Raw genomic sequence first — 56438 nt, forward strand, 5'->3', positions numbered from 1 at the left:
TCTCGACCAAATACGGTCATTACCACTTGAACTGGGCTGCTCCGTGGAAAGGCATCAACTAGCAAGAATTTTTATACCTCTGGCTCTCGCCTTTTTATTCCGAGTTAAACTTCCCATTAAGTCACCCCTGATTTCTAGATGAATACAATGCTCGGCTGTTGACCGTTGACTAACGTTTGAACTGCCAAGATCTTCCTAAGCGGAGGGTGAGCAAATGTGTGGTCAACAAATAGTAGTGGCGTGTCGACTTTGCGTGCTGGTTCAAATGTTGATTCAGAAACCATGCCAAATGTTTTCGCTGCCAAGCCCATGGGTTGTCTATGTGCCAGCGTTTGGATATTGCTACTTGAATGACTTTCGCTTGGCGAAGGTGACGCTGGCGGGTGGAGTGCGACCCCGTGACGATCCCCGCCAGGAAAAGCTCCATATCGAATGCCGTGCTCATATTCGACCACCGATGTAAGCCGACAATACACCGATACGGCCGTGCCCCAGCTCATAGCTGATTTGCAGTCTGGCATCCTGATCTAGGCGTCGGTCGAGCTGATAGCAATGGCCACCGTTGATGGGGGCGGGATGATGGGTGATTTGCTCATAGCGTTCGCATGCATAGGCCGCCCGTAACTCGTGGAAACCTTTGAGGCTGTACTGATGGAGGATGTCCCGTGCAGGACGAACGATTCTCCGTTGGAAATCGAGGTAGCTTTCGTCCGGTGCAAGTAGGTTGCGGCTACCGTCGGGCGAGACCTGATCGGCAAATTTCAGCGCGTCACGAATATGAGCATCTACCGTAATCCAGCGAGGTGCTGAAGCTCCGGAACGGCCACCTTTGGTGCCGTCCTGGATGTTGATTCTGCCAAGTTGTTCTGCTTCACGTTGCAATCGGGGCAGGTCGGCCAAAATGGTCTCACGCATGCGCATGCCGGTGGTTCGCGCCAACTGTACGATGGCTGCGGCGCGCGGCTGCTGATGTTCGCAAAGCACGTCGACGATCCGTTTCACCTGTTCGCGGTCTTGGCCTTGCGGCACTGAGCAACGAACACTGGTGCGCTGCGTCCCTAGCGCCTTGCTCGGACTCGGCACTTTCACATGCTGATCACCGCGAAGCGCTGCCAGGGTCCGGTTCACGCTGGACAACCGGTTTTGCGCTGTGGCGATGGCGAGCTCGCCCTGTTCAACTTGCTGACGCAGATGCCCGGCGTAATCCAGCAAGGTCTGCCGATCAATTTTTCGCGCATCATTAAACCCCGGTCCATCCTCCGACCGACACCAACGAACAAACGCCTGCCAGCGATCACTGTGCGCCTTGACCGTGCCGTAATGACCGCCGCCAAACAGATCGCGCAACGCCTGTGGCCCGGCATAACTCAGTTGCCGTCCATATCCAAAATTCCGCCCATCCCGTCTACCTACCAATGCCATGATCAAACTCCTGTCGAAGCCAAATCTTTGAAACTTTCCCCACGTCATCCCGCCACGAATGTTGAGTGTTATCAGGGATCAAGGCCCCTGCGACCTGTGAGGGTTGTCCACTAACGCGGGACTGGCGGCTCTTTACGACCGGAAGCTTGGGCATCTCATGACCTGGCCTCCTGAGCACCTCTGAAGAAGTGGGCGGGTGGAGGCTGCACTGGCTGACGAGACCAATGCCGCGAGATCCTGAGTCGGGTGAAGGCAGCGAAGTGATGACCGGGGCATGCCTGACTGTCAGTCAGGTGCAACCCATTCCTTGGGCTGCGGCACCATCATCTGCATTGCTGTTGCTGGTGACCTCGGTGTTTGTCACGCCGATTGTCACGAGAGGAAATGCCGCAAAGCCTTGTACGAGGTGGGCTGCAGCAGCGGTAGGAGCGCTCGTCTCTTTCCGGAAGAAGAGACGGGCGCAGGTTGGCGCAAGGAAATGGCCAAGCGGATAGGTTGCTGCAGGGCAGCTATGAAAGGGGGTGAGTTGCCGCAGTGGGCACACTGGTAAAAGTAGGCATCCATCACATCGCTGTGACCGTGCGAGCCGCCGGACGCTAATCGCACTTTGGGAGAACCACCACGGTGTGGCGTAGCCCTAAAGGTTCTGGGAATTTGTTGGGGCCGACCACGATTTTTGGCTGGAATGATGAAACAGGGAATTAACCGCAGTCTGTTTCTAGTTTCTCTACGCTAGGCGCCATTGCTGTTGATCTTTCCAATCATTTGGAAATCCCATGAGCCTCAAATAATCCAGTTCCTGCTGATCCATGATTTCGGCCAGGCGAAGCTTCCACTGGCTGTCTGGGCTGATCAAGTCGGTTAGGTAGGCCAGCATCGTCAATACGACGTAGAGCCGCTGTTTGGGCTGAGGCTGGTCGGCGGGGGCAGTGGGAATGGCCCATTCTTTAGGTAAGGATGGTCGAATCGAGAGTTCTCGGTTCCATAGCCGTGAGTGGTGGGCACAGCAGTTGCGAATGAAGGTCAGCGTGTGGAGCCAGGAGGCTAATACTTCGAAGGGCAAGCTGAATCTGGTGGCGATAGCTTTCTTGTCGGCGCTTTTGCCTATGGCATTGAAGAGGGTAGATACCGTCCCAAGGCTGAGCTCTTCCAGGACCGCCCAAGCGGGTGGCAGCTCAGGGGAGGCATAGGTTGCACCGTAATATCGGAAGTAGTTGTCACGCATGCGGTTTTCTATCCGCTGTTGTTGGAGCCCATCGGCTTGCCGACCCTTTTTGATGCGGTCGATATCACGTCTGAGTTTGCTGCGTTCCTTAATCAATTGCTCCCGCAACGGACGCAACAGATCGGGGTGTGAGTATGACGAGGAGAAGACTGACGCGTCAGCTATCCAGTCAGGCCCGTACTTAGGGCACATATGATTGCTGATAGTCGCTCGTATGGCGACTTCGACACGTTCGATGGCATCCATGGTGATGCGCCGCAACGAACCATCGAAGCGGTAGATATCGACGATTGCCTTCAGTGTGCTGCCAGGCTTGAAAGTATGTTCAGGGTCTGGCTCCTGAAAGGGGCGCATGTAGGGACTCAGACGAAACAGCGTGACCACTTCGAGAAAACGCATGGCCCGATCATCGTTGGCGATGTGCAAACCTCGTTGCTTTAGCAGTTCCAATTGCTGTTCTACGCTGAGGGCCGGCTTGTCGAAGGGCCTCATGTAGTTTTCTCCAGGCAAAAAAAACCCGCACGATTTGAGCTTGCTGACTGGGTCAACCTAGGCTTGGCGGGTGTGTTGGGGTGCATTATAGGTCGGTGCAAGCGACCGTCAACGTTGTACTGACGTGAAATTGTAACGAGTAGGAGCGCAGGCAAGGTTTGGTCTGTGGATGCTGATAAGGCGATATTGGTCTTATCCAGCTCCTAGGAAGGTTCAACCTACAGAAACAACAAAGCCCTCGCATTTCTGCGAGGGCTTTGTTTTGTATGGTGCCGGCACCAGGAGTCGAACCCGGGACCTACTGATTACAAGTCAGTTGCTCTACCAACTGAGCTATACCGGCGTGTGGGCGACGATTATAGCGATTGGGTGCGTTCTGTAAACCCCTGAATTCTGACTATTTTTGCAGGGCCTCGGCTCAGGCGCGGCGCACGAGGTTGCGCACTTTCTGCAAGGTTCGCCAGGTACGGCTGTTTTGCAGGGCATGGAGTTGGGCTTCGGCCCGTTCGGCGCGTTGCAGGGCGGCGGTGAGTTGTTGGTCGGGTTCGTTCAGGGGGTGGCTGAATTTGTGGCCTTTGCAGAACTGGAACCCGTCGAGGTTGCACGGGGGGATGTCGAAAGCGGGTTTGAGCGCCAGGTGTTCTTCGGCGAGGTAAAAGGTGTTGAGGCCGTCGAACAGGATGGAGTGATAGCCGGCTTCGGTGACGAGGGTTTCCCAGGTCTGGTCGCGGGCCCATGGGGTTTCGATGAGGATGATCCAGGGGCGCCAGCGGCTGAAGTCCATGCCGCGCAGCACGGTTTCTTCGTGGCCTTCGACGTCGATTTTCAGAAAGTGGATGGGGCGGTTCTGGGCGTATTGCTCGCAGATCGAAGTCAGGGTGCGGGACTGGACGGTCTGCTTGCTTACCTTCATGCCCGCGTCGCGGTGCTGTTGGGCGACGCTGGCTTCGACGGTGGACAGGCCCGTGTCGGCGATGGTGTAGAAGGTCAGGCTGTCGGCGTTTTCGCCGGCTACGCATTGCAGGTTGATGTCGTTTGGCCGTTCTTGGCAGAGAGCGTCGTAGTAGGCCTGCACCGGTTCGATGTTGATCCCGCGCCAGCCGTGATCGTAGAACGCCCGGGTCACGGAATCATCTGTTGGATGATTGGCGCCTACGTCCAGATAAAAGCCGTTTTCCACCGATTGGAGGGCGCGCCACAGGCGTATGTCTTCGAAGTTCTGTGCGTAGGAAATGAACGTCACGGCCAGTCCTTGTGTGTGTCGGCATTGTGTCAATCACGATACGAAAGGCTGTTGTACTGCACAGGCGCGATGGGCGCAATTGCTGGCGTGTGGGAGCACTGAGTTCGGCGGTTATGTCGTTTTGCTTGAACGCTTATGCACAACGGGCGGGGTGGGGCGACTGCCATCTTGCGATTTTGTGACAGCTTTCTCGTTTGCTCGCAAATGCCTGTTTTAATGGTTTTTTATCCATATGAACAAAAAATGACCAGCCTCGCTTCCAGCAGAAAATCGCGGATTAATTGGATCCAAGACAATTTCATCAACAGAGTTATCCACAGGCTGTTTCATGTCAGTGACGTTCGGCCAGCAGCATCAGATTTCGCGGCGTGAGGGGCGTTTCGCAGAAGGTGCCGAGGCGGACGCGGTAGTTTTCCTGGCTGAGGAAAAGCGCCCGATCCAGCACCAGCCACAGCTCAAGAGGCCGCCGGAAAAGGCCGCGGACCAATTCCAGGTTGCGCACTTGGGCCAGGCGTTGATGGCCGGCCGCTTCCAGTGCCGACCAGTCAGGCGAGCCGACTGTGGATAAGTCTTTCAGGGCTGCCAGATCGGTGCAGTACTCGATGAAGGATTTTTCCAGCCAGGCGCTGGGGAGCGAGGGGGTAGGCAGATACTCGTCGCGGCCCCGGATCTGTCGTTGCAGCAGGTCAAAGCTCAGGCGCCGAGCCATGGACTGGTCCCGTTGCCGCCGGATGCGGGCGCCGGCGGTGACGGTTTCGGTCAGTGGCAGGCTGAGATCATCGAGCGTTAGCTGTAGGACCGAACCCTTGGCCGCGTCGGACAGTGGTTGATAACGTTCAGCATTGATGCGGTTGTAGCAGCACGGGGCGATTGCCAGTTGCCTGCAGCCAGCGGTGCTCGCCAATTGCATCAGGCGCACATGCAGGTCGCCGCAGGCGTGCAGGGCTACCGGCGTGTGTTCAGGGCGGATCGCCAGGCCTGCCTCTGCCGCCAGCACGTCTTGCTGCAAGTGCGTGGCGGGCAGACGGTGGCGTTGGCTCAGTTGCTGGCCGCTGGCGATCAGGGCTGGGTCGTATTCCAGGCAAGTCAGTTGTTGTTCAGCCTGCAGCAAGCGTCGGCCAAGATGACCTTTGCCGGCGCACCAATCGAGCCAGTGGGTCGGTTTGGTAGCGAAGTGCAGGCGGCTGGCGAAGGCTTCGATTTGCTGCCATTTGCGCCCTGGCACGTCGACGCTGAGGCGATGGGCGGCGGTTTCGAGCTCTTTGCCCGGCAGTTCTGCGACGACGCTCAAGGCATGGGAAGTGGCCGCCAGTTCTGGAAATGGCGCGGGTGCATGTTGAATCAGCCAGGGTTGGTGATGGTCGTTTTCCGCGTCTTCCAGCGAACGCTGGCGTAGCCATTGGGCCAGCTCAGGGTAGGACCGTTCCCACGGCAGCTGCAGATGGGTGAACGGACGCGGTTTCCACAATGCCTGGTGCGTTGTGAGAAAAGCATCCAGCGCGGTGAAACGGGCGAGTAGCGCCTCGCCCGTCAACACGCCGCTGTCAGCGCCCTTGGCAGGCATCGACGCGCAACCAGCGCTCCAGCTGTTTGAAGCCCTGCACCAGCACGAACGCCATCAGCAGGTAGAACATGCCGGCCGCGAAGAAGATTTCCACCGGCAGGTAGGTCCGAGCAATGATGGTCCGGGCCATACCGGTCAGCTCCAGCAGAGTTACGGTGCTCGCCAGGGCGCTGGCCTTGAGCATCAGGATCACTTCGTTGCTGTAGGCCGGCAGGCCGATGCGCGCGGCGCGAGGCAGGATGATGTAGAACAACGCCTTGGGTCGGGACATGCCCAGGGCTCGCGCGGCCTCGATTTCACCACGAGGGATGGCCTGGATCGCGCCGCGCAGGATCTCGGCGATGTAGGCGGCGGTGTGCAGGGTCATGGTGGCCGTGGCGCACCAAAACGGATCCCGCAGATAGGGCCACAGCGAACTGCTGCGCACGGCGTCGAACTGCGCCAGACCGTAGTAGACCAGAAACAGCTGAACCAATAACGGCGTGCCACGGAAAAAGAAAATGTAGGCGTAGGGTAACGCCCGCACGTACCACAGGCGTGAGGAGCGGGCGATGCCCAGCGGAATCGCCAGCAGCAGACCGGCGATCACGGCGATGGCGACCAGCTCCAGGGTCAGTGTCGCGCCTTGGGCCAGTTTCGGCAGCCACTTGATGATGACTTCCCAGTTCATTGGGTGCTCCTGGCAAAGCCGCGAGCGGCACGTCGTTCCAGAAAATGCATGCCGATCATGGCCAGCACGGTAAGGCCCAGGTACATGAACGCGGCCACCATATAGAAGGTGAACGGTTGCTTGGACACGGTCACGCCGATTTGCGCGTGCCGCATGATCTCTTCCAGGCCAATCACCGACACCAGCGCGGTGTCTTTCATCAGGATCATGAACAGGTTGCCCAGCCCGGGCAGGGCGATGCGCCACATCTGCGGCATGATCAGCCGAGTGAAGATCCGCCACTTGGACAACCCCAGCGCCACGCCAGCTTCGCGATGGCCCTTGGGAATGGCCAGGATCGCGCCGCGGAATACTTCCGTGGCGTAGGCGCCAAAGCACAGGCCCAGGGCGATGACCCCGGCGGCGAAGGCGTTGAGGGAAAGGTCCGGGTTACCGAAGTATTCGCCCAGGGCACGCATGAGATTGACGGTGCCGAAGTAGATCAGCAGCACCCAGAGCAATTCGGGGATGCCGCGAACCAGTGTCGAATAAGTGCCGCCCAGCCATTGCAGCGGCTTGTACGGGGAAGTCTTGGCCAAGGCGCCGAGCAAGCCGAGCACCAGCCCCAGGCAGAGGGCCGAGAGCGCCAGTTTGACGGTCATCAGCGCGCCAGCGGCGAGCGCCGGGCCGAATCCGTAGAGATCGATCATCATGGGTGTGTGTTCATATCGCGGCAGGCTTTGCTAAGGGCCGGCGCCGCAATGAAGCGGCGCCGGCCAGGCACGTCAGTATCAATAGATGCTGAACGGGAAGTACTTGTCGTTGATCTTTTTATAGGTGCCGTCGGCAACGATTTCCTTGAGCGCGGCGTTCAGCTTGTTGCGCAGTTCGTCGTCACCCTTGCGCACGGCGATACCGATCTTGTCGCTTTCCACCACTGGGTCGCCTTTGAATTCGAAGGCGGCGCCGTCTTTGCTCTTGAGCCATTCGTATTGCACGTATTTGTCCGCCAGGATGGCGTCAACGCGGCCCGAGAGCAGGTCCAGGTAAGCGTTTTCCTGGGTATCGTAGAGCGTGACCTTTACGTTGTAGTCATCTTCCATGTTGCGGTCTTCCAGCCAGGTGCCGGCCAGCGTGGCGCGTTGTGCGCCAATGGTCTTGCCGCTCAGGTAGGCCTTGTCGGTCTTGAAGTCTTCGGTGGCCTTCGGTGCGATGAATTGCAGCTTGTTGGAGTAGTACGGTTCGGTGAAGTCCACGGCCTGCTTGCGTTCCTCGGTAATCGACAGCGAGGAGATCAGGAAGTCGAACTTCTTGGCGTTCAGGGCCGGAATGATGCCGTCCCAGTCGGAGGTCACCACGCTGCATTCGACTTTCATCTTGGCGCACAGGGCGTCGCCAATGTCCTTGTCGAAGCCGACCACGTTGCCACTGGCATCTTTGTTATTGAACGGCGGGTAGGCCGCTTCGATGCCCATCTTCAGTGTTTCCGCGGCCATGGCGCTGGCCGAGAAGACCAGACTGGCGGCAGCGGCCAGGAGAAATTTCTTGTAGGTCTGCATATGTACTGCTCCGTTAGCGGTTGCTGGACATGAATTGTTTGCAGCGCGCCGAAAGCGGGTTTTCGAAGACCTGCTGTGGCGATCCTTGCTCCTCGACCAAGCCTTGATGAAGGAACACCACTTCGCTGGAAACCTGACGGGCGAAGCCCATTTCGTGAGTCACCAGCAGCATGGTGCGGCCTTCTTCGGCCAGGGCGCGGATCACACTAAGTACTTCCTGGACCATTTCCGGGTCAAGGGCAGAGGTGGGTTCGTCGAACAGAATCACTTTAGGCTGCATCGCCAGCGTGCGGGCGATGGCGGCGCGCTGCTGCTGACCACCGGAAAGCTCGGCAGGGTAGGCATGACGCTTGTCGGCGATGCCGACCTTGGCCAGCAGGGCTTCAGCCACTTCCACGGCCTCGGCCTTGCTCTGGCCGAGCACCCGGCGCGGGGCTTCGATGATGTTGTCGAGCACGCTCATGTGCGGCCAGAGGTTAAAGTTTTGAAACACAAAACCGATTTCGCTGCGCATGCGGTTGATCTGTTTGCCATCGGCGGCCACCAGTTCACCGTTTTTCGCGGCCTTGAGCTTGAGTTCTTCGCCGGCCACCAGGATCTGGCCCTGGTTGGGATTTTCCAGCAGGTTGATGCAGCGCAGGAATGTGGACTTGCCGGAACCGGAGGAACCCAGGATCGAGATCACATCGCCGTCGCGGGCGGTCAGCGAGACGCCTTTGAGCACCTCCAGCTTTCCGTAGCGTTTGTGCAGGTTGCGGATTTCAAGCGCGGGCGTGGCCTGGGCCATGTGCGGTCCTCATGGTGTGTGCTCCCTTGCTGTTGGCGGCCTTCCTGGCGAGGCGGCCAAGCTAGCATAGCGTCCGAATGGCAGCCAACAGCGCTACGGGTGGTAAACCGCGAATGTGCGGCAGGTTGTCGCATCGGCGCAGCAGACTGTCGCGCCATCAACAACCGAACGGCCGTTCGAACTCTGTTTACCGGTAAAAATCCCGGGGAGTCGCGTAAAAAAAGGCGCGATGGTGCCAGCTTTGGCTGGGGGTTGGAAGGGTTAATCGGATGAGTGTTGCCGTTGTGCGTTTTTATCGTCCATAGGAAGTTTTAGCTGGCTGTCCTCTTCTCCGTGAGGCTGATCGCGTTCTATTCGCCGGCGGGCTCTTCCATCAACTGACGATAACGATCCAGCGCCTCGCTGAAGTCCTTGATGAACTCCGGGGTGCTGAGCCAGCGCTGGGCCGTCTCGCGATCCATGTCGTCGGCCCACATGCGGTAGTCGACCAGCATGTCCGCGGCCAGGTTGGTGGCGGCCATGCTTTCGTTCTCGGCGTTTTTCAGGTCCAGCAGGCCGGGGCGTTCGCTGATCATCACGCTCAGGGACGCGAGCAGCGTGTCGAGCATTTCGCTGCGGCTGAGGGCCTCGGCTTCGCGTAGCTTGGCGAACAGTTCGAGCACGTAGACCGGTGGCTGGGCGGTGGCGTGGGCCGGGTCGCCATACATGGGGATGGATTTACGTCCGCTCATGCGGATTTGCTTGGCTTTGTCTTTGGCACGCTTGGCGCGTTTTTGCTGTTTGTTCAGTGAGGCCATTGGGCTTCGGTTTCCAGTTTGTTAGGGGGCGATGCCCGGCTCAGTTGATTTTCGGCACGGTAAAGCTGAATTCGCTGCCCTTGCCTGGCTGGCTTTCGGCGTGCAGTTTACCGCCATGGGCCTGGACAATCCCCTTGGAAATATACAAACCCAGTCCGGTGCCGTTCGGGTTGCCTTCCTTGACTGTCCAGTAGCGGTCAAACACGTGAGGCAACTGCTCCGGTTTGATTCCTTCGCCGGTATCACGAACGCTGAACACGATCTCGTCACCCACCGACATCGCGCTGATGCCCACGCTGCCTTGCTGGGGGGTGAACTTGATGGCGTTTCCGATCAGGTTCGACAGCACCTGGAACAACCGCTCGGGGTCGGCATTGATCTTGAGATTGGGTTCGGCGTGGAACGAAATATCGATGGCCTTGGCGGTTGCCAGCGGCGTCAGCAGCGAGCAGGCGTCTTCGAATATCTGGCTGACGTCCAGCGGCTGGGGATGGATGGTGTAGCGCCCGGCGTCGATGCGCGAAGTGTCCAGCAGGTCTTCGAGCAGAACGTTCATGCGGCTGGCGGCCTGTTGCATGGTGTCGATGGCTGAAGCAATTCGCTTGGAGCTATGGGAGCCGTCGGAGCTGAAGGACTTTTGCATCATGCCGCAGAGCATGGATATGACCGTCATCGGGTTGCGCAGGTCATGGGACACCACCGCCACCAGTTCATCACGCGCCTGCACCGCCTGACGCTCCTTGTGGACTTGCCGGGCCAGATCGTTTTCCAGGGCCGAGCGACGCAGGTCGTTGGCGGCAAACAGATCGCCGTGGGTCCACTTGGTACTGATGCCGGCCATTTCGACTTTCCATATTTCGAAAGACGTTCGCGGTCGCAGGCGCAAACCTGTCTCGCTGCTTTCCAGGTCCAGGGGTTTTTGCGGGTCGCCGCTCCACTGGATGGTTTGCTTCACCTCGGGGCGGAACCACAGCACGCCATTTTCCACAGGCTTGGGCAGGTGGATCGCCAGCACACCGCTCGCCACGTCCTGATAGGCCTGGGCTGGAGCGAAAACGCTGCTCAGGTTGTGGTGGGAGAAAACGGGCTGGTCGGTCTCCAGCATCCATTTATGCAGCTCGCGGATCTGCTCCGCTTTCGGGCACTGGCCATGGCGGTGCAGCTTGTTGTCCTCGAGGATCGCGACGCCGGTGGCGCCGGTCAGGTCCATCAGCCTTTGGGGTTCGCGGGACAAGCCGTCAAAGACATTGTCGCTGGACTCGGCCATGGCCGTGGCGAGAACCTTGAGGTCCTCAAGCTTGGCATCCCGTTGACGGGTCAGATCCAGTGCTTCCATGGCGCTGATCTGCAGCGACAGCACTTGGCCGATGGTCTGGCAGGCCATGCGCATTTCATGGGGCACGAGCAGGGGTTGACGGTTGCCGCAACTGATCAGGCCCCACAGTCGGTCGCCTTCCATCAGGGAAATGCTCATGGACGACAGCACACCCATGTTTTTCATGTATTGGCGGTGGATCGGCGAGACGCTACGCAGGGTGGAAAAGCTCAGGTCCAGGGGTGTCTGAGTGTCGGGACGCAACTGCGGGACCAGCGGTACCGGCGTGTAGTCAGCGTTGGGGATGATTCGCAGCCAGTTGGTGCGATACAGCTCCCGGGCCTGTTCAGGGATATCCGATGCCGGAAAAAACAGGCCTTTGTAGAGCTCCATCGACGGCGCGCTGGCCTCGGCGATCACCTGGCCGTGGCCTTCTTCTTCGAAGCGATAGATCAGCACCCGGTCGTAACCGGTCATGGCCTGAATTTCCCGAACGCTGATTTCGTACAGAGCCTGAAGGCTTTTCGCGCTTTGCAGGCGTTGCAGCATGCGCCCCAGGTTGGCTTCGCCGCTGACACCTTCGGGACGGTAGTCGCTCAGGTGCTGTTCCAGTTCGACGATCAGGGCGCCTTGATGGCGGTGGACCAGGGCGTCAAAACGCAGCTGGTTCACGACAATCTCCACGGGCGCGTTGTCCCCGTCCGCATCGGCGCGACAGGCCTTGAGGACGGCTTGGGCCTGCTGCTGCCCGAACAGTGCGTCCAGCGTCTGGCCGGGGAGACCGTGAGGATCGTGCCCCATCAATTGCAATACGTTGGCGCTGACCTGTCGGATGACGAAGTCGGGTTCGGACAGCATCAGTAGCACGCCATGAGGCTGGATGGCCCCGGGGAAGCGAATCGGTTCGTCTGCACAATTGGCCAGCAGTTCTTCGAAGGCTTCCTGGTTTTCCGGGGTCATAACAATACCTTTTGGCTGTCCAGCCAGTGTTCAAAATGAGTAAACGTCGCTTTGGCGGCACGTGTGACTTCGAGCGTTTGGGCGTCGCCAAGGTTCCTGTCGCCCAGATATTGAAGGAAGTCCTTCCAGCGCCGACCGGTGAGTTCGCCATACACATTGAGAAACGCAGCGCCGCTGGAGGCATCAAGACCGAGCTGTTCGGCGACTCTGCGCCGCAGGATCTGCCCCCCGAGGGTTGCACCTTCCAGCACATAGGAAACCCCCAGGGCGGCGGCACGGGAATCGATCTGCGGCAGGTCCCGGCAGGTGGGCAGTGCCTCGATAGCGCCGTCACCCAGGCCCAGTGCCGTGAGATCCGCCCGCAGTACGGGAAGCTTGATCCGCAGGGATTGGTCCAACCCCGTCGGTGTCAGCGTCAGGACATGAAGTCGCTGTTCCAGCGGTTTATAAAAACCGTAGTAGGCGGCCATCAGGCGCCGGTACAGGTCGAGGTCCAACTGTTCGGAGAAAAACGGCAAGCGTTTTTCCAGGGCGACGTGCAGCTCAGCGGTTTCGGTCCGCAATGCCTGAATCAGAGAAGGGGGAGGCGCGGCCGGTGACATGCGGGATAGAGCTCGTTGACTGGAGCGTTGCTGGAAAAAAAGCGCATCAATCTTACACAGATTTTTTACCTTCGAGCGGTCATCAGCTGTCGGCTTTCAATTTGCCCGTCGTCAGGTACCAATGACGGGCGTTTGGGTCTTCTACCCGCAGAAGTGTGCGGTAATGGGGCCAGCTCAATTCGGAACGCACTGCGTTCCAAATGCTCCTCCCTGTTCGAATTCGATGATGTGCCGCCCGATCTGCCAGCAGGTCTGAACCTGAAGTGTATCGACGGCACGCAGCACCTTCTGGCGAGCCTGGCGGATCAGTTCACCTAGCTCATTAATCAGAGGAGCAAGCTTTGGGTCGTCTAGGGGGAGAAGTGAGGTCATCGAAATGTCAGCCGTGAGAATGGGCGGACCAAAAGGATGCTCTGGACGACGTTTCGATGATGCAGGGCGAGTCTGATTAGGTGGGAGGAAAGCTGTCCGATTCTTGCAGGACGGGTTTGACGCCGCCTGATCTTGGCTGACCCTGGCTTGTAGGAGCTATCCCGGGATGGCGTCATCCACTGCCGACGTCCTCATAATGAGGACGATCATCAGATCGGATCTTGGGCTAGCGCCTTGGACGCGGCGACATAATCGGCCTGGAACTGCTCACTCTCCACCCAATCCAGTGCGGTCTGCTCATCGACGCCTTTGGTCAGGCGACGGTATTCGATCAATGCAGTAATGATGAAGTCGGTCGCTTCGTCCTCACCTTCCTGTTCCAGCACCAGCATCAACAGTGGATAGGCCAGGAACGCTTCGCACATTGCCTTCTGGCTGACCTTTTCAGCTGAGCTCATGATTTGGAATAGCTCCGTCAGGTCCACGGATTCCAGATCGATGCGCTCATCGTTCGGGTCCAGGAAATCGTTCGGCGCAGCAGCACGCTGAATGCGGTTCTTCTTGGCTTTCGCCTTGGCGCGCTGGTTTCGTTTCTGCTGTTTGTTTGCCGATGACATGGGGGGGCAGACTCCTGGCATGAAAATAAGGCGATCTATCCTACAGCTTCAGGGCAACCACTTCGAATCTCAATCCACCACAAACAATGTGGCACCCAGTGAGGTTGAAGAGCTCGACGCGCCGTCACAGCTCCCGTAAATCCCAGGCAATAAAAAACCCCGATCAATTTCTTGATCGGGGTTTTCGGTATTTGGTGCCCAGAGACGGAATCGAACCGCCGACACGGGGATTTTCAATCCCCTGCTCTACCGACTGAGCTATCTGGGCAACGGGGCGCATTAAACGGGTTTTTCAGGGGGTCGTCAAGCACGTTATCAAAAAATATTTAATTATTACCGTCGCTTACGATCCGCCCCGGTTCTGGGTGGCCTATTCGGACGGCGGCACGTAGCCTTCGGCCTTGGCGTATTCTTCGCCGGAAAAGAACTTTTCCATTTCGCCTTGAAGGTATTTGCGGTCTTCGGCGTTCATCATGTTCAGGCGTTTTTCGTTGATCAGCAGGGTCTGGTGTTTTTGCCAGTCCGCCCAGGCCTTGGCCGAGACATTGTCGTAGATGTCCTGGCCTTTGACGCCCGGGAACGGCGCGCGCTCCAGGCCTTCCAGTTGTTCTTTGTACTTGCGGCACATCACGGTGCGGATCATTGCAACTCTCCTGCGTTCAATACGGCGGCCGCGCGTTCGAGCAAGGTCTTGACCGGGGCGGCGAGGCCCAGGCGCGGCGGGGTGGCGAGGTTATACCAGAGCCAGTCGGCCTCGGCCACGTGATGGCCGGTTTCCCGGACCCGGACCAGCCAGGGTTCGATCGCCAACTGGAAGTGGCTGAAAGTGTGCACCAGGCTTGGCATCTGCTGATGATTGCCCAGCTCCAGCGAGTGTTGCAGGGCCAGGTGTTGCAGGTCGTCGAGGTCGTCGAGTTCCGGCAGGCTCCATAAACCGCCCCACAGGCCCGTGGAGGGGCGACGATAAAGCAGAATCGCGCCTTCGCGGTTGGCCAGCATCGGCATCAAGGTGCGTTTTTTGGGCACATCCTTGCGTGGCTTGGGGATCGGGTAGCGGGTCTCCAGGCCGAGCATGTGGGCTTGGCAGCCTTTTTTAAGCGGGCACAGCAGGCAGCTGGGTTTGCTGCGGGTACAGAGCGTGGCGCCCAGGTCCATCATCGCCTGGGTGTAGGCGTTGACCCGGTCTTGAGGCGTGAAGCGCTCGGCAGTCGCCCACAGTTGCTTCGCGACCTTCGGTTCGCCCGGGTAACCTTCCTGGGCGGTGAAGCGCGCCAGCACCCGCTTGACGTTGCCATCGAGGATCGGTGCCCGCAGGCCCATGCTGATGCTGGCGATGGCGCCGGCTGTGGACAGGCCGATCCCCGGTAATTCGGTGAGTTTTTCCACGTCGCGGGGGAATTCACCGCCATATTGGTCGACTACGATCTTCGCGGTTTTCTGCAGATTACGGGCGCGGGTGTAGTAGCCCAGGCCGGTCCACAGGTGCAGCACTTCGTCTTCCGGCGCGGCGGCCAGGGCTTGCACGGTGGGCAGCGAGGCCATGAACCGGTCGAAATAATTGAGCACGGTGCTGACCTGGGTCTGCTGCAGCATGATTTCCGAGACCCACACCCGATACGCAGTGATGTTTTGCTGCCAAGGCAAGTCGTGGCGCCCGTGGCGGTCGAACCAGTCCAGTACGGCGCTGGAAAACTGCTCGGCTGTCATCGCTTGAACAACCCCTTGAGCGCGTCCTTCAGCTCGGGGCTGACCTTGTCGCCGAGCTTCTCGTCGATCTTCTCATTGAGCTTGTCGCCGAGGCGGTCGCCGGCCAGTTTCGCGGCGACTTTGCCCAGACCCTCGTTGTCCAGCCGGCATGCCTTCGCGCCCAGCTCCAGCGGACCGCGGCAGCGTAACGGCCATTCGACATCGACGTAACGTTCGTTGACCTGGCAAGCTGGGTCGGGCATGTCGCTCTTGTCGCCTTCGATGATGATGCCGACGCGGTAGTCCATGCCCAGCACACGCAGGTCGATATCGCCGTTGCCGTTGACGGTCATGCCAGGGATACGGACCTTCAGGTCCGGGTTGCTGGCCACGCCGCTGCGGAAGGTGAGATTGCCGTTGAGTTGCTCGAACGGGGTGTCCTTGCCCCGGGGCTCGCCACTGAGGGTTTTACGATTGAGGGTGGCGATGCCTCGGCACAATTGCTGCTCGAGGTTGGCATTGAGCAGGACACCGTCGTTGATGACGAACCCGGCAGTACCGTTGAGGCTGTCGATCAGGGCCTTTTGGCTGTTGCCGCTGGCGGTCACGGCGCTGTTGAGTGTCACCAGGCCTTTGACGGGCGGATTCTTGCCCTGGCTTTCGATGATTTTCTCGGCCGGTACCCGGTTGATGCGGGTTTGCAGGCTCAACTGCGGCGTGGGCTGGCGCACGTCCAGCGTGCCTTTGACTTCGAAGTTGCCGTTGTACAAATCGCCCCGCAGGTTTTCCAGGGTCAGCAGGCCGCCCTGGCCGGTGGCCTTGAGCGCGGCATTCTGGATCGGCAGTTTATCGAGGGTCAGTTGGCCGAAGGTCAGGTCGGCATCCAGGTCCAGTTTGCCCAGGCGTTCGACCGGAAACAGCCGGTCGTTGCTCCAGGCGCCCTGGGTGGGCGCGCTCGGCAACGGTGTGCTGCCGGCGCCCGCCATGGCACTGGCTTCGGTGTTGCTGACCTCCGCCTCTCGGGCCGCCTTGGAACTGTCGGCCTCGGCGGATTTTGGCGGCAGGTAGCGGTCAACGTTGAAGGTATCGGCCTTGAGCTGCGCACGCAGTGACTGCTTGGCAAAGTCTTCCACGGCGATACGACCGCTGAAGGTGCTGTCGTCGATTTTCAGATTGATGCTATTGAATTCGGCGCTGGTCGGCGTGGCCGCAATACGGGTGACCAGTTCGACTTTGCTCAAGCTGCCTTCGGCCATGGCCGGCAGTTTCTGACCGACGCCGTCGACGAATTTCGCCAGGTCGAATTGGGCGATCGACATGCCGCCGCTCAGTTGCGGGGTCTTGTCCAGATCATTGACCTTCAGTTCGCCCAACGCCCGCAGTTGATTGATGGAAAGCTTGATGCCGGTCCATTCGGCGACGTTCGCCGCTTTATCCAGGAGTAGCTGCCCGTGTGCCGCGAACGTCACGGTCTTGCCTTGCAAAGGGTCGCCCGTGGCTTCGCCGGACAGCTTCAGGTCTTCGAACTTGTAGCGCTGCAAGGCGCGCTCGAAGCGCAGCTCGCCCGTGACCTCGGTGCGCACCCGCACGGCTGGCTGGTTGCTGGCCAGGAATGCGGTGAGCGTGACCGGAATGTTGGTGGAATCATGGATCGGGCCAGTGCTCAGTTGGATGCTTTCGGCGGTGAACTGCCGGCCGGCCTGCTCGTCGGTGTATTCGACCCGGGCGTTGTTCACGGTCAGGCTGTCGATGTCCAGGCGGGTTGGCTGGGCCGGTTTCTGCGCCGGGGCGCTGTCCCCAGGGGCAGGCTGTTCGGCCGGTGCCGGGGCGTTTGCCGTGGTTTTAGAGGCGGGTGCCTTGCCGATGTCTTCCCAATTGCCGTGGCCGTTCTTGTCACGGTTGAGTCGCAGGTTCAGGCCTTCGACGCGCACGTCGCTCATCTGCACTTCGCGGCGCAGCAGTGGAATCACGCGCACGGAAAGGCCGAGCATCTGCAGGTCGGCGAACGGTTGTGTCGGGTTTGCCAGGGTGGCGACACTGGCTTCGTGCAATTCCAGACCCAGCCACGGGAAAAGGCTCCAGCCGATGTCGCCATTGAGGGTCAGCTCAATGTGGGCCTTGTCGCGGGCTATCTGGCGGATCTCTTCTTTATAGTCGTTGGGATCGAAGAGGTGGGTCAGGGCAAAGCCCAAGGCCACAATGACCAGCAACAGCCCGAGAAGTACCAGACCCAGGATTTTGCCGAACGCTTTCATGGGCGAGTCCTTGTAGGTTGAGTTCAAAATTTAGCCTGGGAGTATAACGCCCTGACCTGATGGCGCGTTGGGTGATCGTTCTTTCTGACAGGCCTGTGGGCCATGGAACCGTGGCGAGGGTCGCGCTGAGCTCCCGGATCTAGGCCTGCTCCAGTGCCAGTTTCAATTTGGCCGCCAGCGCCTGGGCTTCCAGATGACCGGATGGGGCCAAGAGCTTCAGTTCGGCACCGTGTTGCGTAGCCATTTTCCGTGCTTCGCTGACCAATCGTTCCGCCACCCCACGACGACGGGTGACGTTTCGCACGCACATTTGGGACAAGTGCCAGACGTCCTGGTGCCGTTGCAGCCGTGCGGCGCCGAGCAACCGGTCATTGAAGCGGGCTGCGATCAACGCGCCGTCCTCCAGGCATTTGTGTATCAATTGTGTGCCGTCAGTGAACGGCTCGAACAGCCAGGCCGGGGCATCCTGGTAGATTTTGTGCAGGTCCTGCCGGTCCCGACAGGTGGCGTCATTCAACTGCTCGACAACGATGGGCATATAAATTCCTGAAAAATAAACGATTCACGCCCTACAGAAAACGTGCAATGGCGCGATAAGACAGAAGATGTAAAAAAGGTGATAGCACTTTGGCTTTTCTGTCATAAGCAAATGGTAACCTTTACCCGTTCGCCCGTCCTTCTGCGACTCAATGTCGCACCAAAATGAAGCTTCACCAGAAAATACAGTCGCGCTTTGCGTGCAATAAGGCTGAGGGTGATGCATGGCTGGCGAGCCATACCAATAACTGGGGGATACATAATGAGCACGAGCATCACGGCGGACGGCTTTGCCGCCCAGCCTGCGTTCCTCTCCAAGGAACGCATTATCGCCAAGCCCGGATTCAACCGGTGGCTGGTTCCACCGGCCGCACTGGCCATCCACCTTTGCATCGGCATGGCCTACGGCTTTTCGGTGTTCTGGTTGCCGTTGTCCAAGGCACTGGGCGTCACCAAGCCTGTAGCCTGTGCACCGGACATGAGCTTCATCGCACAAGTCTTTTCATCCCAATGTGACTGGCCGATCTCGATGCTCGGCTGGATCTACACCCTGTTCTTCATCTTCCTGGGTTGCTCGGCAGCCATCTGGGGCGGCTGGCTGGAACACGCCGGGCCACGTAAGGCTGGCGTTGTATCGGCCTTGTGCTGGTGCGGCGGTCTGCTGATTTCCGCGCTGGGTATTTACACTCACCAGATATGGCTGATGTGGGTCGGCTCCGGGGTAATCGGTGGTATCGGCTTGGGGCTGGGCTACATTTCCCCGGTTTCGACGCTGATCAAGTGGTTCCCGGACAAGCGTGGCATGGCCACCGGCATGGCGATCATGGGCTTCGGCGGCGGCGCGATGGTAGGTGCACCGCTGGCTGCAGCGCTGATGAGCCATTTCTCTTCGCCGACTGAAGTGGGCGTATGGCAAAGCTTCCTGGTCATGGCCGCGATCTACTTCGTATTCATGGTCGGTGGCGCCCTGTCGTACCGCGTCCCGCCGACCGGCTGGAAGCCTGAAGGTTGGACCCCGGCACCGAAGAAAGCCGCGAACGCGATGATCACCCATCGTCACGTTCACGTGAACGTGGCCTGGAAAACCCCGCAGTTCCGTCTGGTATGGCTGGTGCTGTGCCTGAACGTATCCGCCGGTATCGGCATCATCGGCATGGCATCGCCACTGTTGCAGGAAGTGTTCGGCGGCAAGTTGCTCGGCAATGACTTGCCTTTCGGTCAGTTGGATGCTGCGCAACTGGGTCAGATCGCGGCCATTGCGGCCGGTTTCACTGGTCTGCTGAGCCTGTTCAACATCGGTGGGCGGTTCTTCTGGGCATCCTGCTCGGATTACCTGGGTCGCAAGAACACCTACTTCGTGTTCTTCGCCCTGGGCTTTGCCCTGTACGCGCTGATCCCGAACCTGGGTCATCTGGGCAGCGTCGCGCTGTTCGTGGCGGCGTTCTGCATCATCCTGTCGATGTACGGCGGCGGTTTTGCCACCGTGCCGGCCTACCTGGCGGACCTGTTCGGTACGCAAATGGTCGGCGCGATCCACGGTCGGTTGTTGACCGCTTGGGCCGCAGCAGGCGTGCTGGGTCCGGTACTGGTGAACTACCTGCGTGAATATCAGCTGAGCATCGGCGTTGAACGCGCTGCGGCCTATGACATCACCTTGTACATCCTCGCCGGCCTGCTGGTACTGGGCTTCCTGTGCAACCTGATGGTCCGTCCGGTCGCCGACAAGTACTTCATGACCGACGCCGAACTGGCCGCCGAACAGGCGCTGGGCCATGACAAGGGCGCTGACAGCACCACTTCGCTGGAGTGGAAAGCCGCGCCGGGCACCAAGCCTTTGGCGATCGCCGCCTGGTTGGTGGTGGGCATTCCGTTGGCGTGGGGTGTCTGGGTAACCCTGCAGAAGACGGCGGTGTTGTTCCAGTAATGCGCTAGCCCGAACCCGCTGGGGTGAGGGCGAATCTTGTGGGAGCGAGCCTGCTCGCGATGAGGGAGGGTCAGCCGGCATCATTGTCGGCTGATCCACCGCTATCGCGAGCAGGCTCGCTCCCACATTTGTTTTGGGTGATGGCCACAATTGCTTGTACGGACATGTCTATCGCCGACAACCCGTCAGGGATATCACCTCCCGTGTTTCTGTTTGCCGCTCGCGCCCCTATAATGGCTGCCTTTTTCGCCCAATGATTTTGCGGAGCTGGTGATGGCCGAACGTAAGGCGTCTGTCGAGCGCGACACTCTGGAAACCCAGATCAAAGCCTCGATCAACCTGGATGGCACCGGAAAGGCCCGGTTTGATATCGGCGTGCCTTTTCTTGAGCACATGCTGGACCAGATCGCCCGTCATGGGCTGATCGACCTGGATATCGTCAGCAAGGGCGACCTGCACATCGACGACCACCACACGGTGGAAGACGTCGGTATCACCCTGGGGCAGGCCTTCACCAAAGCCATCGGCGACAAGAAAGGCATCCGTCGCTACGGCCACGCCTACGTGCCGCTCGATGAGGCGCTGTCGCGTGTGGTCATCGACTTCTCCGGTCGTCCGGGCCTGCAAATGCATGTGCCGTACACCCGTGCCACCGTTGGCGGCTTCGACGTGGACCTGTTCCAGGAATTTTTCCAGGGCTTCGTCAACCACGCCAATGTGACCCTGCACATCGACAACCTGCGCGGGCACAACACCCACCACCAGATCGAAACCGTGTTCAAGGCTTTCGGCCGCGCGCTGCGCATGGCCGTGGAGCTCGATGACCGCATGGCCGGGCAAATGCCCTCCACCAAGGGCGTCCTGTAATGCAGACGGTCGCGGTTATCGATTACGGCATGGGCAACCTGCACTCGGTGGCCAAGGCCCTCGAGCACGTGGGCGCCGGCAAGGTACTGATCACCAGCGATGCCGACGTGATTCGCGAAGCCGACCGGGTGGTCTTTCCCGGTGTTGGTGCGATTCGTGACTGCATGGCCGAGATCCGTCGCCTGGGCTTCGATTCGCTTGTGCATGAAGTCAGTCAGGATCGTCCGTTCCTTGGCATTTGCGTGGGCATGCAGGCCTTGCTCGAGAGCAGCGAGGAGAACGACGGCGTCGATTGCATCGCGATGTTTCCAGGCCAGGTGAAGTTTTTCGGCAAGGATCTGCACGAAGACGGCGAGCACCTGAAAGTCCCGCACATGGGCTGGAACGAGGTGAAGCAGACGGTGGATCACCCGCTGTGGCACAACATTCCGGATCTGGCGCGCTTCTACTTCGTGCACAGCTACTACATCGCGGCCGGTAACGCCCGGCAGGTGGTGGGCGGCGGTCACTATGGCGTCGACTTCGCCGCGGCCCTGGCCGACGGTTCGCGCTTCGCCGTGCAGTTCCATCCGGAGAAGAGCCATACCCATGGCCTGCAGTTGCTGCAGAACTTCGCCGCGTGGGACGGGCGCTGGTAATGGCCCGCAAGAAACCGCCGATCCTCACCCTCACGCCCGAGCAGGAAAGTGAGGCGAACCTCAAGATCCAACGGTTCATGGAGGATCGTTTCGAACTGGACCTGGGTTCGTTCGAGGCGGCGGAAATTCTTGAGCTGTTTACCCGCGAAATTGCTCCGCACTATTACAACAGGGCGATTTTCGATGTGCAGACGCACCTTAAAGAAAGGTTCGAAAGCATCGAAAGCGACTTGTGGGCGCTCGAGAAAAACTGATTTCCGAGCCAAGCTGAACATTCGAATTTGAAGGTTTGCCAGATGCTGATTATCCCCGCTATCGATCTCAAGGACGGCGCTTGCGTACGTCTGCGTCAGGGCCGGATGGAAGACTCCACGGTGTTCTCCGATGACCCGGTGAGCATGGCCGCCAAGTGGGTGGAGGGCGGCTGCCGTCGCCTGCATCTGGTTGACCTGAACGGTGCCTTCGAAGGGCAGCCGGTGAACGGCGAAGTGGTCACGGCCATTGCCAAGCGCTACCCGAACCTGCCGATCCAGATCGGCGGCGGTATCCGCTCGCTGGAAACCATCGAACACTACGTCAAGGCTGGCGTGAGCTATGTGATCATCGGCACCAAGGCGGTGAAAGACCCGGCGTTTGTCGCTGAGGCTTGCCGCGCCTTCCCGGGCAAGGTCATCGTTGGCCTGGATGCCAAGGACGGTTTCGTCGCCACTGACGGTTGGGCTGAAGTCAGTACCGTGCAGGTGATTGACCTGGCCAAGCGTTTCGAGGCCGATGGGGTGTCTGCCATCGTCTACACCGACATCGCCAAAGACGGCATGATGCAGGGCTGCAACGTTCCGTTCACCGCCGCCCTGGCCGCCGCCACGAAGATTCCGGTGATCGCCTCCGGCGGCATCCATAACCTGGGCGACATCAAGGCGCTGCTCGACGCCAAGGCGCCTGGCATCATCGGCGCGATCACCGGTCGCGCGATCTACGAAGGCACGCTGGATGTCGCTGAGGCCCAGGCCTTCTGCGATTCCTACAAAGGCTGAGGACTGACCATGGCGCTGGCCAAACGCATCATCCCTTGCCTGGACGTGGACAACGGCCGGGTGGTCAAGGGCGTCAAGTTCGAGAACATCCGCGACGCCGGCGACCCGGTGGAAATCGCCCGTCGCTATGACGAGCAGGGCGCGGACGAGATTACCTTCCTCGACATCACGGCCAGCGTAGACGGCCGCGATACCACGCTGCATACCGTCGAGCGCATGGCCAGCCAGGTGTTCATCCCGCTGACCGTGGGCGGTGGCGTGCGCACCGTGCAGGACATCCGCAACCTGCTCAACGCCGGTGCGGACAAGGTGTCGATCAACACCGCCGCGGTGTTCAACCCGGAATTCGTCGGCGAAGCGGCCCAGCGTTTTGGTTCGCAGTGCATTGTCGTGGCCATCGATGCCAAGAAAGTGTCCGGCCCGGGCGAAACCCCGCGCTGGGAGATCTTCACCCACGGTGGGCGCAAACCCACCGGCCTGGACGCCGTGGAATGGGCGAAGAAGATGGAAGGCCTGGGGGCCGGTGAGATCTTGCTGACCAGCATGGACCAGGACGGCATGAAAAACGGTTTCGACCTGGGCGTCACCCGCGCCATCAGCGATGCCTTGGGCATTCCGGTCATCGCCTCCGGCGGCGTCGGCAACCTGCAGCACCTGGCCGATGGCATCCTTGAAGGCCATGCCAGTGCGGTACTGGCGGCGAGCATTTTCCACTTCGGCGAATACACGGTGCCGGAAGCCAAGGCTTACATGGCGCAGCGCGGAATCGTCATTCGATAAGCGGGCACAGGCGAGACCCGATGCTCCCCTCAGGAGGCGACGGGGGTTGCGTTTTGCGCCCCTGTCGCAGGGCTCAGTACGTCAACCCTCGGCTCGGATGCCTGTCCTGATTTGTCGTAGGCGATTGTGCAGAATTTCAGCGGCAGTTCTGCATCCGGAAACCAGAAATCCATGTAGGTGTGGGTCAGATACTGCTCATCCCTTGAGCAATCTGTGGTGTCCAGCGGGCCAAATTTGACGGCGTAGGTCCGGTACTCGCTACCGCGTGCCAGCTCCACGCCGACTCCGCTGCTGATCGACAAATCGGGCTGCGCCGTTGGCGTGTCATCAAGGACTTCCACCACAAGGGACAGTCCATTCTTGATGAGTCCGACCTGCGCGCCTTGAGTCGCGGAATCAACGCCAAGAATGCAAAGGAAATAGAAACCGGGCTGGGCGCCGATCTCGCTGTTGATAAACGCGTCGTTAGAACTTATTGCGTCGCTGTAATAATGGCCACTTTCGCAGTCCTTCGCAGTGCGCACGGTCTTGTGGCGATAAAAAGCGGTGCTGATGGAGAAATGGTAATCCCATGTCGGAATTTCCATCGTTCCGTCATCCCGTTTTTTGAGCCTCTTGTACCTTGCGGGCTCGTTGGCATCAGCACTCACGGTGAACGCTGGATAAAGCGGACAAGAGGAAGTTGCCTCATTGGCAATGTGGCCTTGTACAAAGCATCCGTTGAGAAAGATCGTCGGGTTCCCATAAACGTTTTTGGGAATGGCCTTATAGACATCCCCAACCCGCGTACAGGGTGCATGTTCGTCGCATGGAGCGAAACCGGCCGCCAGGTTACCGGTGCCTATTACGCCTATTATCTCGTTGGAGTGACGATCAAGAATCGGCCCCCCTGAACTGCCGCCGGCTATATCCTGACAGCGTGTCATCACGTTGTTTCGCCATACCCATGGGCCTTCCACTATTTCCCGAGCAGGCTGCAAAGTGCAGGCAGCCATGCGCAATGTGGCGTTGTCGAAACCCAGCGGGGCACTCACGATCAGCACATCGGTCCCGTCGGCAGGCTTTTGCCGGGCCAGTTCCAGGGGCTGTATACCTTCCTCAATGAGTTTCTGAAGGCTGACGTCCAATTCTATGATCGCCAGATCAACGCCTTGCATACTGCGCCATGCCACCTTTTTCAGCGCGTAGGTTTTGAATAATTCGGTGTCGGCGAAGTAATCGAACTGCATGACCCCGCTGACCGGTTTATCCGTCACGATGTTGCCGTTGCCTTTTTCGATACAGTGTCCTGAAGTGAGTACATAGGCGGGTGTTGGTTGGGGTACCGATGCATCCTGAGTGTCGAGGAGCGTCGCGGTACAAGAGCCGTCGATAAACAGGCGTCCGACGCCCCGCCAGTGGTTGTGTGATCCATCCGCGTTTTCAAGGACCTTAGAGGCCGTAAAATTTTGCATGCCTTCGCCAAAGTCCTGGCTGTGGGCGATACCCTGCAAACTCAGCGAGCAGAGCAGGCCGGTCAGCAGAAAGGAGATCGATTTCATCGAGTGACACCTTTGGTTAGTTGAATGAAAACCGGCAGTGGCCGGTGTTCTCTAATTAATCAGGTAGGGGCCGACGGTTGGCGGTAAATAGTTACCTCAACGGTGAGAGTGCTGTTTTATATTTTGAGTCGTTGAGCCGCCTGGGCAGCAAAGGGCTGTGGACATGCTCGCAGGCCCGAGGCACTCTTGGGCACGCCATGGATTCGGGTAGCAGACATGTTCAGACGCATTCTTTTGGTTCTTGCCAGTGCCTCTTTGTTGTTCGTCAACGGGGCACAAGCTCAAGATCGCCGTGACGTCGGCCTGGTGTTGCTGACGGAAAACTTCCCGCCCTACAACATGGCCAAGAATGGCAAAAACTTCGCTCAGGACGAGAACATCAATGGCATCGCGGTGGATATTGTCCGCGAGATATTCAAACGTGCCGATATCAGCTACAGCCTGACACTGCGTTTCCCGTGGGAGCGAATTTATAAACTGGCCCTGGATAATCCCGGGTACGGCGTGTTTGTCACAGCGCGATTGCCCGAGCGTGAAAAACTCTTCAAATGGGTCGGCCCGATTGGCCCGGACGACTGGATCATGCTCGCCAAGGCTGACAGCAAGATTTCCCTGGACTCGTTGGAGCAGGCGCGTCAATACAGGATCGGGGCTTACAAGGGTGACGCGATTGCCGAGACCTTGGCCAAGCAAGGGCTGAACCCGATTGTCGTGTTGCGCGATCAGGACAACGCCAGGAAGCTGGTCAATGGTCAAATCGATCTGTGGGCCACCGGGGATCCGGCCGGGCGCTATCTGGCGCGTGAGGAAGGGGTGAACGATCTCAAGACCGTGCTACGGTTCAACAGTGCCGAGTTGTACCTGGCGTTGAACAAAAACGTGCCCGACGACGTGGTCGCCCGCCTTCAAGCGGCCCTGGATGAACTGCGCAAGGAAGGTGCGGTGGACGCGATCATGGCGCGGTATCTCTGATCGCCGATTCGGTTCCGAATGCGCAAATCTGTGGGAGCGAGCTTGCTCGCGAAAGCGGTGGGTCAGCTTGAAGAGATGTTGAATGTACAGCCGTCATCGCGAGCAAGCTCGCTCCCACAGGTATTGTGGGTGTCTGCAAATAATGTGTTCACCATGGATCACTGTGGGAGCGAGCCTGCTCGCGATAGCGGCGCCGCGGTTTGAGATCGAGCCCAACCGCTACCGATAAACCCCATCTTTGCCATGCCCAGCCATCGCCCGATTGCTGCGCAAGCTGATCATCGACTTGATGTCGATCCATTCGATGCCCTGGGCCTTGAGCCTGGGCAGTTCACGTTCGAGCACGGCCAGGGTCTGCGGATAGGGATGGCCGATCATCACCGCAGAGCCCTGCTGGCGAGCCAGCTCTATGGCGACCTGAAGCTGATGGGCGATGGCCGCTTCGGTGCGCTCATCGTCCAGGAACACATCGCGTGACACGCTGGCGAGGCCGATTTTTTGCGCCTCGGCGGCGGCGACTGTCTGGGCGCTGGTGCGGCTGTCGACAAAGAACTTGTGTCGCTGCTGCAAGTTCGCCATCAACCACGCCATGGCCCGCGGCTGGGAAGTCATGCGGCTGCCCATGTGGTTATTGATCCCGCTGGTGAAGGGCACGGCGGCGAATGCGGCGTCGAGGCGTTTTCCCAACTCTTCAAGGGGCAGTTCCGGATGCCAGGCGAACGGCCCGGTGGCCGGGTCCATGGGCATGTGCAGCATGACGACCTTGCCGGCGCGATGGGCTTCGCGGGCGAGTTCGGCAGCGTGTGGCGTATCGGGCATGATCGCCGCAGTGACCGGGCCGGGCAGGGCCAGCACGCGGCGATCCCGAGGCAGGTTTTGCCCCAGGTCATCGATGATCAGGCTCAGGTAGGCCTTGTGCGGTGCCGGTGCCGGTGTGGCGGGCGCGGCAAAGGCCGCGCCAGCCAGGCAGCACACCAGGCCCAGGATGAAGCGCAGGCCCATCTCAGCGGCCGGAGGTGATGTTCAGTCCTTTGAGCAGGCTCAGGGCCTGAGCCAACTGATAATCATCATCCTGCGGCATGGGCTTGGCCTTGGCGCCGGAACCGGTCGGTTTGTCGGCGCCGCCGTTGCCATTGCCCAAGTGACCCTGCAAGTCAGCTTCCTTGAAGTACTCGCTGTCCTGCTCGCTGGTGATCTTGGCCTTGCGCACCTCGATGTCCGGGACGATGCCCTGGGCCTGGATGGATCGGCCGTTAGGGGTGTAGTACAGCGCAGTAGTGATCTTCAGGGCGCGGTCATTGTTGAGCGGCAAGACGGTCTGCACCGAGCCTTTGCCAAAACTGGTGGTGCCCATGACGACACCGCGTTTCTGGTCCTGCAGGGCGCCGGCGACGATTTCCGATGCCGAAGCGCTGCCACCGTTGATCAGTACCACCAGCGGCACGGCTTCGCTCAGGTCGTTGCCGGTGGCCGAAAAGCGCAGCTCGGAATTGGCGATGCGGCCCTTGGTGTAGACGATCAGGCCCTTGGTGATGAAATGGTCCACCACCTCCACGGCCGATTGCAGCACGCCGCCGGGGTTGTTACGCAGGTCCAGGACCATGCCGTTGAGCTTCTTGCCGTTGTCCTTGCGCAGCTTGGCCAGGGCCTTGGCGACTTCTTCGCCGGTCTTGACCTGGAACTGGGTGATGCGGATGTAGCCGTAGCCCGACTCCAGCAACTGGCTCTTCACGCTTTTGACCTGGATGATCGCGCGGGTCAGGGTCACGTCGAACGGCGTGCCGCCATCGCGCACCAGGGTCAGGGTAATCTTCTGGCCGATTTTGCCGCGCATCTTGTCCACGGCTTCGGTCATGCTCTGGCCGCGAGTCGGCTGGCCGTTGATCTTGACGATGAAGTCACCGGCCTGGATGCCGGCCTTGGAAGCAGGCGTGTCGTCGATGGGCGAAACCACTTTGACGAAGCCGTCTTCGCTGCCGACCTCGATGCCCAGGCCGCCGAACTCGCCGCTGGTGCTTTCCTGCAGCTCGGCGAAATCTTCCGGCCCCAGGTAGGCCGAGTGGGGATCAAGGTTGCTGAGCATGCCCTTGATGGCGTTCTCCAGCAGCAGCTTGTCGTCCACCGGTTCCACGTAGGCGGCCTTGATCCGGTCCATGACTTCGGCAAAGGTGCGCAGTTCGTCCAGCGGCAGCGGGGCCTTGGTGGTCGCGGCCGTAGCGGCGGTCGACGAGGGGGCCGGTTCAGCGGCGAACGCCAGGGGCGCACCGATCACCAGGGCGATCGTCAGGGCCAGCGAGGTGAGGCGGGACAAATGCAGCATGTCGAACGAACTCCTGAGTTGGATGGGCGCGCTTATCCTTGCGCACGACACCATTGGGTCGGGTCACTGGGGCGACCCTGCTGACGAATAGCGAAATACAGCGCTGGCGTATCCTGCCCGCCACTGTTACCAACCGTAGAGATGGACTCGCCGGCCTTGACTACATCGCCGGCCGCCTTGAGCAGCGTCTGGTTATGGCCGTACAGGCTCAAATAGCCGTTACCATGATCCAGGATCACCAGCAGGCCGGCGCCGCGAAGCCAGTCGGCGAACACCACACGACCGCCATGCACGGCATGCACCTGGCTGCCGGCAGTGGCGCTGATCATCACGCCGTCCCATTTGGTGCGGGTATCATCGCCGCGGGTTTGGCCGAAGCGTGCAAGCAATCGACCATTGACCGGCCATGGAAGTTTGCCCCGTGCCGAAGCAAAGGCGCCGCCGAAGGTTTCACCCCCTGCCGAAACCAGGGGGCCAGGGCTTGATCGGGCAGGTTTGCGCGGTGCATCGCTGGCGTCGGCCTGGGCTTCACGCAAACGCTTTTTTTCGGCTTCCTGCTGGGCGATCAGCGCCTTCTGGCGCGCTTCTTCCGCCTCTCGAGCCTGGCGTGCCAGGGTTTCTTCGATGGTCTTCAGGACTTTTGCCAGTTGAGCCTGGTCCTGCTCGCGAGCCTTGAGCTTGCTGTCGCGGGCCTTAACGTCCTCATTGAGCTTGGCCAGGGCGACCTGACGCTCCTTGCGAACCTTCTCGAGTTCTTCGCGTTGGGTGTCGAGGCTGCTTTTCTGCACCAGCAACTGGGCCTGCTGCAATTCAATCTCTTTTTCGACATTGGCCAGCTGGCGCAGGGTTTCGTTAAAGCTCTTGAGTTGCTCCAGGCGTGCCTGGCTCAGGTAATCGTAATACGTGAGCGTGCGGGCGAATTTCTCGGGGTTTTGCTGGTTGAGCAGCAGCTTGAGATATTCCTGCCGGCCGTTCTGGTAGGCCGCGCGGGCCTGGATGGCGATCAGCTTTTGCTGTTCAGTGCGCGCGCTCTGGAGTTTTTTTTTCTCTCCATCGAGCCGCTGCAGCTCGGATTCACTTTTCTTCAGCTCTTGTTGCAGGGCGTCGACCTGCTTCTCCAGCTTGCCCATCTCGGTCTCGGTGCCGCGCAGGTCTTTCTGCACGCCGGACTTCTCTTCCTGCAACTTGCCCAGCAGCTTTTTCAGCTCGGCAATGTCCTGACGCGTGGCGTCCAACTGCTGTTGGGTTTGTGCACGCTCGTCAGCGAAGGCCGGTTGGAGCAGGCAGGTCAGAGCGAGGGCTATCAGAACGCGAAGCATAGAGGCGGGCGACACCAGGGAAAGGGACGGCCTAGTATGCCCGCCCCACGCTGCAAAAAAAACGCCCATTTGGGGCTGTGTGATAACTGGCCCAAAAAACACCTTGAACCCTGTGGGAGCGAGCCTGCTCGCGATGAGGCCATAACATCCAACATAGATGTTGACTGTAATACCGCTATCGCGAGCAGGCTCGCTCCCACATTGGTAAGTGTTGGGTCAGACCAGGATCGACGTCCCGGTCATCTCCGCCGGCTTCTCCATCCCCAGCAACATCAGCATCGTCGGCGCCACGTCAGCCAGTACGCCGCCATCGCGGACCTTGAAGCCACGCTTGCCGACATAGATGAATGGCACTGGCTCGGTGGTGTGGGCGGTGTGGGCCTGGCCGGTGGACTCGTCGGACATCTGCTCGACATTCCCATGGTCGGCGGTGATCAGCGCTTCACCGCCGACTTTTTCCAGCGCCTCGACGATGCGCCCGACGCAGGTGTCCAGGCATTCCACCGCTTTGACCGCGGCGTCGAACACCCCGCTGTGGCCGACCATGTCGCCGTTGGCGTAGTTGACCACGATCACGTCGTAGCGCTGGTGCTCGATGGCATCGACGATGCGGTCGGTGACCTCCGGTGCGCTCATCTCCGGTTGCAGGTCATAAGTGGCGACTTTCGGCGACGGAATCAGGATGCGTTCTTCGCCGGGGAACGGCTCTTCACGGCCACCGGAGAAGAAGAACGTCACGTGGGCATACTTCTCGGTTTCAGCGATGCGCAGTTGGGTCTTGCCGTTCTTCGCCAGGTAATCGCCCAGCACGTTTTCCAGGCTGCCGGCGGCGAAGGCCGACGGTGCGGGGATGCTGGCGGCGTATTGGGTCAGCATGACGAAGCCGGCCAGTTTCGGCTGGCGGGCGCGTTCGAACTCCTTGAAATCGTCTTCGACAAACACGCGGGTCAGCTCGCGGGCACGGTCGGCGCGGAAGTTCATGAACACCACGGCATCGCCGTCCTCGACTTTGACCGGCTCACCGATGGTGGTGGCCTTGACGAATTCGTCGCTTTCACCCCGCTCGTAGGCGGCTTGCAGGCCTTCCTGGGCGGTGGCGGCGTTGAACTCGGCGTTGCCGTCGACGATCAGGTTGTAGGCCTGGGACACCCGGTCCCAGCGGTTATCGCGGTCCATGGCGTAGTAACGGCCGACGATGCTGGCGATACGGCCCTTGCCGAGAGCCTGGAAGGTGCTGTCGAGCAGTTCGATCGACGAAGTGGCGCTTTTTGGTGGCGTGTCGCGGCCATCGAGGAACGCGTGCAGGTAGATTTTTTCGGCACCGCGCTTGAAGGCCAGTTCGGCCATGGCGATCAGGTGGTCCTGGTGGCTGTGCACGCCGCCATCGGACAGCAGGCCCATGAAGTGCACGGCTTTGCCAGCAGCCACGGCTTTATCCACAGCAGCGCAGATGGTCGGGTTTTCAAAGAACTCGCCGTCGCGGATCGCTTTGGTCACGCGGGTGAAGTCCTGATACACCACGCGGCCCGCGCCGAGGTTCATGTGGCCGACTTCGGAGTTGCCCATCTGTCCGTCGGGCAGGCCGACGTCCATGCCGCTGCCGGAGATCAGGCCGTTCGGCACGGTGGCCCACAGACGGTCCAGCACAGGCTTGCGGGCCGCGTACACGGCATTGGATTCGTGGCTGTCACTGTGACCGAAGCCGTCGAGAATCATCAGGACCAAAGGTTTAGGCGTGGTAGTCATGGAATCCACTCGTGGCTGATTAAAAGAAGGCGATGGAAAAGGGACGGGCAGTTTAAAGGTAAGTTCCGGTGCCGTCACCGCCGGGCGGGGTTTGGCCGGCCTTGTGTGCTGTGTATACTGGCCGACATTTTAACGCCCTGGAACCTCCTTCGATGGTTGCTCACCTGATTGAATTTGCCACTAACCACTACCTTCTTGTCGGTATCTTCGTCGTACTGCTGGCGTTGCTGGTTGCCCATACGATGCAGGGCGGCGGTCGCAGCCTCAGTACTGGCGAGCTGACGGCACTGGTCAACAAGGACACCGGCGTGGTGGTAGACATCCGCCCGAGCAAGGATTTCGCCGCTGGTCACATTGTCGGCGCGGTGAACATTCCCCAGGACAAACTGATCGCTCGTATCGGTGAACTGGAAAAACACAAGGCCAAGACGCTGATCCTGGTGGATGCTCAGGGCCAGCACGCAGGCACTCATGCCCGCGAGCTGATGAAGTCCGGCTTTACCGCCGCCAAACTGTCCGGTGGCGTTGCAAGCTGGAAAGCCGACAATCTGCCCCTGGTGAAGTGATATGACCCACGTTGTTGTCTATTCCAGCGATTACTGCCCCTATTGCTCCCGAGCCAAGTTCCTGCTCAAGAACAAAGGTGTGGCTTTCGAAGAGATCAAGGTCGACGGCAAGCCGCAACTGCGCGCCGAAATGACTCAAAAGGCCGGACGTACCTCCGTGCCGCAGATCTGGATCGGCAGCACCCACGTGGGCGGTTGCGATGATCTGTTTGCCCTGGATCGCGCCGGCAAGCTCGATGCGATGCTCAAGGCCTGAATTCCCCACTAAGAACCTGAAAGTAAGAAGGATCTGCGATGACTGACCAACAGAACACAGCTGCCAGCGAAGAAGAAACCGCACCGCAATTCTCCTTGCAGCGTATTTATGTGCGTGACCTGTCCTTCGAAGCCCCGAAAAGCCCGGCGATCTTTCGCCAGCAGTGGGAGCCGAGCGTAGGCCTGGACCTGAACACTCGCCAGAAAGCCCTGGAAGATGATTTCCACGAAGTGGTGCTGACCCTGTCGGTGACCGTGAAGAACGGTGACGAAGTCGCATTCATTGCCGAAGTGCAGCAAGCCGGGATCTTCCTGATCAAGAACCTGGATGCCGCTTCGATGAGCCACACCCTGGGTGCCTTCTGCCCCAACATCCTGTTCCCGTACGCCCGCGAAACCCTGGACAGCCTAGTGACCCGCGGTTCGTTCCCGGCCCTGATGCTGGCCCCGGTGAACTTCGATGCCCTGTACGCGCAAGAACTGCAGCGCATGCAGCAAGAAGGCGCCGCGACCGTTCAGTAAACGGTATCGCGGCTGTAGCACAAGGTATAAACCTGTGGGAGCGAGCCTGCTCGCGATAGCGTCATGTCAGTCAGTATTGAGTTGACTGGTACAGCGCTATCGCGAGCAGGCTCGCTCCCACAGAAGTTTCTGGCCAGGGTTACCGGAAACCGTTCTGCCGCCAGGCCTCGTAAACGGCCACTGCCACGGTGTTGGACAGGTTCAGGCTGCGACAGCCTTCGCGCATCGGCAGGCGCAGACGCTGGTCGGCGGGCAGGGCGTTCAGTACCTCGGCCGGCAGGCCACGGCTTTCCGGGCCGAACAGGAACGCATCGCCCGCGACGAAGCTGGCATCATGGAATGGCCGCGACCCCTTGGTGGTGAAGGCAAACAAGCGCGGATGCCCCAGGCTCTCCAGACAGCTGGCGAGGTCGGCGTGGCGCTGCAGGGTGGCATACTCGTGGTAATCGAGACCGGCACGGCGCAGGCGCTTGTCGTCCATCTCGAAGCCCAGTGGTTCGATCAGATGCAGGTGGCAGCCGCTGTTGGCGCACAGCCTGATGACGTTGCCGGTGTTCGGCGGAATTTCCGGTTGAAAAAGGATGACGTGAAACATGCACGGCTCCGCAGATAAAGATGAGCGGCATTCTACGCCGCAAACCGATCAGCGTTCGAAGCTATTGCCTCGAGTGATGGGGTCTTTGGCGATCTTCGGTCTGATGGTCGGCCTGATGATCGGTCGCCTGACCACGCCCGAGCCGAGCGTGCTGCAACAGGTCGAAGTGATCGACGGGACGCTGGTGGCCTGGTTCAACAACGAGCCCAAGCTGCACGGGGAAATCATCGACGGCTCGGTGGCGCTGTTGCTCCAGGCAGAGGGCCGTCCGCAGAAGGGCCAGCTCAAACTCAATGGCAAGGACGTGAACTGGCGGGTGCGTTTGAGTGACAAAGGGTTGTTGCTGACGCTGGTGGCGGCGCGTCCATTGCGGGGGGAGTGGGCCGGCAGCGAGGTCGATGACCGCTGGCGGCTGGAGATCCGTCTCCAAGAGCAATAAAAGAGGGAATCCCCGGCCTGCCTGTACCAAGGTCCCCAAACGGGAGGGGCTTGCGTTAAACGCGCAGCCCCGGGTGTAAAGAAGGGAAACCTTGACCTGCCTGTATCAAGGCCCCCAAAACAGTGGGCTCGATGAGCCCGATGTAAAATGGGGAATCCCCGGCCTGCCTGTACCAAGGTCCCCGAAACTGGGTAATGATTGAGTTATTGCAGGGGGCGTGCCAGTTTTAAATGGCTTGTCACAAAAAATCTGCTGATGATGCGCAAGGCCCCGTATTTCGGGGCTTTTGCTTTTGTTTGTGCGGTTTCTTCGAGTTGGGCTGATTGGTTTTGACGGGGGGGCGCATGTGCCATTGCGGTTCTCAGTGCATCGATGCGGTGCATCAAGCCTTCAAAAGCATCGCGAGCAGGCTCGCTCCCACAAGATAGTCGCGACACCGCAAACCTTTGTGGGAGCGAGCCTGCTCGCGATTGGCCTTCAAGATCAGTGAAGGGCTAAAGGCTGCTCAGCCCTCATCCCCCTCATCATCATCCCCGCCATCAACCTTCATCCCCAATTCCTTGATCTTGCGGGTCAAGGTATTGCGGCCCCAGCCCAGCAGCACCGCGGCGTCGCGACGGCGGCCGGCGGTGTGCTTGAGGGCGGTCTCGATCATGATGCGTTCGAAACTCGGTACGGCGCTGTCCAGCAGGTTCGATTGGCCGCGGGCCAGGGCCTGGTCGGCCCACTGGCGCAGGGCCTGTTCCCAGTTGGTCACCGGGGCCGAGTCCTGCGGCAGGCTGAGCAGCTCCGGTGGAAGATCGCTGATGTGCACTTCGCGACCGGACGCCATCACCGTGATCCAGCGGCAGGTGTTCTCCAGCTGGCGCACGTTGCCGGGCCACGGCAGGTTCTTGAGGTATTCCTCGGTTTCGCTCTTGAGCAGTTTGGGCTCTACCGCCAGCTCCTGGGCCGCGCGGCTGAGGAAGTGCCGGGCCAGGGTCGGGATGTCTTCGCGACGGTCCGCCAGGCGCGGGATATGAATGCGGATCACATTCAGGCGATGGAACAAGTCTTCGCGGAATTTGCCCGCGTGGACCAGGGTTTCCAGGTTCTGGTGGGTCGCGGCGATGATGCGTACATCGACCTTGACCGGTGTATGACCGCCCACCCGATAGAACTCGCCGTCCGCCAGCACGCGCAACAGCCGGGTCTGGGTGTCAGCCGGCATGTCGCCGATTTCGTCGAGGAACAAGGTGCCGCCGTCGGCTTGTTCGAAGCGCCCGCGCCGCAGGTTGGCTGCGCCGGTGAACGCGCCTTTCTCGTGACCGAACAGCTCGGACTCCATCAGGTCCTTGGGGATCGCCGCCATGTTCAGCGCAATGAACGGTGATGCCGCCCGTGGACTGTGGCGGTGCAGGGCATGGGCGACCAGTTCTTTACCGGTGCCCGATTCGCCGTTGATCAACACGGTGATGTTGGAGTGGCTCAAACGCCCAATGGCGCGAAACACTTCCTGCATTGCCGGCGCTTCACCGATGATTTCCGGGGTGCGCGCCAGCGCAGGCACCTCTTCCATGCCCTGTTGTTCCTGGGCGTGCTGGTTGGCGCGCTTGACCAGTGACACGGCCTCATCGACGTCGAAGGGCTTGGGCAGGTACTCGAAAGCACCCCCCTGATAGGACGCCACAGCGCTGTCCAGGTCCGAATGGGCGGTCATGATGATCACCGGCAGCCGTGGGTGCTGCTCGCGAATCCGCGCCAGCAGGTCCAGACCGCTAGCGCCGGGCATGCGGATGTCGGAGATGATGACGTCCGGTTGCTGACGGGCCAGGCGGCTCATCACTCCGTCGGCGCTGTCGAAGCTCTGGGTGGTCATGCCTTCCTGTTGCAAGGCTTTTTCCAGGACCCAACGGATAGAACGGTCGTCATCGACGATCCACACGGTTTCACTACGGCTCATGTCGATGTGGCTCCTTGTTCCAGTGGCAGGAAGATCGAAAAGGTGGTGTGGCCGGGATGGCTCTCACATTCGATCAAGCCCTGATGCTGACTGATGATGTTTTGGGTAATGGACAGGCCCAGCCCGGTACCGTCAGGGCGGCCGCTGACCATGGGAAAGAAGATGGTTTCCTGCAATTCCGCGGGAATGCCCGGGCCGTTGTCGATGATTTCGATCTTGGTCACCAGGCGATGACGCACATGGCCGATGGTGAACTGGCGCATGGCGCGGGTGCGCAGGCTGATGCGGCCCAGGCGCAGCTCGTTCTGGCTGCTGATGGCCTGCATGGCGTTGCGCACGATGTTCAGCACCGCCTGGATCATCTGCTCGCGATCGATCAACACATCGGGAATGCTCGGGTCGTAGTCGCGCACCAAGGTGATGCACCCCTGGCTCTCGGCTTCCACCAGGCTGCTGACGCGCTCCAGCACTTCGTGAACGTTGCACATCGCCAGGGACGGCAGCTTGTTGGAGCCGAGCATGCGATCCACCAGATTGCGCAAGCGGTCGGCTTCTTCAATGATGACGTTGGTGTAGTCCTTGAGACTTTCTTCGGGCAGCTCCCGGGCCAACAGTTGCGCCGCGCCGCGAATCCCGCCGAGGGGGTTCTTGATCTCATGGGCCAGGCCGCGCACCAGCATCTTGCTGGTTTCCTGCTTGGACAACTGAGCCTCTTCCTTGGTGATGCGCAGCAGGCGATCACGGGGGTGCACCTCCAGCAGCAACAGCGTGGCACCGTTGTTCAGGATCGGTGTTACCGCGTAATCCACGGTCAGGGTCTGGCCGGTCAGGGCGGTGAGCATCGCTTCGCGCTTGGTGAACGGGTGCGCCTGTTCCACTGCCTGGCGCAAGGAGTTGAGCGCCTCGGCCGATTCGGTGAACAGCTCGCTGATGAACTGCCCGTGGCTGCGCTGGCCGCTGACGGCCAGCAGCATCTCTGCCGCCGGGTTCATGTACTCGAGCCGCAGTTCGGCATCGAGCAGGATGGTTGCGGTGGTGAGGTTATCGAGTAGCAAGCGGTGTAGTGCGTCGCTAATGGTCATCAGGACCTCTTTTGGAGCGTAAGCAAGCACGCGTATGACGCGCCGATACAAGGAAAATGCAAAAACCAAACCAAGGCTCCGAAAAGAAGCGTTTAGAGCCTCAAACGAACCTTTTTCGCCCGATTGCGTGGCGTTCTGCCAGCTTTTTCGGGTACTTTCGAACCAAAATGGGCTGGAATTTGAGTAGGGTGCAGACACTTGCACCAATATAGTGCGCCATCCAGGCGGGCGTTAGAAGAACGGCAGGATGCTGCTTTGCTCTTCTGCGGGCTTGTCGGTGAGGGGGCATTCGGGACGCTGGCCGTAGTCGGCGGTGGCGCAGGGTTTGATGCGGCGTTTCTGCGCCAGGGAGATGCGCTGCATGTGGAAGGGCTGGTTGGCGGTACGTTCGACGATACGGCCCTGCTCATCGAGAATCTCTACCGCCAGATGATGGCTGCCCCGATCAATGTTGCTCAGCGCGAACACTGGGCTGGGTCCCGGTTCGCCTGTGGGGTTGCCATCCAGTAGCAGGCGGTAGCGGTGGCCTTTTTGCAAACCGGGTTCGCTGGTGACCGTGACGATCAGTTCCCCCGCTGTGCTGCGTATCGTGGCATCCGGTTCAGGGATCAACAGTCGCAGCATTTCGTAACGGAACATGGGATCGGGCTTTTTTTCAGGCGCCGACGCCGAGGCTGCGCCGGAGGGCGGTGTTGCCATCCGGTTGGCGGGCGGCAGTTGGACTTTCTGGGCATTGCCGGGACGCGGTTGATCGGTGAAGACGCGATTGCCCTGGGCGTCGACGTAGGTATAGACCTGCGCCGTCCCCACCCCCGGCAGCGCGACCAGGCACAGCGCGAGTAGCCAGCGGATCATGGGCGGTGTACCCGTTGCACGGTGAAGATGACGGTTTCGCTCTGTTGCACAAGATGTTCGCCGTCGATGACCTGTACCGCCAGGCTGTGCTCGCCCCGGTCGATATTCACCAATTGCAGGCGCGGCACGTTGCTCGGCTGGCCATAGGGCTGGCCGTCCAGCAACAACCTGAACAGATGGGGGCTTTGCAGACGCGGCCGAGCCAGGACGCCAACGGTGAAGGTGCCGTTGTTGGCGCGCAGGGCCTCTTCGCTGGGGATGTCTGTCAGCTCCAGAGTTTCGTAGGCGTTGCCTGGCTCGTCCCGGTTCGCGGCGGGCGCAGCAGCGTTCGGGTTGGTCGGGGGCTGGGGTTCGACACTGTTGAGTGGCGGCAGCTCCACTGCCTGGGCCGGTATGCCATCGGGCGGCTGGTTGCTATAGGCGGTGTTACCGTCGGCGTCGGTGTATTTGTAGATCTGTGCGGCGGCTGGCAGCGCCAACAGCAACAACAGCATTCCTGGAAAGCCACGACCCATAAAATCAACCGAAAACCGAAAGTGTTGGATTGCAGCATAGGTCAGGGGAGGCGGTTGGCCCAGGTTGTTGCATGCAATCCCTTGTGGGGGCGGTGTTCATAGCCTCCAGGTTCAACACTGGACCCCTGTTGGAGCGAGCCTGCTCGCGATGGCGGAGTGTCAGTCACACAAGTGGTAGATGGGCTGGCCTCATCGCGAGCAGGCTCGCTCCCACAGGGGAAAGATGTGTGGGCTCAGGATTTTGTGAGGACGCACAGCTCTGCGGTCGCCCGAACCAGCGCCATTTGCCGCAACGGGTCGTTACTGACGGTATGGGTGGCCTGGGCCAGCCATTGTGGACATTGCGGGTCGGTGCGGTAGGGGCTGAAGTCGGCCAGTTGTTGCAGCAGGCGTTTTTGCAGTTGATCCAGTTGCGGGCGGATCTGCCCAACCAGGTCCGGGCGCGGCGCGTCCGGGGCTTTGCCTTGCAGTTGCCAGTCGGACAGATGCGCGTATTGCACCAGTTTGTTGGCTTCTATTTGTGCGGCGAAAAACGCCTCTACCGCTTCACTGCTCAGTTTGTAAGCCGGTGCCTGGGCGACGGCAGCGGCGATCACCTCGCGTTCGCGCTGGCGATCTTCCACCGGTTTGCGGCTGTCCCACTTGCTCAGGGCGACCTGATCGGCAATGGCCAGGCGCTCGCCTATGGTGCCGAGCAGTGGGGCGAGGGTGGTGGGTGCGGTGGCGGCCTGGGCGGCGGTGCCCAACAACGCGGCAGACAGAGCAAGGCAGAATGAAACGCGCGAAGTCATGGGTGATCTCGTCTTCGAATAGTGGAGGGCGCAGACAATCATGCACGTAACCTGCGCCCATAAAAAAGGCCTCCCGAAGGAGGCCTCTTTTTATTCACGCCGCGTGGGGCGACGCTACCGGATCAGCAGCTGTAGTACAGCTCATATTCCAGTGGGTGTACGAAGGTGCGAACCTTGATTTCTTCTTCGCTTTTCAGTGCGATGTAAGCGTCGATGAAGTCATCGCTGAATACGCCGCCCTTGGTCAGGAACGCACGGCCCTTGTCCAGCTCTTCCAGGGCTTCTTTCAGGCTGCCACAAACCTGTGGGATTTCCTTGGCCTCTTCAGGCGGCAGGTCATACAGGTTTTTGTCGGCGGCATCGCCAGGGTGGATCTTGTTCTGGATACCGTCCAGACCGGCCATCATCAGTGCAGCGAAGGCCAGGTACGGGTTGGCAGCCGGATCCGGGAAACGGGCTTCGATACGGCGAGCCTTAGGGCTGTTGACGTAAGGAATACGGATCGAGGCAGAACGGTTACGAGCCGAGTAGGCCAGCATGACCGGTGCTTCGAAGCCTGGTACCAGACGCTTGTAGGAGTTGGTCGACGGGTTGGTGAAGCCGTTCAGGGCCTTACCGTGCTTGATGATACCGCCGATGAAGTACAGGGCAGTGTCCGACAGGCCGGCATAACCTTCGCCGGCGAAGGTGTTCTTGCCGTCTTTGGAGATCGACATGTGCACGTGCATGCCCGAACCGTTGTCGCCGTACAGAGGCTTCGGCATGAAGGTCGCGGTGCGGCCGTATGCATCAGCAACGTTGTGTACGCAGTACTTCAGGGTCTGGACTTCGTCAGCCTTCTTGACCAGCGTGTTGAATTTCACGCCGATCTCGTTCTGGCCGGCAGTCGCCACTTCGTGGTGGTGAACTTCGACGGTCTGGCCCATCTCTTCCAGTGCGTTGCACATGGAGGTACGGATCTCGTGGTCGAAGTCGAACGGTGGAACCGGGAAGTAGCCGCCCTTGATACCAGGACGGTGGCCTTTGTTACCGCCTTCCACGTCCTGATCGGACATCCACGAACCTTGTTCGGAGAAGATCTTGAACATGGAACCGGAGATGTCGGACTTGAACTTGACCGAGTCGAAGATGAAGAACTCAGGCTCAGGGCCGAAGAAAGCGGTGTCGCCGATACCGGTGGACTTCAGGTATTCCTCGGCACGGTGGGCGATGGCGCGTGGGTCGCGGTCATAGCCTTGCATGGTCGAAGGTTCGATGATGTCGCAGACCAAGATCAGGGTCGGCTCTTCGGTGAACGGGTCCAGGACGGCAGTTTCGTCGTCCGGCATCAGGATCATGTCGGAGGCTTCGATGCCTTTCCAGCCAGAGATGGAGGAACCGTCGAACATCTTTCCGATTTCAAAGAATTCGTCGTCCAGCGCATCACGGGCCGGCATGGTCACGTGATGTTGAGTGCCTTTGGTGTCAGTGAAGCGCAGATCAATCCACTTGACGTCATGATCTTTGATGAGTTGAACCGACTTCGACATATGTCCTCCGGGTGGCTTCGGGCGGGTAATGGTGTGCCCTTAGATATGGGTGATGCCGGCGCGAATACTCTGCCAAGGCAACCTGCCTCACAAGGGAGCAATTTGCATGCCAGTGCCCCAGCATGGGTTTTTTGCACCAAATCCACGCTTTTATAGCCTGTATTCGCGGATTGTCGAACAATTGCGCACTGCAATGTGGCGTAACTTGCGAGAGATGACCTGTTTTGGTGCGTTGAAAACCGAGTGCACATTAACTGGTTAAACCTTGAGCAATTTCCGCTATAATCCGCGCCCCCCTTTTTCGGCTGGCCGTTCGCGCGCTGTTTTCATGAAACTAATCGTAAAAGTCTTCCCCGAGATCACCATCAAGAGCCGCCCGGTACGGATGCGTTTCATCCGCCAGTTGGCCAAGAACATCCGTGCCGTGCTCCGCGATCTGGACCCGGCTGTGGTGGTGAACGGCGTGTGGGACAACCTCGAACTGGAAACCCGCGTCAGCGAACCCAAGATTCTCAAGGAAATGACCGAGCGCCTGAGCTGCATGCCGGGCATCGCGCATTTCCTGCAGGTCGACGAATACCCGCTGGGGGATTTCGACGACATCCTCGCCAAGTGCAAGCTGCATTATGGTGATGCCCTGGCCGGCAAGATTTTCTCGGTGCGCTGCAAGCGCGCCGGCAAACACCCGTTCAGCTCGATGGACGTGGAGAGATACGTCGGCAGCCAGTTGCGCAAGCAGTGTGGCGCCGCCGGAATTTCATTGAAAGACCCGCAAATTGAAGTGCGCATCGAAATTCGCGACCAGCGGTTGTTCGTGATCCACAGTCAGCACGACAGCATTGGCGGGTATCCGCTGGGTTCGCTGGAACAGACCCTGGTGCTGATGTCCGGCGGCTTCGATTCCACGGTCGCGGCCTACCAGATCATGCGGCGCGGGCTGATGAGCCATTTCTGCTTCTTCAATCTTGGCGGGCGCGCCCATGAACTGGGCGTAATGGAAGTGGCGCACTTCATCTGGAAGAAGTATGGCAGCTCCCAACGCGTGTTATTTGTGAGCGTACCGTTCGAGGAAGTCCTGGGCGAGATTCTCGGCAAAGTCGATAACAGTCATATGGGCGTCATTTTGAAGCGTATGATGTTGCGTGCCGCATCCAGCATCGCCGATCGGCTGCACATCGATGCGCTGGTCACCGGCGAGGCGATCTCCCAGGTGTCGAGCCAGACGCTGCCGAACCTGTCAGTGATCGACTGCGTGACCGAAAAGCTGGTGCTGCGCCCGCTGATCGCCAGCCACAAGCAGGACATCATCGACACGGCCAACGAGATCGGCACCGCCGATTTTGCCCGGCACATGCCGGAATACTGCGGGGTCATCTCGGTCAATCCGAAGACTGCGGCCAAGCGCGGGCGTGTGGAGCATGAAGAGAAAGAATTCGACATGGCGGTGCTCGAGCGTGCGCTCGAAAACGCCAGGCTGGTGCCAATCGATCGGGTGATCGATGAATTGGGCCAGGACATACAGATTGAAGAAGTCGGCGAAGCGCTGGCCGGTCAGATCATCATCGACATCCGTCACCCGGACGACGCTGAAGACGACCCGCTGAGTATCGCCGGTATCGAGGTACAAACGATGCCGTTCTATGCAGTGAACGCGCGTTTCAAGGAACTGGACCCTACTCGCCAGTACCTGTTGTATTGCGACAAAGGCGTGATGAGTCGCCTGCATGCCCACCATTTGCTCAGTGAGGGGCATGCCAATGTGCGCGTTTATCGACCGAGCTAAGTGCCCGGGGCTGTTTGCCTGTGGCCTGCGTCACCGGCCCCCCGACGCCGCCGACAGGCTGTAACGGCTTTGTCGGACTCAACGTAAATCGCTGCCACGACCTGTCAGCACACCGAATCCTCTGATCGAGATACACAAGTGATCGAAAATCTACGCAACATCGCCATCATTGCTCACGTTGACCATGGTAAGACCACCCTGGTAGACAAACTCTTGCGTCAATCCGGCACTCTGGAGCGCAACGAGCTCAATGACGAGCGCGTGATGGACTCCAACGACCAGGAAAAAGAGCGCGGTATTACCATCCTGGCGAAAAACACCGCCATCAACTGGAATGGCTACCACATCAACATCGTGGACACCCCGGGCCACGCCGACTTCGGTGGTGAAGTAGAGCGCGTAATGTCGATGGTCGACTCCGTGCTGCTGCTGGTCGATGCCCAGGACGGCCCTATGCCGCAAACCCGTTTCGTGACCAAGAAGGCTTTCGAAGCCGGCCTGCGTCCGATCGTGGTCATCAACAAGGTTGACCGTCCAGGCGCGCGTCCGGACTGGGTTCTGGACCAGATTTTCGACCTGTTCGACAACCTGGGCGCCACCGAAGAACAGCTGGACTTCAAAGTCGTCTACGCCTCGGCCCTGAACGGTATTGCCGGTCTGGACCACACCAACATGGCCGAAGACATGACCCCGCTGTACCAGTCGATCGTCGACGACGTACCTGCGCCGAAAGTCGACCGTGACGGTCCGTTCCAGATGCAAATCTCGGCCCTGGACTACAACAGCTTCCTGGGTGTGATCGGTGTTGGCCGTATCGCCCGTGGTCGCATCAAGCCGAACACGCCGGTCGTGGCTATCGACGCCGACGGCAAGAAGCGCAACGGTCGTATCCTCAAGCTGATGGGTCACCACGGCCTGCACCGTATCGACGTTGAAGAAGCAGCTGCCGGCGACATCGTCTGCATCAGCGGCTTCGAGCAACTGTTCATCTCCGACACTCTGTGCGACCCACTGAACGTCGAAGCGATGAAGCCGTTGACCGTCGATGAGCCAACCGTTTCCATGACCTTCCAGGTTAACGACTCACCATTCTGCGGTAAAGAAGGCAAGTTCGTGACCAGCCGTAACATCAAGGAGCGTCTGGACAAGGAACTGCTCTACAACGTGGCACTGCGCGTTGAAGAAGGCGACTCGGCCGACAAGTTCAAGGTTTCCGGCCGTGGTGAGCTGCACCTCTCGGTCCTGATCGAAACGATGCGTCGCGAAGGCTTCGAAATGGGCGTAGGTCGTCCTGAAGTGATCATCCGTATGGTTGACGGCGTCAAGCACGAACCGTACGAAAACGTGACCATCGACCTGCCGGAAGAATCCCAGGGCGCGATCATGGAACAAATGGGCCTGCGCAAAGGCGACCTGACCAACATGGTTCCGGATGGCAAGGGTCGTGTGCGCCTTGAGTACAACATCCCGGCCCGTGGCCTGATCGGTTTCCGTAACGAGTTCCTGACCCTGACCTCCGGTGGCGGCATCCTGACTTCGATCTTCGATCGTTATGACGTGATGAAGTCCGGCGACATGTCCGGCCGTCAGAACGGTGTTCTGGTATCGGTTGCGACCGGCAAGGCACTGACCTACTCGCTGGAAACCCTGCAAGCGCGCGGCAAGCTGTTCGTCGAGCACGGCCAGGACATCTACGAAGGTCAAATCGTCGGCCTCAACAGCCGTGACAACGACCTGGGCGTGAACCCGACCAAAGGCAAGAAGCTCGACAACATGCGTGCTTCGGGCAAAGACGAAACCATCGCATTGGTTCCGCCGGTCAAGTTCACCCTGGAGCAAGCGCTGGAGTTCGTGCAGGAAGACGAACTGTGCGAAGTGACGCCTAAGTCGATTCGCCTGCGTAAGAAGATCCTTGGCGAAAGCGAGCGTACCCGCGCTGCCAAGAAAAGCGGTAACTGAGTTTCGACTTAGTTAATGGCTGAAAAAAACGCCCCTGATTGTGAGATCAGGGGCGTTTTTTTATGCCTGGAAGTTATGTAGTGGCTGTCAGGGCACCATCGCGAGCAAGCTCGCTCCCACAAGGGATTCAGGTCGGACACAAAATCTGTATCCACCGCAAATCCCCTGTGGGAGCGAGCTTGCTCGCGATGGCGATGTTCCAGGCGCAGCTAAAACATCATTCGATCAGAATTTGTCCAACGTCCGCGGATTACGCTCGCGCTCCACTTCCTTGGGCTTGTAGGCGCAGTACCCCGGGCGCGGCCCGACCCGCGGATGGTTGCGGCAGGTATCCGGGCGCTTCTCATAAATGGTGCACAACCGGCTCTTGCGATCCAGATAAAGGCAATCGTTGTTGCTCATGCGCTGGAGCGTGAAGATTTCGGATTTCTGGTTATAGCGCTCGACGATCCCTTCCTTTTGCAGGCGCTTGGCGATGTTTTTCGGCGGGTCGCCCAGTTCGAATTCATCGACGATACCGATCCGGATCAGGTCCTTGATCTTGACCTCCACCGGCAGTGTGCAGCAGCTCGACACGCAGGAACCGCACATTGGCGCGGAGTACTTGGCCCAGGTATCGATTCGGTCGATCTCCGCGGCGGCGATCAGGTTGGGCTTCATCATCAAGGTTTACCAGCATGCATCAGGGCGCGCGATCATACCGGGACTGGTGAAATTTTGAACGACCATCTGCCGGTTTTTTTTCGAGCCCGGTAAAACTCTCCCAGGACCGGCACGGCCCCTGCATTCATTCATCCATACGGCAATTCCCTGGCGGCGATTCTCCGTCGCCATGGAAAAACCAACGAACCTGCGCCTGTAGTGCCTGTCAGACCGTCTAGGCTCAGACAATTTCATGCTCGTTCGAGGTCTCATCAATGACTCAAGAACCACTTGTTCGCGAAGCCGAAGTGGCTGCATTTCGCGATGCCGTGTTGACCAAACTCACTTACGCCGTCGGCAAGGACCCGGATCATGCGTTTGATCACGACTGGTTCGAAGCCATTGCCCTGGCCGCCCGCGACCATATGGTCGAGCACTGGATGGACCACACGCGGCAGATTTACCGCAAGGGCCAGAAGCGCGTTTATTACCTCTCCCTGGAATTTCTCATCGGCCGCTTGCTCTATGACAGCCTGAGCAACCTCGGCCTGCTGGACACTGCGCGCGAAGCCTTGACCGAACTGGGCGTGGATCTGGAGCGCATTCGCCTGCTCGAACCCGATGCGGCGTTGGGCAACGGCGGCCTCGGCCGGTTGGCGGCATGTTTCATGGAAAGCATGTCCACCTTGGGCATTGCCGGCCATGGCTACGGCATTCGTTACGAGCACGGCCTGTTTCGCCAGGCCATCGTTGATGGCTGGCAGCAGGAGCAAACCGAACACTGGCTGGATTTCGGCAACCCCTGGGAGTTCGAGCGGCCGGAAGTGGTTTACCCGATCGGCTTCGGCGGCAGCGTCGAGACCGTGACCGACGCCTCCGGCAATACCAAGCAAGTCTGGTCTCCGGGCGAAACCGTGCGAGCCATCGCCTATGACACCCCCGTGGTGGGTTGGCGCGGTGCCAGCGTCAACACCCTGCGTCTGTGGCGCGCCCGTGCCATGGAAGAGCTGCACCTGGAACGCTTCAACGCCGGCGACCATTTGGGCGCCGTGGCGGAAGTGGCCCGGGCCGAGAGTATCTCCCGCGTGCTGTACCCGGCCGACAGCACCGAGGCGGGCCAGGAATTGCGCTTGCGCCAAGAGTATTTCTTCGTCGCCGCCTCGCTGCAGGATTTGTTGCGCCGTCATCGCAACATGCACACCTCGGTATTGACCTTGGGCGATCACGCGGCGATCCAGCTCAACGACACTCACCCGTCGATCGCCGTGGCCGAATTGATGCGCCAATTGGTGGACGTCTACGACGTGGCCTGGGACGCCGCCTGGCAGATCACCCAGGACACGCTCTCCTACACCAATCACACGCTGCTACCCGAAGCCCTGGAAACCTGGCCAGTGGGGCTGATGGAGCGCATGTTGCCCCGGCACATGCAGATCATTTACCTGATCAACGCCCAGCACATCGATGCTCTGCGGTCCAAGGGCGTGCACGATTTCGACGTGCTGCGCGCGGTGTCGCTGATCGAAGAAGACAATGGCCGCCGGGTGCGCATGGGCAACCTCGCCTTTCTCGGTTCCCACAGCGTCAACGGTGTGTCCGGGTTACACACGCAACTGATGCGCAGCACGGTGTTCTCCGAACTGCACAAGCTCTACCCTGAGCGGATCAACAACAAAACCAACGGCATCACGTTCCGCCGCTGGCTGTTTCAGGCCAACGCTGAACTGACTTCGATGATGGTCGATGCCCTGGGCCCGAGTGTGCTCGACAACCCCGAGGAGCGCCTGATCGAGCTGGAGCCGTTCGCGGATCAACCGGCGTTCCGCAAACAGTTCGCCGAACAGCGCCTGCACAGCAAAAAGGCCTTGGCGCATCTGATTCACGAGCGGTTGGGGGTTGCCGTGAACCCGGCGGCGATGTTCGACGTGCAGGTCAAACGGATCCATGAATACAAGCGCCAGTTGCTCAACCTGATGCACACGGTGGCGCTGTACCAGGCGATCCGCGCCGAACCGGAAGTGGACTGGGTGCCACGGGTGAAAATCTTCGCTGGCAAGGCCGCCGCCAGTTATCACCAGGCCAAGTTGATCATCAAGCTGACCAACGATATCGCCCGTGTGGTGAACAACGACCCGACCGTGCGTGGCCTGCTCAAAGTGGTGTTCCTGCCCAACTACAACGTCAGCCTGGCCGAGAGCATCATCCCGGCGGCGGACCTTTCCGAGCAGATATCCACGGCCGGTTTTGAAGCGTCAGGCACCAGTAACATGAAGTTCGGTCTTAACGGTGCGCTGACTATCGGCACCATGGACGGCGCCAACGTGGAGATGCATGAGCGCGTGGGCGGTGAGCACATGTTCATTTTCGGCCTGACGGCCGAGCAGGTGGAGGCCCGCAAGCAGAACGGCGAGTTCAGTGCCGCGCCGGACATTGCCGCGTCCCATCGCCTCAACGATGTGTTGCAGGCTATTCGCGGCGGGGTGTTTTCGCCGGATGATCCGATGCGCTACACCGGGCTTGTCGATTCGCTGGTGGATTACGATCGCTTTCTGGTCTGCGCCGACTTTGACTCTTACTGGGATGCCCAGGCCAGGGTCGAAGAGCGTTGGCACGACGCCCAGCACTGGTGGCGTTCGGCGGTGCTCAACACCGCGCGCATGGGCTGGTTTTCCTCCGACCGGACCATTCGGGAATACGCCACCGACATCTGGAAAGCCCTGGAGTAGCAGTTGCAGGAAATGTGAGCGAAGCCCAACGGTGGTTGGGCTTGGTCGATATACTAAGCGCCAGTTTCGCCGGGCTGTGTGGCCGGTTTAGTGCTTGAGGCGCCAGCAATCCATTGTGGGAGCGAGCCTGCTCGCGATAACGGTGTGTCAGCCAACCTGTTTGGTAACTGACGGACCGCTATCGCGAGCAGGCTCGCTCCCACAAGGTTTGTGTGGTTCCACTAGACTGAACCAGGCACCGCTTCACCCCGGTTACGCCCGCAAAGGGCCGCCTAGGGATATCGACCATGCAATGGATTTTGATGCTGTTGGGCCTGGCATTTGGCTGGGTGGTGGATGAGTCGTTCGCCGATGCGCTGATAGGCGCGTTGCTGGGCCTTGGCATCGCTCAGGGGATTGGTCTGCGTCGCCTCGGTGCCCACGCCGCCGAACAGCAGAACCAGTTGCAAACGGCCCAGCGCACCTTGAGCGCACTGGAGCAGCGGCTGATCGCGCTTGAACGCAGCACGGTCGCAGCCTCCGAACCGCCGCCATCGCCCGAGATCGTCGTGGCCCAGGCACCGGAATCCGAAATCCCACCTGAGCCGGAGCTGGTCTGGGAACTGCCGCCTGACCTTGAAGCCCTTCCGGCGATGACCACACAAGCCAGTCAGCCGTTGCCCGACGACGTATGGACGTCTGCGCCGGCCGCCCCCAAACCGGTCCAGCCGGAACCGGCTGCCCCTCGTGGTCCGAATCTGTTCGAGCGTGCCGTCGCGGGGGCGCGTAACTGGCTGTTTGGCGGTAATACCGTATTGCGGGTCGGGGTGGTGCTGTTGTTCCTCGGCCTGGCGTTTCTGCTGCGCTATGCCACTGAAGGCATGGTCGTGCCCATCGAGTTGCGTTATGCCGGCGTCGCGGCCAGTGCGTTGGGCCTGTTAGGCCTGGGCTGGTGGCTGCGCCAGCGCAACAGCAACTACGCGCTGATGTTGCAGGGCACCGGGATCGCCGTGCTGTACCTGACCGTGTTCGCCGCCATGCGCCTGCATCCACTGCTCGACTCGAAAGCGGCCCTGGGCTTGCTGGTAGCGGTCACGGTGTTCTCGGCGATTCTGGCGGTCACCCAAAATGCCCTCGGCCTGGCTGCGGTGGCAGCGTTGGGCGGGTTTGCCGCGCCGATCCTGACGTCCACCGGCAGCGGTAACCATGTCGCGCTGTTCAGCTACTTCATCCTGCTCAATGCCGGCATTCTGGCGATTGCCTGGTTCAAGGCCTGGCGCCTGCTCAACCTGATTGGTTTTGTCGGCACCTTCGGCATCGGTTTCGCCTGGGGCTTGCGCTCTTATGGGCCGGAACTGCTCTGGAGCACCGAGCCGTTCCTGATTGTTTTCTTCCTGATGTACCTGGCGATCGGCTTGTTGTTTACCCGACGCAAGCTGCTGGAAATGGGCGACGGGCCCGAGGACGAAGACCGCGATGCGCTATTGCGCTGGTCGGCCCGCAAGGGCGACTACGTGGACGGCACCCTGTTGTTCGGCCCGCCCCTGGTGGGGTTCGGTCTGCAGTTCGCGCTGGTGCAGCATCTGGAGTTCGCCGCAGCGTTCAGCGCCCTGGCCCTGGGCATCATCTACATGGGACTGGCGCGGGTATTGATGGGGGGGCGCGCCGTCCTGTTGGCCGAAACCTGCCTGGCCTTGGGGGTGATTTTTGCCAGCCTGGCGATTCCCCTGGGCCTCGATGCTCGGTGGACCGCGGCGGCATGGGCCGTGGAAGGGGCGGGGATTTTCTGGCTGGGCCTGCGTCAGCAGCGGCCTTTGGCTCGGGCTTTTGCCTTGCTGCTGCAACTGGGCTCGGCGCTGGCTTTTGTCAGCGAGTTGCGTCAGGGCGACAGCAGCCTGATCGATGGCGCCCCGCTGGGGGCGTTGATGCTGGGTGGCGCCTTGCTGTTCAGTTTCTACCAGTTGCGCAAGACCGCGCCTGAGCACGCCACACGCTGGGAGCGCCAAGGCCTGCCGGTGCTGGCAGTGCTGGGCTTGAGTTTTCTCTATCTGCTGGCGCCGTTGTTCTTCTTTACTCACGGCACTGCCATCGCCTGGGCCCTGGCCGGTCTGGCGACGCTGTTGGCGGGCCTGCGCCTGCAATCGCGCAGCTTCCTGTTTACCGCGTTCGCGGTGCAGTTGCTGGGCGGTGCGCTGTTCCTGTTGCGTTTGCAGGGGGCCGAAGGGGATTCGACCGCGGTGTTCAGCGCTGGCTGGAGCGGTTTGCTCAGTGCCTCCCTGATCGGCCTGACGCTGATTGGCGGCATGCTGCTGGCGGCCCGCGATGACATGGTGCGCAACGATGTCCGATTGCTGCGCGGGCTGTCGGTAGTGCTGCTGGCAGGGTTGGTGCTGATCAACCTCGCCGTGCTCTTCGTCCTGCCCTGGCAGACGGCTAGCGGTGTATGGGCGGCCAGCGGCCTGCTGATCATCTGGCTGAGCCTGTACCTGAAGCAGCGCGTGAGTTTCGTGTTTGGTCTGTTGTTGCAGTTGATCGGCGGCGCGGCGTTTCTTGCCGCCGGGTCGGCGCTGCTCGGGCCGCTGAATGCCGAGGATCTGCGGCCCCTGGCTCACAGCGGGTTCTGGACACCGCTGGTGCTGGGGTTGGCGGCACTGGTGGGCGCGTGGCGATTGCAGCGTGGTCATCCGTCGGCGGTGTTCCAGGCCTTGAGCTTGCAGCGGTTGTCCGAGTTGCTGCTGGTCTGGGGGGCAGGCTGGTGGGCGCTGGCGTGGGGCAGCGAAGTGCTGCGCTTTGCACCGCAGCACTTGCAAGGTCATTTGATGCTGATCGTCGCGGCAATCAGTGTGGCGCTGTGGGCATTGCTGGCGCTGCGTTTGAAATGGCCGGCGATGGGGTTGCTATGCACCTTGCTGATACCTGTGGCCGGCTGTGTGCTGGTGGCGACCGGGCATAGCCGTTATCACCCGGCGGCGGATTTCGGCTGGCTGGCCTGGTTGGCCGTGTTCGCCGTGCATTTGCTTTCCCTGAAACGTCTGGCGCCGCTGCTGCCGGCTCGGGCGCGCAGCACCGCCCATGTGCTCGGTTGCTGGCTGCTGATCGGTGTGCTGGCGCTGGAGGTGCGCTACGGCCTGCTGCTGTTGTCCGAGCAGTACAACGCCTGGCGCTGGCTGGGTTGGGCGATTCTGCCGAGCCTGTACCTGGTGCTGATGGCCGCGCCGCGGGCCTGGCCGTGGCCGGTCTCGGCCCATCCACGCGAATATCGTGTGTACGCGGCGGCACCCCTGGCCCTGTTGATGCTGGGCTGGTTCTGGCTGGCCAACACCTTCAGCGACGGCAGCGCCGAGCCGTTGCCCTATGTGCCGCTGCTCAATCCGTTGGAGCTGGGCTTGCTGTTCGCCTTGTTTGGCGTCTACGTATGTGCTCGCAGCGCGCTAGCGCAACTGGCAATCCGATGGAGTCATGCCGGACACGTCGCCCAGTTGATCGCCGGCGTGTCGCTGTTCGCGTTCTTCACCGCCGTGGTGATGCGCAGTGCCCACCATTGGATCGGCGTGCCGTTCGAGCTGGATGCGTTGCTCGAATCCATGTTTGTGCAGGCCGGGCTGTCCATCGTCTGGACCCTGATTGCCCTGGGCCTGATGATCGGTGGGCATCTGCGCCATCGTCGTGAGGTGTGGCTGATCGGTGCGGCGTTGATCGCCGTGGTGGTGGCCAAGCTGTTCTTTGTCGAATTGAGTAACCGTGGCGGTCTGGCGCGGATCGTGTCGTTTATCGGCGTGGGCGTATTGCTGTTGGTGGTGGGCTACTTCGCGCCGCTGCCGCCAAAACGCCCGGAAGGGGGCTCGCGGACCGAGCCGCCAACACCTGTCAGTGAGGGAGTGTCGTCTTGAGTCGCAAGTTGAGTCGCATCGGGTTGGGCGTGGTGGGGTTGTGGGTGGCCTTGTCGGTGACGGCCCAGGAACAGCCGGCGGACTTTGCCCATCAGGTGCCATTGGCCTTGAGCGGCGAGGGGCCCTGGTATCGCCTGGCGTTGCCCCTGGAGATTCAGTTGCAAGCGCGCCAGACCGATCTGAGCGACCTGCGGGTGTTCAACGCCGCCGGGCAGGCCCAGGCCTACGCATTGGTTCGCGAGACGGCCCGGAGCCGGGAACACAGCACCACCGACGTGAAGTGGTTCCCGTTGTACAACGCCGCCGATGACAACGAGCGCGCGCCCAGCGTACGGGTCCAATCGAGCGCCAACGGCACGCTGGTGCAGGTGCAACCGTCCAGCCGGCTCGAGGCGGGGGAGGAGGAACTGCGCGGCTGGCTGCTGGATGCCAGTGCGATCAAGGCGCCCTTGCAACAGTTGATCCTCGACTGGACCAGCGAGCGCGACGGCTTCCAGCGCTTCACCATCGAAGCCAGTGACGACCTGCAACACTGGCAGGCGTGGGGCGAAGGCCAGGTGGCGCGGCTGACCTTTGCTGATGAGCGGGTGGAGCAGCATGAGGTCAGCTTGCCAGGACAGCCGGCGCGTTATCTGCGGTTGTTATGGGAATCGCCATCATCGGCGCCGGTGTTGACCTCGGCCCAGTTGCAGAGCGGCAGTCGCGAGAGCCTGCCGTTGCCGTTGGTCTGGTCGCAGCCTTTGGCCGGCAGCACCATGAAGGCTGGGCAATACACCTGGCAGTTGCCCATGGGGTTGAATGTCGAACAGGTGCAGGTCGAACTGAGCCAGGCCAACAGCCTGGCACCAGTGACCCTGGCCGGACGGCGTGAAAGCAGCCAGCCGTGGCAATCGCTGGGCAGCGGCTTGCTGTATCGCCTGACCCAGAACGGTCAGGATGTGTTGCAGAACCAACTGCAGCTGTCGGGGCAGACCGTGCAGCAATTGAAGCTGACGGTGGACGAACGTGGCGGCGGCCTCGGTGCCCAAGCGCCAGCCTTGCGTTTTGCCGTGCGCCCGACCCAAGTGGTGTTCCTGGCGCGGGGCGAGGGGCCCTACAGCCTGGCGCTGGGCAATGCGACGGCGAAAGCGGCCAGCCTGCCACTGGCCACGCTGGTGCCCGATTACAAGCCGTCACGCCTGGCGACGTTGGGTACGGCGACGCTGAGCGGTGCGGCCACCTCGACACCGGTTACCGCCGCCACGCCTGCGACCATCGAGACCAACTGGAAGAAGATCGGCTTGTGGGCGGTGTTGCTGATCAGCGTACTGGTCCTTGCGGCGATGGCATTGAGCTTGCTGCGTAAGCCGCCGGTCAAAAACTGAGGTGCTGCGCACCCATCGCGAGCAGGCTCGCTCCCACACTGGATTTATGTCGTATACAAAAACTGTGTCCGCAGAAGATCAAATGTGGGAGCGAGCCTGCTCGCGATAGCGTCCTCTCGACAACAGAAATACCCAAGCGAGGCGCGACCCCGTGAACTCAATCCTCCATTCCCCGTCTCATAGGAGGAATTAAGTCCCGACTCGCGCTAAACTGCGCAGGTTTTTCCGCCCCCTATTCTTCGGAGCCGTCCATGTCCCGCGTTACCTTGAGTCGCTATTTGATTGAGCAGACCCGCAGCAACAACACCCCTGCCGATCTGCGCTTTTTGATCGAAGTGGTGGCGCGTGCATGCAAGGAGATCAGCCACGCCGTATCCAAAGGCGCCCTGGGTGGTGTCCTGGGCAGCATGGGCACCGAAAACGTGCAGGGCGAAGTGCAGAAGAAGCTCGACGTGCTCTCTAACGAAATCCTGCTCGAAGCCAACGAATGGGGCGGCCACCTGGCCGGCATGGCGTCCGAGGAAATGGACAACGCCTACCAGATCCCAGGCAAATACCCCAAGGGTGCTTACCTGCTGGTGTTCGACCCACTGGACGGTTCGTCGAACATCGATATCAACGCGCCAGTGGGCACCATCTTCTCGGTATTGCGTTGCCCGAACGAATACCTGAGCCAGAATGAAGCCTTGAATGAAAAGGCTTTCCTGCAGCCAGGCACCGAACAGGTCGCCGCCGGTTATGCCATTTATGGCCCGCAGACCATGCTGGTGCTGACCCTGGGCGACGGCGTCAAAGGCTTCACGCTGGACCGTGAGATGGGCAGCTTCGTTCTGACCCACGAAGACATCACCATTCCTGAAACCACCCAGGAATTCGCCATCAACATGTCCAATCAGCGTCACTGGGAAGCCCCGGTACAACGCTATGTGGGCGAATTGCTGGCCGGTGAAGAAGGTCCGCTGAAAAAGAACTACAACATGCGCTGGGTCGCCGCGATGGTCGCGGACGTACACCGCATCCTGACCCGTGGCGGTCTGTTCATGTACCCGCGCGACAGCCGCGAGCCGTCCAAGCCGGGCAAACTGCGTCTGATGTACGAAGCCAACCCGATGTCGTTCCTGGTGGAACAGGCTGGCGGTGCGTCCACTGACGGTCACCAGCGTATTCTCGACATCCAGCCCGAAGGCCTGCACCAGCGTGTGGCGGTGTTCCTTGGCTCGAAGGAAGAGGTCGCCCGCGCCACGGCCTACCACAAGGAATAAATCATGGCCCAGCCCTGGCAGCCGTTGCTCGATTGGTGGTTTGGCTCAGCCAAATCGCCGGACGAAATAGCCGCTGACAAGGGCAAGCTGTGGTTCGGCAAACGGCATGATCGCCAAGCGCAAGAGCGCTTCGGCGATCAGGTCGAGCAGGCACTGGCCGGCGGATTGACCGACTGGGCGCAACGCCCCGAAGGCTGGCTGGCTCTGGTGCTGCTGCTTGATCAGCTCCCGCGGATGATCTTTCGCGACTCTCCCAAGGCTTTTTCCGGTGACCTGCGTGCCCAAGCGCTGGTGGCCCAGGGCATGGCGGCGGGTTTCGACCGGCAACTCGAACCTATCCAGCGGGTGTTCATCTACCTGGTGCTCGAACATTGCGAAAACCTGGCGGTGCAGAATGAAGCGGTGTCCCGTTTCATCGAACTGACCCGCGAGCAGCCCGAGGCGGATCGGGCGGTGTTCGAAGACAACCTGGATTACGCCGAGCGGCATCAGAAGATCATTGCGCAGTTTGGACGTTTCCCCCATCGCAATGCGGTGTTGGGGCGTGAGTCCACGGCTGATGAAATCGAGTTTTTGAACAGGCCTGGGTCCAGGTTCTGATTTTGCTGTGAGGCTGATGCCGCCATCGCGAGCAAGCTCGCTCCCACAGGGATCTTTGTGGCAAAGAGATCTACTGTGGGAGCGAGCTTGCTCGCGATGGGGCCAGTCCAGGCACTAGATCCGGAAACTACCCACCAACTGCTTCAACCGCGCCGCTTGCTGTTCAAGGTCGGCACAGGCCCGCAATGTCGCTTGCAGGTTTTCCACGCCTTCCTGGTTCAGCGTGTTGATTTCGGTGATGTCGACGTTGATCGATTCCACGACGGCGGTCTGCTCTTCTGTGGCGGTGGCCACGGACTGGTTCATGCCGTCGATTTCACCGATGCGCTGGGTCACGCTGCCCAGGCGTTCGCCGGCCTGGTTGGCGATGCCGACGCTGCTTTCGCTCTGGCGCTGGCTGTCGGTCATGGTCAGGACCGCTTCCCGGGCGCCGACTTGCAGCTCCTCGATCATCTTCTGCACCTGCTGCGCCGAATCCTGGGTGCGATGAGCCAGGTTGCGCACTTCATCGGCCACCACCGCGAAGCCGCGACCGGCTTCACCGGCCCGGGCGGCTTCGATGGCGGCGTTCAGGGCGAGCAGGTTGGTCTGCTGGGAAATGCTGGTAATCACCTCAAGGATCTGGCCGATGTTCACCGTATTGTTGTTCAGGGTTTCGATGTTGCCGCACGAATCGCTGATCTTGGCGGACAACTGCTGCATGGCGGTGATGGTTTTATCCACCACGTGTTGACCGTCTTCGGCCAGGCTGCGGGCATCGCTGGAATGTTGCGAGGCGAGGGCGGCGTTCTGGGCGATTTCCTGGGCGGCGGCACCGAGCTGGTTGATCGCCGCGGCCACGCTGCTGGTGCGTGAAGCCTGCTGATCGGAATTGACCATCGACGAGTTTGACGCGCTGACCACACGCAGTGCGACTTCGTTGACCAGACCGGTGGCCGAGGCCACTTCGCGGATCGACGTGTGAATACGCTCCACGAAACGGTTGAACGACGTGCCCAGAGCGCCGAATTCGTCCTGGCCGTGGATGGTCAGACGGCGTGTCAGGTCGCCTTCGCCTTCGGCGATGTCATGCATGGCGCGGCCCATGGTCAGCAGCGGTTGCATCAGCACGCGGATCAGCATGCCCAGCAGGGCGATGATGAATACCACGGCAATCACCATGGCGATCAGCGCCGAAGTACGGAACTCGCTGAGCATCGCCAGGGCAGTGTTCTTGTCGAGCACCAGCGCCACGTACCAGTCGGCCCCCGGTACGCCGTTGACCCGCGTGAAGGAGAGGTATTGAGTCTTGCCGTCGAGCTCGACTTCTTTCATGCCTGGGCTGACGTGCAGTGCGCCGTCAGGGTAGGCCTCGGCCAGGGTCTTGAGCACGCGCTTGCTGTCGGGGTGGATGAGGATCTTGCCGTCGGCGCTGACGATGAACGCATGGCCGTGGCCGCCAAAATTCAGCGAGTTGATGATGGCGCTGACGCTGGACAGGTCGATGTCCGCACCGGCCACGCCGATCATCTGGTTCTGATGTTGTACCGGGGTGGCGACGGTTATTACCAGTTTGCCCGACGAGGCGGCGATGTAGGGTTCGGTGACGATGGTTTGTTGGGCGCTGTTGGCGGCCTTGTACCAGCCACGGGCGCGGGGATCGTAGTCGGCCGCACGATTGCCGGCCGGTACCGAGAACATCACGCCGTCGGTGCCACCGAAATAGCTGAGCTGGAAGTTGCCGGTGTAGACCGGTAGGCCCACGGCGCGCTTGAGACTATCGGCACTGCTGCCGTCCACGGCAATCTGCTGGGCCAACGATTGCAGCAATTGGGTGCGGCCTTCGACCCAGGTTTGAATGTTGCGGCTGGTCAGGCTGCCGAGCTCCTGCATGGAGGTCTCGGTGCTGGCTTGCAAGCCCTGGCGCTGACGGTAGTCGT

Annotated in this window: 48 protein-coding genes, 2 tRNA genes and 1 pseudogene (1 of these 51 only partly in view); 18 read left to right on the forward strand and 33 right to left on the reverse strand. The window is 60.3% G+C overall.

The window, feature by feature from the left end:
* Window positions 1–441 precede the first annotated feature (441 nt).
* The 19 genes and pseudogenes from PSEUDOMOFG3G_RS25505 to panM all read right to left on the reverse strand — a co-directional run bounded on the left by PSEUDOMOFG3G_RS25505 (window position 442) and on the right by panM (window position 18083).
* Entirely contained in the window at window positions 442–1422 is a 981-nt protein-coding gene (locus PSEUDOMOFG3G_RS25505; protein WP_139048837.1) for an integrase domain-containing protein, read from the reverse strand.
* 727 nt (window positions 1423–2149) lie between these two features.
* A complete protein-coding gene (locus tag PSEUDOMOFG3G_RS25510; RefSeq protein WP_076383298.1) occupies window positions 2150–3139 on the reverse strand; it encodes an Abi family protein in 990 nt (329 codons plus the stop codon).
* A 267-nt stretch (window positions 3140–3406) separates the two neighbouring features.
* Window positions 3407–3482, reverse strand: a tRNA-Thr gene (locus PSEUDOMOFG3G_RS25515).
* A gap of 75 nt (window positions 3483–3557) precedes the next feature.
* The gene (locus PSEUDOMOFG3G_RS25520; protein ID WP_139048838.1) at window positions 3558–4382 is read right to left on the reverse strand and encodes an FkbM family methyltransferase; all 825 of its coding nucleotides are present in this window, start codon (window positions 4380–4382) and stop codon (window positions 3558–3560) included.
* Window positions 4383–4713: 331 nt separating this feature from the next.
* The gene (locus tag PSEUDOMOFG3G_RS25525) at window positions 4714–5946 is read right to left on the reverse strand and encodes a methyltransferase (RefSeq protein ID WP_139048839.1); all 1233 of its coding nucleotides are present in this window, start codon (window positions 5944–5946) and stop codon (window positions 4714–4716) included.
* Window positions 5927–6616: an ABC transporter permease gene (locus PSEUDOMOFG3G_RS25530; protein ID WP_047226885.1), complete on the reverse strand. Its 690-nt coding sequence runs from the start codon at window positions 6614–6616 to the stop codon at window positions 5927–5929. The genes PSEUDOMOFG3G_RS25525 and PSEUDOMOFG3G_RS25530 overlap by 20 nt, the downstream gene beginning before the upstream one ends.
* Window positions 6613–7308: an ABC transporter permease gene (locus PSEUDOMOFG3G_RS25535; protein WP_076383342.1), complete on the reverse strand. Its 696-nt coding sequence runs from the start codon at window positions 7306–7308 to the stop codon at window positions 6613–6615. The genes PSEUDOMOFG3G_RS25530 and PSEUDOMOFG3G_RS25535 overlap by 4 nt, the downstream gene beginning before the upstream one ends.
* Before the next feature lie 78 nt (window positions 7309–7386).
* Complete coding sequence (locus tag PSEUDOMOFG3G_RS25540) at window positions 7387–8154, reverse strand: ABC transporter substrate-binding protein (protein ID WP_047226887.1); 768 nt, start codon at window positions 8152–8154, stop codon at window positions 7387–7389.
* Window positions 8155–8167: 13 nt separating this feature from the next.
* Window positions 8168–8941, reverse strand: coding sequence for an ABC transporter ATP-binding protein (locus PSEUDOMOFG3G_RS25545; RefSeq protein ID WP_047226888.1), 774 nt, complete (start codon window positions 8939–8941; stop codon window positions 8168–8170).
* Window positions 8942–9291: 350 nt separating this feature from the next.
* Window positions 9292–9738, reverse strand: coding sequence for a hypothetical protein (locus PSEUDOMOFG3G_RS25550; protein ID WP_139048840.1), 447 nt, complete (start codon window positions 9736–9738; stop codon window positions 9292–9294).
* 40 nt (window positions 9739–9778) lie between these two features.
* A complete protein-coding gene (locus PSEUDOMOFG3G_RS25555) occupies window positions 9779–12013 on the reverse strand; it encodes an ATP-binding protein (protein WP_139048841.1) in 2235 nt (744 codons plus the stop codon).
* Window positions 12010–12615 (reverse strand): biliverdin-producing heme oxygenase, encoded by a 606-nt coding sequence (locus PSEUDOMOFG3G_RS25560; RefSeq protein ID WP_139048842.1) that lies wholly within the window; start codon window positions 12613–12615, stop codon window positions 12010–12012. Before PSEUDOMOFG3G_RS25560 ends, PSEUDOMOFG3G_RS25555 begins: the two co-directional genes overlap by 4 nt.
* Before the next feature lie 94 nt (window positions 12616–12709).
* Window positions 12710–12987: pseudogene (locus tag PSEUDOMOFG3G_RS25565) on the reverse strand (DUF1016 domain-containing protein); the annotation flags it as partial.
* A gap of 209 nt (window positions 12988–13196) precedes the next feature.
* Complete coding sequence (locus PSEUDOMOFG3G_RS25570) at window positions 13197–13604, reverse strand: hypothetical protein (protein WP_139048843.1); 408 nt, start codon at window positions 13602–13604, stop codon at window positions 13197–13199.
* 192 nt (window positions 13605–13796) lie between these two features.
* A tRNA-Phe gene (locus PSEUDOMOFG3G_RS25575) sits at window positions 13797–13872 on the reverse strand.
* A 102-nt stretch (window positions 13873–13974) separates the two neighbouring features.
* Window positions 13975–14247, reverse strand: a complete 273-nt coding sequence (locus PSEUDOMOFG3G_RS25580) for an oxidative damage protection protein (protein ID WP_047226893.1) — start codon at window positions 14245–14247, stop codon at window positions 13975–13977.
* Window positions 14244–15311 (reverse strand): A/G-specific adenine glycosylase, encoded by a 1068-nt coding sequence (mutY, locus tag PSEUDOMOFG3G_RS25585; protein WP_139048844.1) that lies wholly within the window; start codon window positions 15309–15311, stop codon window positions 14244–14246. The genes PSEUDOMOFG3G_RS25580 and mutY overlap by 4 nt, the downstream gene beginning before the upstream one ends.
* The gene (locus PSEUDOMOFG3G_RS25590) at window positions 15308–17545 is read right to left on the reverse strand and encodes an AsmA family protein (RefSeq protein WP_139048845.1); all 2238 of its coding nucleotides are present in this window, start codon (window positions 17543–17545) and stop codon (window positions 15308–15310) included. The genes mutY and PSEUDOMOFG3G_RS25590 overlap by 4 nt, the downstream gene beginning before the upstream one ends.
* A 139-nt stretch (window positions 17546–17684) precedes the next feature.
* Window positions 17685–18083, reverse strand: a complete 399-nt coding sequence (gene panM, locus PSEUDOMOFG3G_RS25595) for an aspartate 1-decarboxylase autocleavage activator PanM (RefSeq protein ID WP_047226896.1) — start codon at window positions 18081–18083, stop codon at window positions 17685–17687.
* Window positions 18084–18344: 261 nt separating this feature from the next.
* Here panM and PSEUDOMOFG3G_RS25600 point away from each other — a divergent pair, with 261 nt between their 5' ends.
* From PSEUDOMOFG3G_RS25600 to hisF, 6 genes are all read left to right on the forward strand, one after another.
* On the forward strand, window positions 18345–20006 hold the full coding sequence (locus tag PSEUDOMOFG3G_RS25600; protein WP_047226897.1) for an OFA family MFS transporter: 1662 nt from the start codon (window positions 18345–18347) through the stop codon (window positions 20004–20006).
* 273 nt (window positions 20007–20279) lie between these two features.
* Window positions 20280–20873, forward strand: a complete 594-nt coding sequence (gene hisB, locus PSEUDOMOFG3G_RS25605; RefSeq protein ID WP_003186751.1) for an imidazoleglycerol-phosphate dehydratase HisB — start codon at window positions 20280–20282, stop codon at window positions 20871–20873.
* On the forward strand, window positions 20873–21511 hold the full coding sequence (hisH, locus tag PSEUDOMOFG3G_RS25610) for an imidazole glycerol phosphate synthase subunit HisH (protein ID WP_047226898.1): 639 nt from the start codon (window positions 20873–20875) through the stop codon (window positions 21509–21511). The genes hisB and hisH overlap by 1 nt, the downstream gene beginning before the upstream one ends.
* Entirely contained in the window at window positions 21511–21765 is a 255-nt protein-coding gene (locus tag PSEUDOMOFG3G_RS25615; RefSeq protein WP_047226899.1) for a DUF2164 domain-containing protein, read from the forward strand. Before hisH ends, PSEUDOMOFG3G_RS25615 begins: the two co-directional genes overlap by 1 nt.
* Before the next feature lie 42 nt (window positions 21766–21807).
* Window positions 21808–22545 carry a 1-(5-phosphoribosyl)-5-[(5-phosphoribosylamino)methylideneamino]imidazole-4-carboxamide isomerase gene (gene hisA / locus PSEUDOMOFG3G_RS25620; protein WP_047226900.1) on the forward strand — a complete coding sequence of 246 codons (738 nt, stop codon included), beginning with the start codon at window positions 21808–21810 and terminating at the stop codon, window positions 22543–22545.
* A 9-nt stretch (window positions 22546–22554) separates the two neighbouring features.
* Window positions 22555–23325 carry an imidazole glycerol phosphate synthase subunit HisF gene (gene hisF / locus PSEUDOMOFG3G_RS25625; protein ID WP_047226901.1) on the forward strand — a complete coding sequence of 257 codons (771 nt, stop codon included), beginning with the start codon at window positions 22555–22557 and terminating at the stop codon, window positions 23323–23325.
* Between the two features lie 29 nt (window positions 23326–23354).
* Here hisF and PSEUDOMOFG3G_RS25630 read toward each other — a convergent pair whose 3' ends face one another.
* Window positions 23355–24866 carry a serine protease gene (locus PSEUDOMOFG3G_RS25630; RefSeq protein ID WP_139048847.1) on the reverse strand — a complete coding sequence of 504 codons (1512 nt, stop codon included), beginning with the start codon at window positions 24864–24866 and terminating at the stop codon, window positions 23355–23357.
* 216 nt (window positions 24867–25082) lie between these two features.
* Between PSEUDOMOFG3G_RS25630 and PSEUDOMOFG3G_RS25635 the strand changes: the two genes are divergently transcribed.
* A complete protein-coding gene (locus PSEUDOMOFG3G_RS25635; protein WP_139048848.1) occupies window positions 25083–25838 on the forward strand; it encodes an ABC transporter substrate-binding protein in 756 nt (251 codons plus the stop codon).
* Window positions 25839–26057: 219 nt separating this feature from the next.
* Here the strand turns inward: PSEUDOMOFG3G_RS25635 and PSEUDOMOFG3G_RS25640 are convergent, their stop codons facing one another.
* The 4 genes from PSEUDOMOFG3G_RS25640 to gpmI all read right to left on the reverse strand — a co-directional run bounded on the left by PSEUDOMOFG3G_RS25640 (window position 26058) and on the right by gpmI (window position 31223).
* Window positions 26058–26840 carry a divergent polysaccharide deacetylase family protein gene (locus PSEUDOMOFG3G_RS25640; protein ID WP_076383351.1) on the reverse strand — a complete coding sequence of 261 codons (783 nt, stop codon included), beginning with the start codon at window positions 26838–26840 and terminating at the stop codon, window positions 26058–26060.
* Window position 26841: 1 nt separating this feature from the next.
* Window positions 26842–28158, reverse strand: a complete 1317-nt coding sequence (locus PSEUDOMOFG3G_RS25645) for a S41 family peptidase (protein ID WP_047226905.1) — start codon at window positions 28156–28158, stop codon at window positions 26842–26844.
* A gap of 32 nt (window positions 28159–28190) precedes the next feature.
* Complete coding sequence (locus PSEUDOMOFG3G_RS25650) at window positions 28191–29477, reverse strand: murein hydrolase activator EnvC (protein ID WP_139048849.1); 1287 nt, start codon at window positions 29475–29477, stop codon at window positions 28191–28193.
* Window positions 29478–29693: 216 nt separating this feature from the next.
* Complete coding sequence (gene gpmI, locus PSEUDOMOFG3G_RS25655) at window positions 29694–31223, reverse strand: 2,3-bisphosphoglycerate-independent phosphoglycerate mutase (protein WP_139048850.1); 1530 nt, start codon at window positions 31221–31223, stop codon at window positions 29694–29696.
* Between the two features lie 152 nt (window positions 31224–31375).
* Here gpmI and PSEUDOMOFG3G_RS25660 point away from each other — a divergent pair, with 152 nt between their 5' ends.
* The 3 genes from PSEUDOMOFG3G_RS25660 to secB are packed head-to-tail and all read left to right on the forward strand — an operon-like array spanning window position 31376 to window position 32566.
* Complete coding sequence (locus PSEUDOMOFG3G_RS25660; protein ID WP_047226908.1) at window positions 31376–31789, forward strand: rhodanese-like domain-containing protein; 414 nt, start codon at window positions 31376–31378, stop codon at window positions 31787–31789.
* Between the two features lies 1 nt (window position 31790).
* Window positions 31791–32045 (forward strand): glutaredoxin 3, encoded by a 255-nt coding sequence (gene grxC, locus PSEUDOMOFG3G_RS25665; RefSeq protein ID WP_047226909.1) that lies wholly within the window; start codon window positions 31791–31793, stop codon window positions 32043–32045.
* 38 nt (window positions 32046–32083) lie between these two features.
* Window positions 32084–32566 carry a protein-export chaperone SecB gene (secB, locus tag PSEUDOMOFG3G_RS25670; protein WP_047226910.1) on the forward strand — a complete coding sequence of 161 codons (483 nt, stop codon included), beginning with the start codon at window positions 32084–32086 and terminating at the stop codon, window positions 32564–32566.
* 139 nt (window positions 32567–32705) lie between these two features.
* Here the strand turns inward: secB and trmL are convergent, their stop codons facing one another.
* Complete coding sequence (gene trmL / locus PSEUDOMOFG3G_RS25675) at window positions 32706–33161, reverse strand: tRNA (uridine(34)/cytosine(34)/5-carboxymethylaminomethyluridine(34)-2'-O)-methyltransferase TrmL (protein WP_139048851.1); 456 nt, start codon at window positions 33159–33161, stop codon at window positions 32706–32708.
* On the opposite strand from trmL, the gene PSEUDOMOFG3G_RS25680 reads away from it, so the two are divergent.
* Complete coding sequence (locus PSEUDOMOFG3G_RS25680) at window positions 33160–33600, forward strand: hypothetical protein (protein WP_076383353.1); 441 nt, start codon at window positions 33160–33162, stop codon at window positions 33598–33600. The genes trmL and PSEUDOMOFG3G_RS25680 overlap by 2 nt on opposite strands.
* Before the next feature lie 505 nt (window positions 33601–34105).
* On the opposite strand, the gene ntrC is transcribed toward PSEUDOMOFG3G_RS25680, so the two are convergent.
* The 6 genes from ntrC to glnA form a co-directional block, all read right to left on the reverse strand.
* Complete coding sequence (gene ntrC, locus PSEUDOMOFG3G_RS25685; protein WP_047226913.1) at window positions 34106–35542, reverse strand: nitrogen regulation protein NR(I); 1437 nt, start codon at window positions 35540–35542, stop codon at window positions 34106–34108.
* On the reverse strand, window positions 35539–36624 hold the full coding sequence (gene glnL / locus PSEUDOMOFG3G_RS25690) for a nitrogen regulation protein NR(II) (RefSeq protein ID WP_047226914.1): 1086 nt from the start codon (window positions 36622–36624) through the stop codon (window positions 35539–35541). Before glnL ends, ntrC begins: the two co-directional genes overlap by 4 nt.
* A gap of 231 nt (window positions 36625–36855) precedes the next feature.
* Entirely contained in the window at window positions 36856–37479 is a 624-nt protein-coding gene (locus PSEUDOMOFG3G_RS25695) for a DUF4124 domain-containing protein (RefSeq protein WP_139048852.1), read from the reverse strand.
* Window positions 37476–37994 carry a DUF4124 domain-containing protein gene (locus PSEUDOMOFG3G_RS25700; RefSeq protein WP_047226964.1) on the reverse strand — a complete coding sequence of 173 codons (519 nt, stop codon included), beginning with the start codon at window positions 37992–37994 and terminating at the stop codon, window positions 37476–37478. Before PSEUDOMOFG3G_RS25700 ends, PSEUDOMOFG3G_RS25695 begins: the two co-directional genes overlap by 4 nt.
* Window positions 37995–38227: 233 nt before the next feature.
* Window positions 38228–38785 (reverse strand): chorismate mutase, encoded by a 558-nt coding sequence (locus PSEUDOMOFG3G_RS25705; protein WP_047226916.1) that lies wholly within the window; start codon window positions 38783–38785, stop codon window positions 38228–38230.
* Between the two features lie 122 nt (window positions 38786–38907).
* Window positions 38908–40314, reverse strand: a complete 1407-nt coding sequence (glnA, locus tag PSEUDOMOFG3G_RS25710) for a type I glutamate--ammonia ligase (protein ID WP_014336114.1) — start codon at window positions 40312–40314, stop codon at window positions 38908–38910.
* A gap of 328 nt (window positions 40315–40642) precedes the next feature.
* On the opposite strand from glnA, the gene thiI reads away from it, so the two are divergent.
* Together thiI and typA are read left to right on the forward strand one after the other, a co-directional pair.
* Entirely contained in the window at window positions 40643–42097 is a 1455-nt protein-coding gene (gene thiI, locus PSEUDOMOFG3G_RS25715) for a tRNA uracil 4-sulfurtransferase ThiI (RefSeq protein WP_047226917.1), read from the forward strand.
* 138 nt (window positions 42098–42235) lie between these two features.
* Window positions 42236–44056 (forward strand): translational GTPase TypA, encoded by a 1821-nt coding sequence (typA, locus tag PSEUDOMOFG3G_RS25720; RefSeq protein WP_047226918.1) that lies wholly within the window; start codon window positions 42236–42238, stop codon window positions 44054–44056.
* Window positions 44057–44281: 225 nt separating this feature from the next.
* Here the strand turns inward: typA and PSEUDOMOFG3G_RS25725 are convergent, their stop codons facing one another.
* Complete coding sequence (locus PSEUDOMOFG3G_RS25725) at window positions 44282–44719, reverse strand: YkgJ family cysteine cluster protein (RefSeq protein WP_047226919.1); 438 nt, start codon at window positions 44717–44719, stop codon at window positions 44282–44284.
* Window positions 44720–44973: 254 nt separating this feature from the next.
* Here PSEUDOMOFG3G_RS25725 and PSEUDOMOFG3G_RS25730 point away from each other — a divergent pair, with 254 nt between their 5' ends.
* The 5 genes from PSEUDOMOFG3G_RS25730 to PSEUDOMOFG3G_RS25750 all read left to right on the forward strand — a co-directional run bounded on the left by PSEUDOMOFG3G_RS25730 (window position 44974) and on the right by PSEUDOMOFG3G_RS25750 (window position 54519).
* Window positions 44974–47424: a glycogen/starch/alpha-glucan phosphorylase gene (locus PSEUDOMOFG3G_RS25730; protein ID WP_076383354.1), complete on the forward strand. Its 2451-nt coding sequence runs from the start codon at window positions 44974–44976 to the stop codon at window positions 47422–47424.
* Window positions 47425–47711: 287 nt separating this feature from the next.
* Window positions 47712–51293, forward strand: coding sequence for a DUF2339 domain-containing protein (locus PSEUDOMOFG3G_RS25735; RefSeq protein WP_139048854.1), 3582 nt, complete (start codon window positions 47712–47714; stop codon window positions 51291–51293).
* Complete coding sequence (locus tag PSEUDOMOFG3G_RS25740; RefSeq protein WP_139048855.1) at window positions 51290–52657, forward strand: DUF3999 domain-containing protein; 1368 nt, start codon at window positions 51290–51292, stop codon at window positions 52655–52657. Before PSEUDOMOFG3G_RS25735 ends, PSEUDOMOFG3G_RS25740 begins: the two co-directional genes overlap by 4 nt.
* A 251-nt stretch (window positions 52658–52908) precedes the next feature.
* Window positions 52909–53919, forward strand: coding sequence for a class 1 fructose-bisphosphatase (locus PSEUDOMOFG3G_RS25745; protein ID WP_047226923.1), 1011 nt, complete (start codon window positions 52909–52911; stop codon window positions 53917–53919).
* 3 nt (window positions 53920–53922) lie between these two features.
* Complete coding sequence (locus PSEUDOMOFG3G_RS25750; protein WP_107323044.1) at window positions 53923–54519, forward strand: DUF924 family protein; 597 nt, start codon at window positions 53923–53925, stop codon at window positions 54517–54519.
* A 114-nt stretch (window positions 54520–54633) separates the two neighbouring features.
* On the opposite strand, the gene PSEUDOMOFG3G_RS25755 is transcribed toward PSEUDOMOFG3G_RS25750, so the two are convergent.
* On the reverse strand, window positions 54634–56438 hold the 3' portion of the coding sequence (locus PSEUDOMOFG3G_RS25755) for a methyl-accepting chemotaxis protein (protein WP_218938989.1). The gene runs 88 nt beyond the window's last position; only the last 1805 of its 1893 coding nucleotides appear in the window; its start codon lies off the right edge, out of view — the gene reads right to left on this strand; its stop codon occupies window positions 54634–54636.

It is taken from the genome of Pseudomonas sp. FG-3G, assembly GCF_901007645.1.
GTDB classification, from domain to species: domain Bacteria; phylum Pseudomonadota; class Gammaproteobacteria; order Pseudomonadales; family Pseudomonadaceae; genus Aquipseudomonas; species Aquipseudomonas rhizophila.

Coding starts and splice junctions, on each gene's coding strand:
- PSEUDOMOFG3G_RS25505 (WP_139048837.1), bottom strand. CDS start 1,422: ATGGCATTGGTAGGTAGACGGGATGGGCGGAATTTTGGATATGGACGG.
- PSEUDOMOFG3G_RS25510 (WP_076383298.1), bottom strand. CDS start 3,139: ATGAGGCCCTTCGACAAGCCGGCCCTCAGCGTAGAACAGCAATTGGAA.
- PSEUDOMOFG3G_RS25525 (WP_139048839.1), bottom strand. CDS start 5,946: ATGCCTGCCAAGGGCGCTGACAGCGGCGTGTTGACGGGCGAGGCGCTA.
- PSEUDOMOFG3G_RS25530 (WP_047226885.1), bottom strand. CDS start 6,616: ATGAACTGGGAAGTCATCATCAAGTGGCTGCCGAAACTGGCCCAAGGC.
- PSEUDOMOFG3G_RS25535 (WP_076383342.1), bottom strand. CDS start 7,308: ATGATGATCGATCTCTACGGATTCGGCCCGGCGCTCGCCGCTGGCGCG.
- PSEUDOMOFG3G_RS25540 (WP_047226887.1), bottom strand. CDS start 8,154: ATGCAGACCTACAAGAAATTTCTCCTGGCCGCTGCCGCCAGTCTGGTC.
- PSEUDOMOFG3G_RS25545 (WP_047226888.1), bottom strand. CDS start 8,941: ATGGCCCAGGCCACGCCCGCGCTTGAAATCCGCAACCTGCACAAACGC.
- PSEUDOMOFG3G_RS25550 (WP_139048840.1), bottom strand. CDS start 9,738: ATGGCCTCACTGAACAAACAGCAAAAACGCGCCAAGCGTGCCAAAGAC.
- PSEUDOMOFG3G_RS25555 (WP_139048841.1), bottom strand. CDS start 12,013: ATGACCCCGGAAAACCAGGAAGCCTTCGAAGAACTGCTGGCCAATTGT.
- PSEUDOMOFG3G_RS25560 (WP_139048842.1), bottom strand. CDS start 12,615: ATGTCACCGGCCGCGCCTCCCCCTTCTCTGATTCAGGCATTGCGGACC.
- PSEUDOMOFG3G_RS25570 (WP_139048843.1), bottom strand. CDS start 13,604: ATGTCATCGGCAAACAAACAGCAGAAACGAAACCAGCGCGCCAAGGCG.
- PSEUDOMOFG3G_RS25580 (WP_047226893.1), bottom strand. CDS start 14,247: ATGATCCGCACCGTGATGTGCCGCAAGTACAAAGAACAACTGGAAGGC.
- mutY (WP_139048844.1), bottom strand. CDS start 15,311: ATGACAGCCGAGCAGTTTTCCAGCGCCGTACTGGACTGGTTCGACCGC.
- PSEUDOMOFG3G_RS25590 (WP_139048845.1), bottom strand. CDS start 17,545: ATGAAAGCGTTCGGCAAAATCCTGGGTCTGGTACTTCTCGGGCTGTTG.
- panM (WP_047226896.1), bottom strand. CDS start 18,083: ATGCCCATCGTTGTCGAGCAGTTGAATGACGCCACCTGTCGGGACCGG.
- PSEUDOMOFG3G_RS25600 (WP_047226897.1), top strand. CDS start 18,345: ATGAGCACGAGCATCACGGCGGACGGCTTTGCCGCCCAGCCTGCGTTC.
- hisB (WP_003186751.1), top strand. CDS start 20,280: ATGGCCGAACGTAAGGCGTCTGTCGAGCGCGACACTCTGGAAACCCAG.
- hisH (WP_047226898.1), top strand. CDS start 20,873: ATGCAGACGGTCGCGGTTATCGATTACGGCATGGGCAACCTGCACTCG.
- PSEUDOMOFG3G_RS25615 (WP_047226899.1), top strand. CDS start 21,511: ATGGCCCGCAAGAAACCGCCGATCCTCACCCTCACGCCCGAGCAGGAA.
- hisA (WP_047226900.1), top strand. CDS start 21,808: ATGCTGATTATCCCCGCTATCGATCTCAAGGACGGCGCTTGCGTACGT.
- hisF (WP_047226901.1), top strand. CDS start 22,555: ATGGCGCTGGCCAAACGCATCATCCCTTGCCTGGACGTGGACAACGGC.
- PSEUDOMOFG3G_RS25630 (WP_139048847.1), bottom strand. CDS start 24,866: ATGAAATCGATCTCCTTTCTGCTGACCGGCCTGCTCTGCTCGCTGAGT.
- PSEUDOMOFG3G_RS25635 (WP_139048848.1), top strand. CDS start 25,083: ATGTTCAGACGCATTCTTTTGGTTCTTGCCAGTGCCTCTTTGTTGTTC.
- PSEUDOMOFG3G_RS25640 (WP_076383351.1), bottom strand. CDS start 26,840: ATGGGCCTGCGCTTCATCCTGGGCCTGGTGTGCTGCCTGGCTGGCGCG.
- PSEUDOMOFG3G_RS25645 (WP_047226905.1), bottom strand. CDS start 28,158: ATGCTGCATTTGTCCCGCCTCACCTCGCTGGCCCTGACGATCGCCCTG.
- PSEUDOMOFG3G_RS25650 (WP_139048849.1), bottom strand. CDS start 29,477: ATGCTTCGCGTTCTGATAGCCCTCGCTCTGACCTGCCTGCTCCAACCG.
- gpmI (WP_139048850.1), bottom strand. CDS start 31,223: ATGACTACCACGCCTAAACCTTTGGTCCTGATGATTCTCGACGGCTTC.
- PSEUDOMOFG3G_RS25660 (WP_047226908.1), top strand. CDS start 31,376: ATGGTTGCTCACCTGATTGAATTTGCCACTAACCACTACCTTCTTGTC.
- grxC (WP_047226909.1), top strand. CDS start 31,791: ATGACCCACGTTGTTGTCTATTCCAGCGATTACTGCCCCTATTGCTCC.
- secB (WP_047226910.1), top strand. CDS start 32,084: ATGACTGACCAACAGAACACAGCTGCCAGCGAAGAAGAAACCGCACCG.
- PSEUDOMOFG3G_RS25680 (WP_076383353.1), top strand. CDS start 33,160: ATGCACGGCTCCGCAGATAAAGATGAGCGGCATTCTACGCCGCAAACC.
- trmL (WP_139048851.1), bottom strand. CDS start 33,161: ATGTTTCACGTCATCCTTTTTCAACCGGAAATTCCGCCGAACACCGGC.
- ntrC (WP_047226913.1), bottom strand. CDS start 35,542: ATGAGCCGTAGTGAAACCGTGTGGATCGTCGATGACGACCGTTCTATC.
- glnL (WP_047226914.1), bottom strand. CDS start 36,624: ATGACCATTAGCGACGCACTACACCGCTTGCTACTCGATAACCTCACC.
- PSEUDOMOFG3G_RS25695 (WP_139048852.1), bottom strand. CDS start 37,479: ATGATCCGCTGGCTACTCGCGCTGTGCCTGGTCGCGCTGCCGGGGGTG.
- PSEUDOMOFG3G_RS25700 (WP_047226964.1), bottom strand. CDS start 37,994: ATGGGTCGTGGCTTTCCAGGAATGCTGTTGTTGCTGTTGGCGCTGCCA.
- PSEUDOMOFG3G_RS25705 (WP_047226916.1), bottom strand. CDS start 38,785: ATGACTTCGCGCGTTTCATTCTGCCTTGCTCTGTCTGCCGCGTTGTTG.
- glnA (WP_014336114.1), bottom strand. CDS start 40,314: ATGTCGAAGTCGGTTCAACTCATCAAAGATCATGACGTCAAGTGGATT.
- thiI (WP_047226917.1), top strand. CDS start 40,643: ATGAAACTAATCGTAAAAGTCTTCCCCGAGATCACCATCAAGAGCCGC.
- PSEUDOMOFG3G_RS25725 (WP_047226919.1), bottom strand. CDS start 44,719: ATGATGAAGCCCAACCTGATCGCCGCCGCGGAGATCGACCGAATCGAT.
- PSEUDOMOFG3G_RS25730 (WP_076383354.1), top strand. CDS start 44,974: ATGACTCAAGAACCACTTGTTCGCGAAGCCGAAGTGGCTGCATTTCGC.
- PSEUDOMOFG3G_RS25735 (WP_139048854.1), top strand. CDS start 47,712: ATGCAATGGATTTTGATGCTGTTGGGCCTGGCATTTGGCTGGGTGGTG.
- PSEUDOMOFG3G_RS25745 (WP_047226923.1), top strand. CDS start 52,909: ATGTCCCGCGTTACCTTGAGTCGCTATTTGATTGAGCAGACCCGCAGC.
- PSEUDOMOFG3G_RS25750 (WP_107323044.1), top strand. CDS start 53,923: ATGGCCCAGCCCTGGCAGCCGTTGCTCGATTGGTGGTTTGGCTCAGCC.